Annotated in this window: 40 protein-coding genes, 2 pseudogenes and 1 other annotated feature; of the genes and pseudogenes, 28 read left to right on the forward strand and 14 right to left on the reverse strand. The window is 38.6% G+C overall.

The window, feature by feature from the left end; all coding sequences use genetic code 11:
* Positions 1 to 297: 297 nt before the first annotated feature.
* Together lysS and WKT11_RS11455 are read left to right on the forward strand one after the other, a co-directional pair.
* On the forward strand, positions 298 to 2337 hold the full coding sequence (gene lysS / locus WKT11_RS11450) for a lysine--tRNA ligase (RefSeq protein ID WP_118516647.1): 2040 nt from the start codon (positions 298 to 300) through the stop codon (positions 2335 to 2337).
* 255 nt (positions 2338 to 2592) lie between these two features.
* Entirely contained in the window at positions 2593 to 2832 is a 240-nt protein-coding gene (locus tag WKT11_RS11455; protein WP_117676879.1) for a hypothetical protein, read from the forward strand.
* Between the two features lie 130 nt (positions 2833 to 2962).
* Here WKT11_RS11455 and WKT11_RS11460 read toward each other — a convergent pair whose 3' ends face one another.
* The gene (locus tag WKT11_RS11460) at positions 2963 to 3142 is read right to left on the reverse strand and encodes a hypothetical protein (protein ID WP_117676880.1); all 180 of its coding nucleotides are present in this window, start codon (positions 3140 to 3142) and stop codon (positions 2963 to 2965) included.
* 162 nt (positions 3143 to 3304) lie between these two features.
* On the opposite strand from WKT11_RS11460, the gene WKT11_RS11465 reads away from it, so the two are divergent.
* The 5 genes from WKT11_RS11465 to WKT11_RS11485 all read left to right on the forward strand — a co-directional run bounded on the left by WKT11_RS11465 (position 3305) and on the right by WKT11_RS11485 (position 6142).
* The gene (locus WKT11_RS11465) at positions 3305 to 3475 is read left to right on the forward strand and encodes a hypothetical protein (protein WP_181993306.1); all 171 of its coding nucleotides are present in this window, start codon (positions 3305 to 3307) and stop codon (positions 3473 to 3475) included.
* Between the two features lie 262 nt (positions 3476 to 3737).
* A complete protein-coding gene (locus tag WKT11_RS11470) occupies positions 3738 to 3887 on the forward strand; it encodes a hypothetical protein (RefSeq protein WP_340284397.1) in 150 nt (49 codons plus the stop codon).
* 164 nt (positions 3888 to 4051) lie between these two features.
* Positions 4052 to 4273 (forward strand): hypothetical protein, encoded by a 222-nt coding sequence (locus WKT11_RS11475; RefSeq protein ID WP_117676882.1) that lies wholly within the window; start codon positions 4052 to 4054, stop codon positions 4271 to 4273.
* A complete protein-coding gene (locus WKT11_RS11480; RefSeq protein WP_147324776.1) occupies positions 4270 to 4518 on the forward strand; it encodes a hypothetical protein in 249 nt (82 codons plus the stop codon). The genes WKT11_RS11475 and WKT11_RS11480 overlap by 4 nt, the downstream gene beginning before the upstream one ends.
* Complete coding sequence (locus WKT11_RS11485) at positions 4460 to 6142, forward strand: phospho-sugar mutase (protein ID WP_117676883.1); 1683 nt, start codon at positions 4460 to 4462, stop codon at positions 6140 to 6142. Before WKT11_RS11480 ends, WKT11_RS11485 begins: the two co-directional genes overlap by 59 nt.
* Positions 6143 to 6251: 109 nt before the next feature.
* Here WKT11_RS11485 and WKT11_RS20015 read toward each other — a convergent pair whose 3' ends face one another.
* Positions 6252 to 6431, reverse strand: coding sequence for a DUF6783 domain-containing protein (locus WKT11_RS20015; protein WP_445291941.1), 180 nt, complete (start codon positions 6429 to 6431; stop codon positions 6252 to 6254).
* A 266-nt stretch (positions 6432 to 6697) separates the two neighbouring features.
* On the opposite strand from WKT11_RS20015, the gene WKT11_RS11490 reads away from it, so the two are divergent.
* From WKT11_RS11490 to WKT11_RS11510, 5 genes are all read left to right on the forward strand, one after another.
* The gene (locus tag WKT11_RS11490; RefSeq protein WP_118516646.1) at positions 6698 to 7015 is read left to right on the forward strand and encodes a DUF1292 domain-containing protein; all 318 of its coding nucleotides are present in this window, start codon (positions 6698 to 6700) and stop codon (positions 7013 to 7015) included.
* A 99-nt stretch (positions 7016 to 7114) separates the two neighbouring features.
* Positions 7115 to 8239, forward strand: a complete 1125-nt coding sequence (locus tag WKT11_RS11495; RefSeq protein WP_118516645.1) for a DUF362 domain-containing protein — start codon at positions 7115 to 7117, stop codon at positions 8237 to 8239.
* A 13-nt stretch (positions 8240 to 8252) separates the two neighbouring features.
* Positions 8253 to 8801 carry an LOG family protein gene (locus tag WKT11_RS11500; RefSeq protein ID WP_340284402.1) on the forward strand — a complete coding sequence of 183 codons (549 nt, stop codon included), beginning with the start codon at positions 8253 to 8255 and terminating at the stop codon, positions 8799 to 8801.
* 206 nt (positions 8802 to 9007) lie between these two features.
* Positions 9008 to 9961, forward strand: a complete 954-nt coding sequence (locus WKT11_RS11505) for a nucleoside hydrolase (RefSeq protein ID WP_117676886.1) — start codon at positions 9008 to 9010, stop codon at positions 9959 to 9961.
* A gap of 168 nt (positions 9962 to 10129) precedes the next feature.
* Entirely contained in the window at positions 10130 to 11089 is a 960-nt protein-coding gene (locus WKT11_RS11510; protein ID WP_340284405.1) for an exonuclease domain-containing protein, read from the forward strand.
* Here the strand turns inward: WKT11_RS11510 and WKT11_RS11515 are convergent.
* Positions 11060 to 12301: a D-alanyl-D-alanine carboxypeptidase family protein gene (locus tag WKT11_RS11515; protein WP_118419964.1), complete on the reverse strand. Its 1242-nt coding sequence runs from the start codon at positions 12299 to 12301 to the stop codon at positions 11060 to 11062. The two genes, WKT11_RS11510 and WKT11_RS11515, sit on opposite strands and share 30 nt — an antisense overlap.
* A gap of 593 nt (positions 12302 to 12894) precedes the next feature.
* Positions 12895 to 13127, forward strand: a binding site (T-box leader).
* Between the two features lie 162 nt (positions 13128 to 13289).
* On the opposite strand from WKT11_RS11515, the gene ileS reads away from it, so the two are divergent.
* The 4 genes from ileS to WKT11_RS11535 all read left to right on the forward strand — a co-directional run bounded on the left by ileS (position 13290) and on the right by WKT11_RS11535 (position 23623).
* Positions 13290 to 16448, forward strand: coding sequence for an isoleucine--tRNA ligase (gene ileS / locus WKT11_RS11520; RefSeq protein ID WP_117676889.1), 3159 nt, complete (start codon positions 13290 to 13292; stop codon positions 16446 to 16448).
* A 228-nt stretch (positions 16449 to 16676) separates the two neighbouring features.
* Entirely contained in the window at positions 16677 to 19139 is a 2463-nt protein-coding gene (locus WKT11_RS11525) for a glycogen/starch/alpha-glucan phosphorylase (RefSeq protein ID WP_118247627.1), read from the forward strand.
* Positions 19140 to 19344: 205 nt separating this feature from the next.
* Complete coding sequence (locus WKT11_RS11530; protein WP_118137464.1) at positions 19345 to 19557, forward strand: hypothetical protein; 213 nt, start codon at positions 19345 to 19347, stop codon at positions 19555 to 19557.
* A 316-nt stretch (positions 19558 to 19873) separates the two neighbouring features.
* The gene (locus WKT11_RS11535) at positions 19874 to 23623 is read left to right on the forward strand and encodes a hypothetical protein (RefSeq protein ID WP_117887224.1); all 3750 of its coding nucleotides are present in this window, start codon (positions 19874 to 19876) and stop codon (positions 23621 to 23623) included.
* 414 nt (positions 23624 to 24037) lie between these two features.
* Here WKT11_RS11535 and WKT11_RS11540 read toward each other — a convergent pair whose 3' ends face one another.
* Positions 24038 to 24529 (reverse strand): hypothetical protein, encoded by a 492-nt coding sequence (locus WKT11_RS11540; RefSeq protein WP_181993324.1) that lies wholly within the window; start codon positions 24527 to 24529, stop codon positions 24038 to 24040.
* Positions 24530 to 24741: 212 nt separating this feature from the next.
* Positions 24742 to 25332 (reverse strand): PD-(D/E)XK nuclease domain-containing protein, encoded by a 591-nt coding sequence (locus tag WKT11_RS11545; RefSeq protein ID WP_330489847.1) that lies wholly within the window; start codon positions 25330 to 25332, stop codon positions 24742 to 24744.
* Between the two features lie 160 nt (positions 25333 to 25492).
* Here WKT11_RS11545 and WKT11_RS11550 point away from each other — a divergent pair, with 160 nt between their 5' ends.
* Positions 25493 to 27067 (forward strand): AAA family ATPase, encoded by a 1575-nt coding sequence (locus tag WKT11_RS11550; protein ID WP_118516643.1) that lies wholly within the window; start codon positions 25493 to 25495, stop codon positions 27065 to 27067.
* A 733-nt stretch (positions 27068 to 27800) separates the two neighbouring features.
* Here the strand turns inward: WKT11_RS11550 and WKT11_RS11555 are convergent.
* The 3 genes from WKT11_RS11555 to WKT11_RS11565 all read right to left on the reverse strand — a co-directional run bounded on the left by WKT11_RS11555 (position 27801) and on the right by WKT11_RS11565 (position 30920).
* Positions 27801 to 29372, reverse strand: coding sequence for an AAA family ATPase (locus WKT11_RS11555; protein ID WP_118516642.1), 1572 nt, complete (start codon positions 29370 to 29372; stop codon positions 27801 to 27803).
* A gap of 342 nt (positions 29373 to 29714) precedes the next feature.
* Positions 29715 to 29897 (reverse strand): hypothetical protein, encoded by a 183-nt coding sequence (locus WKT11_RS11560; RefSeq protein ID WP_242986901.1) that lies wholly within the window; start codon positions 29895 to 29897, stop codon positions 29715 to 29717.
* 162 nt (positions 29898 to 30059) lie between these two features.
* The gene (locus tag WKT11_RS11565) at positions 30060 to 30920 is read right to left on the reverse strand and encodes an FKBP-type peptidyl-prolyl cis-trans isomerase (RefSeq protein ID WP_117846219.1); all 861 of its coding nucleotides are present in this window, start codon (positions 30918 to 30920) and stop codon (positions 30060 to 30062) included.
* A gap of 163 nt (positions 30921 to 31083) precedes the next feature.
* Here WKT11_RS11565 and WKT11_RS11570 point away from each other — a divergent pair, with 163 nt between their 5' ends.
* Entirely contained in the window at positions 31084 to 32073 is a 990-nt protein-coding gene (locus WKT11_RS11570; RefSeq protein WP_118419968.1) for an N-acetylmuramoyl-L-alanine amidase, read from the forward strand.
* Positions 32074 to 32158: 85 nt separating this feature from the next.
* Entirely contained in the window at positions 32159 to 33766 is a 1608-nt protein-coding gene (locus WKT11_RS11575; RefSeq protein ID WP_340284427.1) for an AAA family ATPase, read from the forward strand.
* Between the two features lie 171 nt (positions 33767 to 33937).
* Here the strand turns inward: WKT11_RS11575 and WKT11_RS11580 are convergent, their stop codons facing one another.
* Positions 33938 to 35281, reverse strand: a complete 1344-nt coding sequence (locus tag WKT11_RS11580) for an AAA family ATPase (RefSeq protein ID WP_118516639.1) — start codon at positions 35279 to 35281, stop codon at positions 33938 to 33940.
* Positions 35282 to 35610: 329 nt separating this feature from the next.
* Here WKT11_RS11580 and WKT11_RS11585 point away from each other — a divergent pair, with 329 nt between their 5' ends.
* Positions 35611 to 39531 (forward strand): hypothetical protein, encoded by a 3921-nt coding sequence (locus WKT11_RS11585; protein ID WP_118516638.1) that lies wholly within the window; start codon positions 35611 to 35613, stop codon positions 39529 to 39531.
* A 101-nt stretch (positions 39532 to 39632) separates the two neighbouring features.
* On the opposite strand, the gene WKT11_RS11590 is transcribed toward WKT11_RS11585, so the two are convergent.
* A complete protein-coding gene (locus WKT11_RS11590) occupies positions 39633 to 39917 on the reverse strand; it encodes a PD-(D/E)XK nuclease domain-containing protein (protein WP_279222427.1) in 285 nt (94 codons plus the stop codon).
* 53 nt (positions 39918 to 39970) lie between these two features.
* On the opposite strand from WKT11_RS11590, the pseudogene WKT11_RS11595 reads away from it, so the two are divergent.
* Both WKT11_RS11595 and WKT11_RS11600 read left to right on the forward strand, forming a co-directional pair.
* Positions 39971 to 40315, forward strand: a pseudogene (locus WKT11_RS11595) (IS66 family transposase); the annotation flags it as partial.
* Positions 40316 to 40489: 174 nt separating this feature from the next.
* Positions 40490 to 41161: a hypothetical protein gene (locus WKT11_RS11600; RefSeq protein ID WP_118516636.1), complete on the forward strand. Its 672-nt coding sequence runs from the start codon at positions 40490 to 40492 to the stop codon at positions 41159 to 41161.
* 152 nt (positions 41162 to 41313) lie between these two features.
* On the opposite strand, the gene WKT11_RS20020 is transcribed toward WKT11_RS11600, so the two are convergent.
* A complete protein-coding gene (locus WKT11_RS20020) occupies positions 41314 to 41532 on the reverse strand; it encodes a DUF6431 domain-containing protein (RefSeq protein ID WP_445291942.1) in 219 nt (72 codons plus the stop codon).
* Between the two features lie 190 nt (positions 41533 to 41722).
* Here WKT11_RS20020 and WKT11_RS11605 point away from each other — a divergent pair, with 190 nt between their 5' ends.
* Both WKT11_RS11605 and WKT11_RS11610 read left to right on the forward strand, forming a co-directional pair.
* Positions 41723 to 42124: a hypothetical protein gene (locus WKT11_RS11605; RefSeq protein WP_118516635.1), complete on the forward strand. Its 402-nt coding sequence runs from the start codon at positions 41723 to 41725 to the stop codon at positions 42122 to 42124.
* 10 nt (positions 42125 to 42134) lie between these two features.
* Complete coding sequence (locus WKT11_RS11610) at positions 42135 to 42956, forward strand: hypothetical protein (RefSeq protein ID WP_118516634.1); 822 nt, start codon at positions 42135 to 42137, stop codon at positions 42954 to 42956.
* Positions 42957 to 43085: 129 nt separating this feature from the next.
* Here the strand turns inward: WKT11_RS11610 and WKT11_RS11615 are convergent, their stop codons facing one another.
* Positions 43086 to 43541, reverse strand: a complete 456-nt coding sequence (locus WKT11_RS11615) for a hypothetical protein (protein WP_340284422.1) — start codon at positions 43539 to 43541, stop codon at positions 43086 to 43088.
* Between the two features lie 31 nt (positions 43542 to 43572).
* Between WKT11_RS11615 and WKT11_RS11620 the strand changes: the two genes are divergently transcribed.
* Positions 43573 to 43749: a hypothetical protein gene (locus WKT11_RS11620; RefSeq protein WP_243103790.1), complete on the forward strand. Its 177-nt coding sequence runs from the start codon at positions 43573 to 43575 to the stop codon at positions 43747 to 43749.
* Entirely contained in the window at positions 43750 to 44115 is a 366-nt protein-coding gene (locus WKT11_RS11625) for an RloB domain-containing protein (protein ID WP_279222428.1), read from the forward strand.
* Between the two features lie 167 nt (positions 44116 to 44282).
* Here the strand turns inward: WKT11_RS11625 and WKT11_RS11630 are convergent, their stop codons facing one another.
* Positions 44283 to 48488, reverse strand: a complete 4206-nt coding sequence (locus tag WKT11_RS11630; protein ID WP_118516632.1) for a hypothetical protein — start codon at positions 48486 to 48488, stop codon at positions 44283 to 44285.
* 319 nt (positions 48489 to 48807) lie between these two features.
* Here WKT11_RS11630 and WKT11_RS11635 point away from each other — a divergent pair, with 319 nt between their 5' ends.
* Both WKT11_RS11635 and WKT11_RS11640 read left to right on the forward strand, forming a co-directional pair.
* On the forward strand, positions 48808 to 48975 hold the full coding sequence (locus WKT11_RS11635) for a hypothetical protein (RefSeq protein ID WP_181977754.1): 168 nt from the start codon (positions 48808 to 48810) through the stop codon (positions 48973 to 48975).
* Complete coding sequence (locus tag WKT11_RS11640) at positions 48972 to 49589, forward strand: Fic/DOC family protein (protein WP_117677732.1); 618 nt, start codon at positions 48972 to 48974, stop codon at positions 49587 to 49589. The genes WKT11_RS11635 and WKT11_RS11640 overlap by 4 nt, the downstream gene beginning before the upstream one ends.
* Positions 49590 to 49717: 128 nt before the next feature.
* Here the strand turns inward: WKT11_RS11640 and WKT11_RS11645 are convergent.
* Positions 49718 to 53551 (reverse strand): annotated as a pseudogene (locus WKT11_RS11645) (hypothetical protein); the annotation flags it as partial.

Here is a 53551-nt window from a genome sequence, read left to right on the forward strand (position 1 = left end):
GCGCGTAAAGATTTTCCATGCAGAGCATGACGCGCACCTTTGTTACTGTTCACTTCGTGCCCAGCAACAAACACGCTTCGCGATGCACAGAATTTATGCCTAAGGCATAAATTCGCGCGGTATGTCTCGGGTTTTCTGTTGCCAGGCATCCGTAAGAAGCTGCCGGTGGCAGGTTCTGTAGGTGACCTTCGCTCACAAAAAACACCTCGCGGGATATTACCAGTGAATAGTAATTTATGTCTGACTAAAGCAATAATTAATCATATAAGAAATATAAGAATACAAGGAGGAATCAAGGTGGCACAGCAGAAGCAGCAGGAACAGGATTTAAACCAGTTACTGAAGGTACGTCGTGAGAAACTTGCAGATCTTCAGGCTAACGGAAAAGATCCATTTCAGATCACAAAATTTAACCAGACTCATCACTCACTCGAAGTGAAGAACCTTTACGAAGCACATGAGGCAGAACTTCTCAAAGACCGTCAGGAAGTAGATGTAACCGGTCTTGATGAAGAACAGGCAAAGGAAGCTGTTAAGAAAGATTACGAAGAAAGAAGAAGCATCATGGACGCAAGTCCGATTCACGTATCAATCGCAGGCCGTATGATGTTCAAGAGAGTTATGGGTAAAGCTTCTTTCTGCAACATCCAGGATTTACAGGGAAATATCCAGGTATATGTAGCAAGAGATGCAATCGGAGCAGACTCTTATGCAGACTTCAAGAAATCTGATATCGGCGATATCTTTGGTCTGGAAGGTTTTGCATTCAGAACAAGAACAGGTGAGATCTCCATCCATGCAGAGAGCATGACTCTTCTTTCCAAGAGCTTACAGATCCTTCCTGAGAAATTCCATGGTCTGACAGATACAGATACACGTTACCGTCAGAGATATGTGGATCTTATTATGAATCAGGACAGCAAGAGTGTATTTATCAAGCGTTCTCAGATCCTTAAAGAAATCCGTAACTTCCTTGCAGACCGTGATTTCATGGAAGTTGAAACTCCAATGCTTGTTGCAAATGCAGGTGGAGCAGCAGCAAGACCATTCGAAACACATTACAATGCACTGAACGAAGATGTTAAGCTTCGTATTTCTCTGGAACTTTATCTGAAGAGACTGATTGTTGGTGGTCTTGAGAGAGTTTTCGAGATTGGCCGTGTATTCCGTAACGAAGGTGTTGACACTCGTCATAACCCGGAGTTCACCCTGATGGAACTTTATCAGGCATATACAGATTACGAAGGAATGATGGAATTGACAGAGTCCATGTTCCGTTATCTGGCAGAGAAGGTCTGCGGTTCTGCGAAGATTTCCTACAATGGTATCGAGATCGACCTCAGCAAACCGTTTGAACGTCTGACCATGAATGATGCAATCAAGAAATATGCAGGAATTGATTTTGATGAAGTTGCAGATGATGAAGCAGCTAAGAAGCTTGCAGATGAGCATCATATTGAATATGAAGAACGTCATAAGAAGGGTGATATCATCAATCTGTTCTTCGAGGAATACTGTGAGAAAGAACTGATCCAGCCAACATTTATCATGGATCATCCGATCGAGATTTCTCCTCTGACAAAGAAGAAACCTTCTGACCCGAACAAGGTAGAGCGTTTCGAGCTTTTCATCAATACATGGGAAATGTGTAACGCATATTCCGAGCTTAATGACCCAATCGATCAGAGAGAGCGTTTCAAAGCACAGGATGCTCTTGCTGACGCAGGAGATGAGGAAGCGAACCACACAGATGAAGACTTCCTGAACGCACTGGAGATCGGTATGCCGCCTACAGGTGGTATCGGATACGGAATCGACCGTCTGGTTATGCTGCTTACAGACAGCCAGGCAATCCGTGACGTACTTCTGTTCCCGACAATGAAGTCACAGGGGGCTGCTAAGAACGAAGCAAACAACGTTGCGCAGGCTAAAACGGTTTCAGAAAAGCCAGTTGAGAAGATTGATTTTTCAAAGGTAGAAATCGAACCATTGTTCAAAGATGAGGTAGATTTTGAGACTTTCAGCAAGTCCGATTTCCGTGCAGTAAAGGTAAAAGAGTGTGTCGCAGTGCCGAAGTCAAAGAAACTTTTACAGTTTACTCTGGATGATGGAACAGGCGTAGAACGTACCATTTTAAGCGGTATTCACGCATTCTACGAACCAGAAGAACTGGTAGGTAAGACACTGATAGCTATCACAAATCTGCCACCTAGAGCAATGATGGGAATTGAATCTTGTGGAATGTTACTTAGTGCAATCCATGAAGAAGAGGGCGAAGAAAAACTTCATCTTCTGATGGTAGATGACCATATTCCGGCTGGTGCAAAATTATATTAATATCAGTCGTATAAAACGACAAAAATATACGACTTACGACAAACTTACGACAGAAGATTAGGAAGAGGATGCAAGGTTTAAATAAGGCGACTAAACATAAGATTTAGTCGTCTTATTATTTTACCTTAAAATACAACATGCAATATAATTTTGAATGTAAATTATATTGCAAAATACAATCAAATATGATACATTGAAAATGTACTTAATAGTATGTATTGAATTATTTTAAATCATTTGAAGGGAATGTGATGGATGGAAGAAAAGGGAGAGTCTATTAGCTTTGTGAATAGTAAGAATGAAAAAATTTTTGAAATTCCAGATGGGGATGCAATAAAGCTGATTTCAGAAAATGGAGACAGATATTATGCTCTTTGTCGAAGAATTGATGAATGCCATGTAAAAATTGATGGGGTTAGGTGGCATTTACAGGCATATGCACAAGCTATGGAAAAAAGGGGAATTATTTTCATGCCAGCGAAAAATAATCTGTAAATATTATATAGTACAAAATTCAGTAAGCTTCTTTCTACTGAGACTATAAAACATTAACCAACAAAAAGGACTGCCAGTTGAATTAATTTTCAATAAGGGCAGTCCTTTTTGATATTTTTAATGGTTGTGATTATTCTTCACTGTCCATAGCTTTGACGGCGTATTCTAAGCACTGGATAACAGCCTGATTTAAAGATAATTCTTTTTCCTGAGCGCGTTGCTCCAGATCATTTAGCAGATCAGCAGGAAGTCGAAAAGTTTTAGACCGGTATTCTCGTGATTTAGTTGATTTTAATTCAAATTTGGACATGGTTTTTCCCTCCTATATATACATCATATAAGATAAGATTAAATAATTATAGAATTATTTTTGCGATAAAATTTAACTTGTATTTTAAAATATATTATATAATGCATTTAAAAAATGACAGAATATCCGCTGGGGGAGCGTAGCAACCGAAGGGTTATTTTTATGAGAAAAAGTGAAAAGTTATTTTGCCATTATCTGTTTAAAGAATATAATACTATTTTGCTTGGTCTTCCAAAAAAGAATGCAGAGGAAGATACGGACGGAAACGCAGGGGAAACTATGATAGAACCGCTTTTTATAATGCGATGGAACGTTGGAATACACGGGAACTAGAAAAAATAAAATTTGTTGGAAAGTATTGGATGATTCTAGCGGATTTTATATATTGTATTTTGGGGTTGTCATTGAATGATATAGCTGGAGAATTATTGGAAGTAACAGAATATAAATGTGCATAATAGCACAGAAAAGATCCGTAACCGGATAAAAAAAGAACCGCGGGACACGCGGGGATAGCCTGTTTTAGCTTTGCCCTGAAGGGCAATTGAGCAGGAAGCTCCCACTTCAAAATCTGTAAGATTTAAGTGGCGAGAGCATGTCACTGTTTTTCTATTATCCATCAGATGAATATGTCAGTTATTTGATGACAGAAGAACAGTTGCTGTTTTCGGATGAGATTGATTGCAAGGATCTGTTTAATGGGAATAATCATAGAGAGAAGATTCTTGTATTTGAGGTCGTATAAAGGAATATTGGTGAATTATAAAAATACTGAATACAAACGAAGCTTTCGAACGTTATATTATATGAAAAAAGATTTATCTTTTATAAAAACATAGTCAATGGTACGAAAAGTGTCCAGAGACACTAAGAAGATGTCTATATAAAGAAAGAGAGCGTGAAGGATATATGTTGACATTTATATTTATTTGTCTGATGTTCGGGATTTTTGGAAAACTGATCGGACTTGCATTTAAGATGACCTGGGGAATTACGAAAGTGCTATTTACATTGGTATTCCTTCCGGTTATTTTGATTGCACTGGCGATTGGTGGATTGGTTACAATTGCTTTACCGATTCTGATCGTAGTTGGAATTATTTCACTGATATGTGGAGTGGCACGAAGATGAAAAATGGAATAACAATGATTCCTTTTGTATTAGGGAAAAAAGAAATGAAAATAACGGCAGGTTCAGATAAAACTTTTGTGAAATTTTCCTGTTTTGTTGCTGATTTACTTAAATTATGGTATAGTGAAGCTATATTGAGCAAATATATACAAAAAAATCTAAAAAAATATGGCAGGAGTGGTCAAAATGTATCAGGAAGAATACAAACGTTGGTTAGCAGCAGATCTGGAAGATGCAGATCTTAACCCGGAATTATCCAGAATTGAAGGAAACGATGAAGAAATCAAAGATCGTTTCGCAGTGGCTCTGAAGTTTGGAACAGCCGGACTTCGTGGGGTTCTGGGTGCTGGAACAAACCGTATGAATATTTACGTAGTACGTCAGGCAACACAGGGACTTGCCAACTGGGTAAAGACACAGGGCGGAAATCAGACAGTGGCGATCAGCTATGACAGCCGTCTTAAGAGCGATGTATTTGCAAAGAACGCAGCAGGTGTACTGGCTGCAAATGGAATCAAAGTAAGAATTTACGATGCACTGATGCCTGTACCGGCACTTTCTTTTGCAACACGTTACTATGAATGCAACGCAGGTATTATGGTAACAGCATCTCACAACCCGGCTAAGTACAATGGATATAAAGCATACGGTCCGGACGGATGCCAGATGACAGATGATGCAGCAGCAATCGTATATGATGAAATTCAGAAAACAGACGTACTTACCGGCGCGAAATATATGTCTTTCGCAGAAGGTGTAGAAGAAGGTCTGATCCGTTTCGTAGGAGATGACTGCAAACAGGCTCTCTATGAAGCAATCGAATCCCGCCAGGTTCGTCCGGGGCTTTGCAAAACAGCAGGCCTGAAACTGGTTTACAGTCCATTAAACGGTTCCGGTCTTGTACCTGTAACTCAGGTATTAAAAGATATCGGAATCACAGACATCACTATCGTTCCAGAACAGGAATATCCGAACGGATACTTCACAACCTGCAGCTATCCGAACCCGGAGATCTTTGCAGCTCTGGAACTGGGATTAAATCTTGCAAAAGAAACAGGTGCAGACTTAATGCTTGCAACTGACCCGGATGCAGACCGTGTCGGTATCGCAATGAAATGCCCGGATGGTTCTTATGAACTGGTAACAGGTAATGAGGTAGGTGTACTCCTTCTTGATTATATCTGTGCAGGCCGCATTGAAAAAGGCACAATGCCAAAGAATCCGGTAGCAGTGAAATCCATCGTTTCCACACCGCTTGCAGACGCAGTAGCAGAGCATTATGGTGTAGAACTCAGAAGTGTACTTACAGGATTTAAGTGGATCGGAGACCAGATCGCACAGCTTGAGGCAGCAGGTGAAGTAGACAGATTTATCTTCGGATTTGAAGAGAGCTATGGATACCTCGCAGGACCATACGTACGTGATAAAGATGCTGTCATCGGATCTATGCTGATCTGTGAAATGGCTGCATACTACAGAAGCATTGGAAGTTCTCTGAAACAGAGACTGGAAGAAATCTATGCACAGTACGGACGTTACCTGAACAAAGTAGACAGCTTCGAATTCCCGGGATTAAGCGGAATGGACAAGATGTCAGCTCTGATGCAGGGACTTCGCGACAAACCGCTCACAGAGATCGCCGGTCACCAGATCGTCAAAGTAACAGACTATCAGAAACCAGAAGAAACAGGACTTCCGGCAGCAAACGTACTCATCTACAAACTGGACAATGGCGAGACAGTAGTAGTTCGTCCATCCGGAACAGAACCTAAGATCAAGATCTATTACACAACTCTTGGCAAGAATCTGGAAGAAGCAGAAGCTGAGAAGGAGAAACTGGCTGAAGCACTGAAACCTATCATGGCATAAGTACAGGATTTTACCTGGAATCAATGCGTTGATATGAATCGGAAGAACCTGTCAGGTTTGATAAAAACAAATGAATAAAACTAAATGAATAAAATCAAAAAGGCTGTGTTTATGAAAGCATGGCCTTTTTATATGCCGGAGATTTTGGGAATTCACGAAATTGTAGTGTGTGCATTCCAGAGTACATTTGAAAATTTATTCGTGCAATCTGCACGCCCTGTTTTGTTGTATATTTTGCATTCATTCGGTTGACGTAGCATAAACAGACGTAGCCTGTTTTGATATTTATTTGTTACTGTTCACTGGTAATATCCCGCGAGGTGTTTTTTGTGAGCGAAGGTCACCTACAGAACCTGCCACCGGCAGCTTCTTACGGATGCCTGGCAACAGAAAACCCGAGACATACCGCGCGAATTTATGCGATTAGCATAAATTCTGTGCATCGCGAAGCGTGTTGCTGGGAACGGAGTGAACAGTAACATTTATTTTGACTAAATGGATATGCTTTGTTACAATGATTGATAACGAGATTTTATCCAGAAAGGTTTTGAAAATATGAGCGAGAATAGCGAAGAAATTTTAAATGATACTGTTGCAGAGAAGGATACCGCTGCAGAAAATGATTCAACAGCAGAATACGAAGTAGTCAGCATTCCGATTTCCGATGGTACAGAGCGGGACTTCGCAATCATGGATACCTTCGAAGTGGAGGGACAGAACTATATGGCCGTATCTCTGATAGAAGAGGATGAGATACAGGAAGGCGTTTACATTTACCGTTATCAGAACGCGGAAGATGGAGACGTAATTGTAGAGAAAATCACAGCACCTGCAGAATATAAAAAAGTATCAAAATACTATGAGTGTATGTAAGTTCTCAGAATTTAACCGAATTATCAAATGGCGATTCGGTTATAAATAAACAGGATAATCCTGGTTTTTCAGATTTGATAATTAAGGAGGAAACGACAGATGGAAAAATCAACAGTTTATTTCACGGATTTTCGATGCCCGGTCGGCACAAGCCAGCTTGATAAGCTGAAAAAACTTTGTATCACAGCCGGAATCAAAGACATTGATATGGATGGCAAATTCGTAGCAATCAAGATGCACTTTGGAGAGCTTGGAAACATGGCGTTCCTGCGTCCGAACTATGCAAAAGTAGTTGCTGACCTTTGCAAGGAGCAGGGTGGACTTCCATTCCTCACAGACTGCAACACCCTTTATCCGGGAAGCCGTAAGAATGCACTCGAACACCTTGACTGCGCAAATATGAATGGCTTTAATACCATCACAACAGGATGCCAGATTATTATCGGTGATGGCCTTCGTGGTACAGATGAAGTAGAAGTACCGGTAGTAAACGGAGAGTACTGCAAGACTGCACTCATCGGCCATGCAATCATGGATGCCGATATCTTTATCAGCTTAAGTCATTTCAAAGGTCACGAAGCAACAGGTTTTGGCGGTGCGCTGAAGAATATCGGAATGGGCTGCGGAAGCCGTGCCGGTAAGATGAAACAGCATGCCAGTGGAAAACCGGCAGTAAACGAAGAACTTTGCCGTGGCTGCCGTCGTTGTGCGAAGGAATGCGGAAGTGACGCGATTACGTATCCAGACAAAAAAGCAGTCATCGATTATGACAAATGTAAAGGCTGCGGCCGTTGTATCGGAGCATGTAGTTTTGATGCTGTATACAATCCAAACAGCAGCGCAAACGAACTTCTGGATCGTAAGATGGCAGAGTATGCACAGGCTGTCTGTCATGGCCGTCCACACTTCCATGTAGCACTGGTTCAGGATATCAGTCCGAACTGCGACTGCCATGGAGAGAATGATGCACCGATCCTTCCGGATATCGGAATGTTCGCAAGCTTTGACCCGGTTGCTCTGGATCAGGCCTGCGCAGATGCCTGTCTGAAAGCGACACCAATCGAGAACAGCCAGCTTGGTGAACACCTTGCACAGCCTGACTGGCATTGCCATCACGACCATTTCAAAGATTCCAACCCGAATATTGAATGGCAGGCAACACTGGATCAGGCCGAGAAGATTGGACTGGGTACAAGACAGTATGAATTGAAGGTTGTAAAATAGGGAGACTCGCAAGATGAATATTTGCATTTATGGCGCAGCCAGCCCACAGCTGGATCAGATTTATTATGAGAAAACCGAAGAACTTGGCAGACTGATGGCCAGACGTGGACATGGACTGGTATTCGGAGGTGGCGAGACAGGACTTATGGGAGCTGCGGCCAGAGGTGTGGACGCAGAAGGCGGTTATCTCCTGGGAATTGCACCACGGTTCTTTGATGAACCGGGGATCCTGTATCAGCATTGTACGGAATTTATCATGACGGAGACGATGCGGGAGAGAAAACATCTCCTGGAAGAGAAGTCACAGGCGACAATTGTAGTTCCGGGAGGTATCGGAACTTACGAAGAATTTTTTGAAATTCTTACACTTAAGAGTCTGAACAGACTGGATCGCGCGATTGTTTTCTATAATATTAATGGATACTATGATCTGATGAGACAGCTTCTGGCACATACTGCAAAAGAAAAGTTCATGGAACCGGCGATTCTGGATATGTGTAAATTTATGGACAAGCCGGAAGAAATTCTTGATTACATAGAGCAATATTTGGCAAAGAAATAATTTCGACGCGATAATCTTTCATTTCCCCTCGGAAGTACGAAAAAACGCTTCCGGGGGGTTTGTATTTCCAAAGTGAAGGGTAACTCACACGATGTATTCAGGTGTTTACAGTAAATTCTCTCTCTGCTATACTATAAATCAAATGCCGGGTGCTGGCAAAAGGGATAAAGGTATTTACAAATTATGATGAAAAGGGGACAAAAACTATGGAAAAAAGAAAAATTATTATGGACTGCGATCCTGGAATTGATGACGCTATCGCACTTGCTTACGCAGCAGCTCACCCGGAAGCATTTGAACTTCTGGCAGTGACAACTGTAGCCGGGAACCAGACCATTGACATCGTAACAAGAAATGCTCTGGACCTGTCAGCACTTTACAAATTGAATGTGCCGGTAGCTGCCGGAATGGTAGAACCAATCATCAGAGAACATCACACAGCATCTGAATTTCATGGAAAAAACGGACTTGGTGACTGCACGATTCCGAGAGCCGATGCAGAACCGGAAAAAGAGATGGCAGTCTTTTACATTAAGAGACTTCTCACCGAACTCCCGGAAGGAGAGAAAGTAACTCTAATCTGTACAGCACCGTTGACAAATATCGGTTTACTTCTTAAAATTTATCCGGAAGTAAAATCAAAAATCCAGGAGATCATTCTCATGGGTGGCGCAGTGGCAGGTGGAAATGTAACCGCATCCGCAGAGTTTAATATTTATGTAGATCCGGAAGCTGCAAAAATCGTATTTAAATCAGGCCTTCCAATTGTAATGTGCGGCCTGGACGTAACAGAGAAATGTGCCCTGACACGTTCCCAGATCCAGAAACTCAGCCAGTCTCAGAATAATCAGATTGCGAAGCTTTGTGGAGATATGGCGGGCTACAGCCTGGCAAACGGAAATAAATTCAGGGGACAGGTAAGTATCCATGATGCGGTTCCATATATGTATCTGACTCATCCGGAAATCTTCAAAGTCCAGAAAGTGGTACTGGACGTGGACTGCTCTGATGGTGAATCTGCAGGAAGAACCATCGCAGATTTCCGCTGGTGGATGCATGAAGAAGAGGAAGAGAACATCGCAGTTATGGATGCAGACGCTTCCAAATTCCAGGAATACCTCATAGAGGCAATCTATGAACTGGGAGAGAAAGTAAAATAGAATCATTACTGTTCACACTGCTTTGTGATCGGTAATCGCAGAATTTCATTGTAGCCTGCATCGAGGAACGTTACAACAGGATAGCAATAGCTATTGCAGAATTGTTTTTATGAAGAAATTTATTATAGAGAAACTCGTATAGAGGCAGGCAAAAAAAGGAATGGATAAATGAACTATATAGTTTTTGACTTGGAATGGAATCAGAATCCAGCGGGAAAGAAAACTCGCAACGACAAACTTCCATTCGAGATTATCGAGATCGGAGCTGTAAAAGTAAACAGCAAAAAAGAAATAACGGACAGTTTTCACAGGTTGATCAAACCACAGGTTTACAACTGGATCCATGACAGCATTCATGAGGTGATTCATGTGGATTATAAAGACCTTATGAGCGGTGTGCCGTTTGAACAGGCTGCCAGAGAATTTCTTGACTGGTGCGGAGAAGACTGGTATTTTTTTACCTGGGGAAATCAGGATGTGATGGAACTTCAGAGAAATATGAAGTTCTATGGAATACTTGACCTTCTCCCGGGACCGGTGACTTACTATGATGTGCAGAAACTGTTCAGCATCAGTTATGATGACGGTACGCGCAGATGTGCACTGGAGCATGCAATCGATGAGCTGAAAATAGAGAAGTCCCAGGGATTTCACAGAGCACTTGCGGATGCCTGGTATACCGCTGAGGTTTTAAAGAAGATAAATAACATCATAATCGTGAATCACCCGTCACTGGACGTATATCAGAATCCGAAGAAGAAAAAGGAAGAGATACACATTTCCTATCCGGATCATGACAAATACGTATCCAGAGAATTCAACACGAGAGAGCGTGTTATGAAAGACCGCGAAGTAACAAGTACCAGATGTCCGATCTGCCATCTTCCAGCGAAGCGGAAACTTCGCTGGTTTATAAACAATCCGAAGGTTTATTACAGCGTTTCTGTATGTGAGGAACACGGATTGGTAAAAGGAAAGATCCGTATCCGGAAAACAGAAGATGAGAAATATTTTGCAGTGAAAACATTGCGTTTCACAGATACAGAAGAAGCGGAGGAACTTCGTGAAAGAAAAGAAGTCCTCCGCCTCAGGCGAAAACTAAAAAGAAGTGTTGAGAAGGAGGTCTGAAAGGATCTCCTTTTCATATTGTATTCCATATCCGACCATATGATCATTAAAATAATATTTGCTCTTGATACGTTTCGGTCCTACAGAATTATTAAGAAGCCACTGTTTCCTGACAAGCTGGCTCACATCTGTTCCTGTGGGAACTGTCACATACACATGTCTCATATAATAGAAAGAACAGAGATCTCCGCTATTTTTTAAGAGATGCTTCTCACATGGAAGAAACGTTGCCGGAACCGGATTCGTGTCTACATTCATATCTACTTTTTCAAAATTGTCAAAGCCATAGTCCAGCAGAGAGGTTGTATCCGGGAAAGCACCGTTTGTAGAATTCAGTACAACTGCGATCAGAATGGAATTGCCTCTCTTCGCATAAGTTACAAGGGTATTTCCGGCCACGTTTGTATAACCGGTCTTACCTCCGAGAACTCCGTCGTAAGCGTAGGACTGACCGGACATCATTCTGTGGTGATTGAGAAGGTAACGGGTTTCTGACTGCTTGTTTGTCGGCGGAATCTCATAAGTCTGCGTAGTGACAAATTTACGAAACTCCGGATTATACCAGGCAGCTTTTGCAATCTTCATCATATCACTTGCAGTGGTGTAGTGAGTCTCATCCGGCAGGCCGTTTGGATTATTGAAATGTGTATTCTTACATCCAAGCTGCGCTGCCCTCTGATTCATCAGTTCCACAAACTTCTTAACAGAACCGCTTGTCTTTTCGGCAATGGCAAGAGCCATCTCATTGGCGGATTCCAGCATCAGCGCCATCAGCGCCTGCTCTACAGTAAAAACTTCGCCGGTTTCTGCGTAGATCGTGGAGCTTCCGGCCTCGATTCCGTAAGCCGCCTCCTGTGACATCGTGATCGTATCATTCATGTCGAGATTCTCACATGCCAGGAGTGCGGTCATGATCTTAGTGATACTGGCTGGATAGAGTCTGTCATCAGGATTCTTGGAATAAAGAACGGTATCAGTTACCGCATCCATTAATACAGCGGACTGTCCTTCAATACTTGGCCCGGCAGGCCATCCTTTGATGGAGTCAGTATCAGCAGCCTGGGAATAAGTCGCCGAGTGACCGGCTTCGGGAGTTGCAGTGGCATTCGCTTCAGCAGCATAAATAGCAGCCGGCTGAGTAACCAGCAGCCCGGCACAAAGCATTCCGGCAAGAGAACGCTTTATCATTGTATGAAATTTTCTCTTAAACATTTAAAATTACCCTTCATTAATAAATGCGCATAGAAAATTATTAACTATGCAGATTAGTTGTTCAGATATTGCTGTCCATGCGTTAATGAGAACGGAGAAAACAGTAACGCTTAGATAACTCCTGACGACGATTATATGCGATAAAAAAAGCAGCTATTTGTAGAATTGCTATAGTACAAGAGTATTTACAGCTGCGAAAAATCGACATGCAGGATGATATTAAAGTCCAAAAAAATGTTAATCCAATACGTTTTGCTATATTCGGACAAAATATTCTACCTTATTATATCATTAATTACAATGGCTGTGTAAAATTTATATCCTTATATATTCTCACAAAGTTATCCTGTTACTGTTCACACACCACTATTCCACGAGGTGTTTTGGCATGAATATGCCAAAATCCCGAGACATACAAGCCAAAATTCCATTGCCGCAGGCAATCTGGAATGAATTTTGGCAACGTTACTGCGAACGGAGTGAACAGTAACGTTATCCTGAGGTTAGCATAACCTTAAATAATCCAAAAAATACTTGACACAGGGAATTTCGTGACCTTATAATGAATCCGCATAGTGTTTTAAATATAAACCACAAAAACGTTGATGGAGACAGTAATTGCAGATGAACGCAGACAGCGAGTCAGGGAGGGTGTGAGCCTGATGGCAAGTAAATGCAGTGAAAATCACTCCGGAGTTGCAGCTCTGAAGGCGATATGCAGATAGGAGCTGACGGAAATCCCCGTTAAAGGATTCATGTATCGGCAAAGATGCCCGTACAATGTAACAGGTGGTATAACGAACGTAAATAAACCTTCGTCCTTTTACATAAGGGACGATTTTTTTGTTTTATGGGATAAAGATGTGCACAAACGTCATTATCCTATAAAACAAAAATTTCAGGATTATTTTCGTTCTAAAACATGTTACTGTTCACTTCGTGCCCGGTAACAAGAATATACCAAAATAAAAACAGGAGGTAATTTACTGTGTACCAGAAAGTTGATACGAACTTAAATTTTGTAGACCGTGAAAAAAAAGTAGAAGAATTCTGGAAAGAAAACCATATCTTTGAGAAAAGTATGGAAAACAGAAAAGAAGGAGAAACCTATACTTTCTACGATGGACCGCCAACCGCCAACGGTAAACCGCACATCGGCCATGTGCTTACCCGTGTAATCAAGGATATGATTCCGAGATACCGTACAATGAAAGGCTATATGGTTCCACGTAAAGCAGGCTGGGATACCCATGGTCTTCCGGTAGAGCTGGAAGTAGAGAAGAAACTGGGACTGGATGGCAAAGAACAGATCGAAGAATACGGTATGGAGCCATTCATCAAACAGTGTAAAGAAAGTGTCTGGAAATACAAAGGAATGTGGGAGGATTTCTCCTCAACAGTTGGTTTCTGGGCTGATATGGAGCACCCATATGTAACTTACTATGATGACTATATCGAATCCGAGTGGTGGGCACTCAAAGAAATCTGGAACAAGAAGCTTCTATACAAAGGCTTCAAAATCGTTCCTTACTGTCCGAGATGTGGTACTCCGCTTTCCGCACAGGAAGTATCCCAGGGATACAAAACTGTCAAAGAGCGTTCCGCAGTTGTAAGATTCAAGGTTGTCGGCGAAGACGCATACTTCCTTGCATGGACAACAACACCATGGACACTTCCATCCAACGTTGCACTCTGCGTAAACCCGGATGAGACTTACTGCAAAGTAAAAGCAGCAGACGGATACACCTATTATATGGCAGAAGCACTTCTCGACAAAGTTCTTGGCAAACTTGCAAAAGAAGAAGGCGAGAAAGCATACGAAGTTCTGGAAACTTACAAAGGAACAGATCTCGAGTATAAAGGGTATGAGCCACTTTTTGCATGCGCAGGAGAGGCAGCAGCAAAACAGAAAAAGAAAGCTCATTTCGTAACATGTGACACATACGTTACTATGAGCGATGGTACAGGTATCGTTCATATCGCACCTGCATTTGGTGAAGACGACAGCAGAATCGGACGTAACTATGACCTTCCATTCGTACAGTTCGTAGATGGACAGGGTAACCTGACAAAAGAGACTCCATATGCTGGCGTTTTCGTAAAGAAGGCAGACCCGATGGTTCTCACAGACCTGGACAAAGAAGGCAAACTCTTCGATGCTCCGAAATTCGAGCATGAATATCCACACTGCTGGAGATGCGACACACCACTGATCTACTATGCAAGAGAATCCTGGTTCATCAAGATGACAGCAGTCAAAGATGACCTGATCAGAAACAACAACACCATCAACTGGATTCCGGAGAGCATCGGTAAAGGACGTTTCGGCGACTGGCTGGAGAACGTTCAGGACTGGGGTATCAGCCGTAACCGTTACTGGGGAACACCACTGAACATCTGGCAGTGCGAATGCGGACATATGCATTCCGTTGGAAGCCGTCAGGAATTATTTGAGATGAGCGGTGATGAGAGAGCCAAGACAGTAGAACTTCATCGTCCATACATTGATGAGATCACACTGAAGTGTCCGGAATGTGGTGGAGAAATGCACCGTGTACCGGAAGTTATCGACTGTTGGTTCGACTCAGGAGCAATGCCTTTCGCACAGCACCACTATCCATTTGAAAACAAAGAATTATTTGAGCAGCAGTTCCCTGCAAACTTTATCTCCGAGGCAGTAGACCAGACTCGTGGATGGTTCTACTCACTCCTTGCAGAATCTACACTGCTCTTCAACAAAGCACCATATAAGAACGTAATCGTTCTGGGACATGTCCAGGATGAGAACGGACAGAAGATGAGTAAGTCCAAAGGAAATGCAGTTGACCCGTTTGACGCACTGAACAAATACGGCGCAGATGCGATCCGCTGGTATTTCTACATCAACAGCGCACCATGGCTTCCAAACCGTTTCCATGGCAAAGCCGTTGTAGAAGGACAACGTAAATTCATGAGCACACTCTGGAACACATACGCGTTCTTCGTATTATATGCAAACATCGACAACTTCGATCCAACTAAATACAATCTCGAATATGATCAGCTCCCTGTAATGGATAAATGGCTGCTCAGCAGATTAAACACAACTGTACAGGCAGTAGACAATGACCTGGCAAACTACAAGATTCCGGAAGCAGCAAGAGCACTTCAGGAATTCGTAGATGAGATGAGTAACTGGTATGTAAGAAGAAGCCGTGAACGTTTCTGGGCAAAAGGAATGGAGCAGGATAAGATCAATGCTTACATGACTCTGTACAACGCACTGGTAACAATCGCAAAGACAGCAGCTCCGATGATCCCGTTCATGACAGAAGATATGTACCAGAACCTTGTAAGAAGCGTAGACAAAGATGCTCCGGAAAGTATCCACCTCTGCGACTTCCCGACTGTAAACGAAGCATGGATCGACAAAGACCTCGAAGCAGACATGAAAGAGCTTCTCGAGATCGTAGTTCTTGGACGTGCATGCAGAAATACAGCAAACATCAAGAACCGTCAGCCGATCGGAACCATGTATGTAAAAGCTGAGAAGAAGATGGGCGAATTTTACACAGACATTATCGCAGACGAGCTGAATATCAAAGAAGTAAAATTTGCAGATGACGTAGAATCCTTTATTTCCTACAGTTTCAAACCACAGCTTCGTACTGTAGGACCGAAATACGGCAAACTCCTCGGTGGAATCAAACAGGCTCTGACAGACATCGACGGAACAGCAGCAATGAAAGAACTCAGAGGCAATGGTGTTCTGAAACTGGATATCAACGGAAATGATGTTGAACTTACAGAAGAAGATCTTCTTATTGAAACAGCACAGACAGAGGGTTACGTATCCGAATCCGACGGCGAAACATCCGTAGTTCTCGATACAAACCTGACACCTGAACTGATCGAAGAAGGATTTGTACGTGAGATCATCAGCAAGATCCAGACCATGCGTAAAGAAGCCGGCTTCGAAGTTATGGATAAGATCAAAGTATATGCTCATGGAAACGACAAAATCCAGGAAGTCATGAAAGCACACGAAGATGAGATCAAATCTGAAGTACTTGCAGACGAAATGGTACTTGGTGAGACCGATGGTTATGTGAAAGAATGGAATATCAACAAAGAAACTGTAACCATGGGAGTAAAAAAATTGTCATAATTTTCGGCAAATATACAGATGACAGGCTGTCGAAAAAAGAGTATCATATTCTTTGACAGTTTGATTTCAAAGAAGAAATTGGAGGCAGAGCTACTTTGCCCCCAATTTCTCTGATAAAGGAAACGGAAAGATTATGACGAAATACCAGTTACTGTTTGCGGATCTTCCCTGCAATATTTTTTGCAGAGAACGAAACAGTAACGGAAACCAGATTACGGGAGGTATGTAATGACAAACGAAATGTTCAAGAAAGAGGCATTCAAGAAAAGCGTAAAAGACAACGTAAAATTCCTCTATCGAAAAACAATTGAAGAAGCTACACAGGAGCAGATTTTCCAGGCAGTAAGCTACACAGTAAAAGACGTTATCATCGATAACTGGCTTGAAACACAGAAAGCATACGACGAGCAGGATCCAAAAACTGTATACTACATGTCCATGGAATTCCTGATGGGACGTGCCCTTGGAAACAACCTGATCAACCTTTGCGCATATGGCGAAGTAAAAGAAGCCCTTGATGAACTGGGATTCGATCTCAACTGCATCGAAGATCAGGAACCGGACCCGGCACTTGGAAACGGTGGTCTGGGAAGACTTGCTGCATGCTTCCTTGATTCTCTCGCAACATTAAACTACTCTGCATATGGATGCGGAATCCGTTATCACTACGGAATGTTCAAACAGAAAATTGAAAACGGTTACCAGATCGAAGTACCGGACAACTGGTTAAAGAACGGCTACCCATTCGAACTTCGCCGTCCGGAATATGCCAAAGAAGTACACTTCGGCGGATATGTAAGAGTAGAATACGATCCTGAAAAAGGCGGAAATAAATTTATCCATGAAGGATATCAGGCAGTAAAAGCCATTCCTTATGATATGCCGATCACAGGTTATGACAACGACGTGGTAAATACACTTCGTATCTGGGATGCAGAACCGATCGTAGACTTCGAGCTGGATTCCTTTGACAAAGGTGATTACAAGAAAGCTGTAGAGCAGGAGAACCTTGCCCGCAACATCGTAGAAGTCCTTTACCCGAACGACAACCACTATGCAGGTAAAGAGCTGAGACTGAAACAGCAGTACTTCTTCGTATCTGCAAGTTTACAGGCAGCAATCGATAAATATAAGAAGAAACACAGCGACATTAAGAAATTATATGAAAAAGTAACCTTCCAGATGAACGATACACATCCAACTGTAGCAGTAGCAGAGTTAATGCGTATCCTCATGGACGAAGAAGGACTTGGCTGGGACGAAGCATGGGAAGTAACAACCAAATCCGTTGCTTACACAAACCATACCATCATGTCCGAAGCACTTGAGAAATGGCCGATCGAGCTCTTCTCCAGACTGCTTCCACGTGTATACCAGATCATCGAAGAGATTAACCGTCGTTTCATTCTCGAAATCCAGGCAAAATATCCGGGAAACTACGAGAAGATCAAAAAGATGGCAATCATCTACGATGGACAGGTTAAGATGGCTCACCTTGCAATCGCAGCAGGCTACTCTGTAAACGGTGTTGCACGCCTTCATACAGAGATCCTGAAGAATCAGGAATTAAAAGACTTCTATGAATTGATGCCACAGAAATTCAACAACAAGACCAACGGTATCACTCAGAGACGTTTCCTGCTTCACGCAAATCCACTCCTTGCAGACTGGATCACAGAGCACATCGGACCGGACTGGATCACAGACCTTCCACAGTTAAAGAAACTGGCAGTTTACGCAGATGATGACAAAGCACTCCAGGAATTCATGAACATCAAGTTCAAGAACAAAGAGCGTCTTGCAAAATACATCCTCGAGCACAACGGCGTAGAAGTAGACCCGCACTCCATCTTCGATGTACAGGTTAAGAGACTTCACGAGTACAAACGTCAGCTCCTGAACATCCTGCATGTAATCTATCTGTACAATCAGATAAAGATGCATCCGGAAATGGAATTCTATCCAAGAACATTTATCTTCGGTGCCAAAGCGTCCGCAGGTTACGCAACAGCCAAGAAGATCATCAAACTCATCAACTCCGTAGCAGATGTAGTAAACAACGACGCTTCCATCAACGGAAAGATCAAAGTTGTATTCATCGAAAACTACAGAGTATCAAACGCTGAGTGGATCTTCGCAGCAGCAGACGTATCCGAGCAGATCTCCACAGCAAGTAAAGAAGCATCCGGAACAGGTAACATGAAATTCATGCTCAACGGTGCTCCGACACTTGGAACCATGGACGGTGCTAACGTAGAGATCGTAGAAGAAGTTGGAGCAGAAAACGCATTCATCTTCGGTTTAAGCTCCGATGAAGTCATTAACTACGAAAACAACGGCGGATACGATCCAAACGTAATCTACAACACAGATGAAGAAATCCGTCAGGTACTGATGCAGCTTATCAACGGAACCTTCTCCAGCGATACAGAACTCTTCCGTGACCTGTACGATTCACTCCTCAACACAAAGAACACAGACAGAGCAGACCGCTACTTCATCCTCGCAGACTTCCGCTCCTACGCAGACGCACAGAAACGCGTAGAAGCAGCCTACAGAGATGAAAAAGGCTGGGCAAAGAAAGCCCTTCTCAATACAGCATGCAGCGGTAAATTCACATCTGATAGAACAATTCAGGAATATGTGGATGATATCTGGCATCTGGATAAGGTTATTGTTAGAAAGAAATAATATGCTTATTTAGAAGAATTGGATTCTATATTGCTTTATTTGCTTTATTATAGAAGAAAATGCTTCTATATAAGTCAGGAAAGCCTCTGGCGATACAGTTGTAAAATGTATAGGCAGAGGCTTTTTTATAAAAGAATGTAGAACAAATAGTTCTTTTACGGAAAATGAAAAATTCAGAGATACAAAGAAAGGGGTTGATCAAGTTATGGGTGGAAAAGTATTGGAATTGGAAACGGATAAATTTATAAAGAAAATAAGAGATAAGTATAAAGATGAGCTAGAAGCAGAAGCAAAAGATGAGGTAAAAACAGAAGTAGCAATTCGTATGCTTAAGAGAGGTAATTGTAGTTTGGAAGAAATTGCGAACGATACACAGTTATCGTTGGAACAGATAAAAAAGATAAAAGAAGAACTGTAGTTGTAAAATGAATAAATGGCAGAGAATCAGATAAGGTTCTCTGCTATTTTTGGATGATAAGACAGATAATACATCATCTTGTGATATAGAAGAAAAACTCACCATATTTGTAACAAATTATAGAATTCAAACATGAAAAATCAAGGAAAATAAATGCTTTTGAAGTGCGCGAAATTTAAAAAAATCGTAAAATTCTTGAGCATTACCCTTGACAAAAACTGGCTAAAGCACTATTATTAACCATAACAGACAGATTATGTCTAGGAATCTTTACCCAAAAAGAAATAGTTATATTAAGGAAAGGGGAACTATAATCATGACAAAGATTAAAAATACGAAGAAAGGCATGGCTAAGAAAACCTTAAGTATGTCTCTCGTCGTTGCAATGCTGGCAACCTCAAACGTTCCAGTATGGGCTGCTGAGTTCAGTGACGGAACAGACGCTACATTCACATCTGAAGCAGAAGCTCCAGTTGTTGAAGATAATACAACAGACGCTGTAGATGCACAGGCTACAGGGGATGCTTGGACTGTTAAATTAGACAAAGAACTTCCAACTTCTGTTGCATGGGGAAATTCAGATACTGTAACAGGCAATATCAAACAGACTGGTGTTGAGACTACATCTGTAACAGGTCTGAAATACACATGGAAAGATACTGCTACCGGATTAGCAACAGACGCTGGAACTGCTGTAACAGTAGATGCAAAAGGAAACTTCACAATTAATCTGCCAACAGCTGCGGAATGCGTAGGAAATTCCTACACATTATTTATGTGGGACGACAACGGAGATTGGACATATACTTCTTCTGCAATTGCCGTAGTTGCCAAAAACATCAAAGATGCCGGTGCAAGTGTTGCTCTGAAAGCAGGTGCTGAAACAGGATATACCGGAAAAGAAGTAAAAGCAGATGTAAATGTAACTATGCCGACAGACTTTGAAACCACAGGAAAATACAGTGTTGACTATACAGGCTCACCTGACTTAATTAACAAAGGGTCTAAAGTTACAGTAACTGTTACAGTAACTGATTCAAAATTATATACTGGATCTGTTACAACAGAATATACAATCGGACAGAAAAAAGCAACAGCAGAAGATTTCAAATTAAGCTATATCAATAATTCATTCGAATATACAGGATCTGATGTTAAACCAGAAACTACTGATATCCGTGTTCAGGACGTTAATGGAAAAACAATTGACGGTGCTGTAAAATCTGTAACTCCAACTACTGCTTCTAAAGAAGTAGGTTCTTATGAAGCAAATGCTGAAATTGATATGAGCAAGTTCGAGAATTACAGCGGAACATTAACAACTAAGGTTGAAGGAAAATATAATGTTGTTGCCCGTGATCTTAGCAAATGTACTGTAACAGTTAAAGCTAAACCGGCATCCACAGATAATAAAGCTGTTGCTTTGACTGCAAGTGATTTAACAATTAAAGATGCAAAAGGTAATGTATTACCTTTAACAGATAGTGATATTGCAGTTACTGTTCCAGCAAATGCAATCGCATCCGGAACATATACAGTAACAGTCGGACCTAAATCCGGAACAAAAAATGTAACAGGTTCTGCATCAGCAACCCTTACATTATATGCATCTGATATTTCAGACGCAATTGAACTGGATGCTACCGCACAGGCTGAATTAGCTAAAGCTGCTTATTACACAGGTTCACAGATCACTAAAGATACAACCAAATTTGTCGGACATATTTACAAAAAAGGAACAACTCAGTATCTTGATCAGAATCAGTATACTGTAGAATTTGGCACAAACGTAAATGCAGGATCTGAAGCAGGTATTGTTCGTATCGTCGGTAAAAATACATATGCAGGATCTGTTAAAGAGTATAAGTTTGCAATTACACCTGCAACAATTAAGAAGACAGAAGTTACAGATGTAGAATATAAAGAAGGCGCAACAGATAAAGATTACGCTCCAACAGTAACTATTACAGCTGAAAATGGAGATAAGAAGACCTGGACATTAAAAGAAGGTACAGATTATACCGTTACTTATGCTATTAAGAAAAATACATCAGGAGTTGCAGAAAATGTATTAGGTAATAAGATCGTTGCAACAATTAAGTATAGTAAAGATGCTGTAACTAACTATGGTCTTACTTCTGATACAGTAACCGATGAAACAAGCACAATTGTAGGAAAAACATTAACATCCGCAAATATCAAGATGGATAAGACTTCCTATGATTATACTGGCAAAGCAATTGTACCTGAATACAAAGTATACGATGGCGATAAACTTCTTAAAGAAGGAACAGATTATATTGTAAAGAATACAATTGGCGGAAAAGATGTTGGAGAAGCAACATTGGTAATCACTGGTGCCGGAACTTACAACAGCAAAATTGATGCTACAGCTAAATTCAATGTTGTACCTGTAAGTGCTGACAAAGTAACTGTTACATACAAAAACGCTGAATATACAGGTGACTCTATCCAGCCTAAGTTAGCTGATATTGATGTTAAATTAGGTGATGTTGATGTTAAATCCCAGTTCCAGATTACAGGATATGGCGAAAACATTAATGCTGGTAAAGATGCAGGAAGCCTTGTATTAGCTCCTGTAAAAGACAATAAAAACTTTACATCCGGAACAACAAAGAACGCAACATTTGATATTGCACAGGCAACATTAACCGGAACTATCAAAGTATACAATGCAAACGGTATTGAGTTAACCGGAGCTCAGAATTTCACATACGATGGAACAGAAAAAACATTTGCCAAAGTTGTATTTACACCATCTGTTACCGGAAACAAGAAGGTAACAAGTGATGATTACGAAATTCAGTATGTAAACAATACAACCGGTGCAGGCGGAGCAAAAGTTATCGTTGTAGCCAAAGGAAATTATAAGGCAGCTGGTACTGCAACAGATCTTTCAACTGGTAAAGAAGTTGAAATTAAAAACGTTGCTGCTTCTAAAGACTTCACTATTGAGTCCAAACTGTATTTCACAGAAAAAGAAGTTACTGTAACGGATGCTGAATATGCCGGACCAAACATGGTTGCTGAGCCTACTATTGTAGTTCGTGATGGTGACAAAGTTCTGGTTAAAGATAAAGATTATACTGTAACCTTGACTCCGGTAAGCGCCGGAACTGCTCCAAGTGCAACAACTTATACATGGACAGTAAAAGGAAAGGGCGTTTACCAAGATCAGTCAAAAGGAAATTATGCAACAGGAACATGGAAGATTGTTAAGAAAAATGTAGCAAATCTTGACATCAAAGTTGATCTTGACGCTAAGGGAGAACCAGTTCTTACAGTTATGAATGGCAACCTTAAAGTTGACAACAAAGACTTCACAGTTACATTAAGCGATGACAAGAAAACTGCTACTGTAACTGCAACAACTGGAAATCAGTATTATGTTGGTTCCAAAGAAGTTAATGTAGGTGGTGAAGCTGTAACAGTTGGTGCTCCAATGATCAGCAATGTTAAAGTTGTTGGTAACAAAGCAACCGTGATCCTTTCCGGTGAAGTTGAAGGCGCTGCTGGTTATGATTATGTAATCTCTACAGACCGTGACTGCATCACAAACAAAGATTACGATGCAGTAAACAAAAATCAGGTTAAGACTAGCACTACTTTCGAATATGTTGGTCAGGGAACATACTATGCATACTGCCACGCTTGGAAACGTGACGCTAATGGTAAGAAAGTATTCGGTGAATGGTCCAATGCTTACCCATTCTCTGTAAGCGCAATCACACCATCCCAGCCAGTGATCACAAGCGTTAAAGTAAAAGGTTCTACTGTAACTGTAACATATACAAAAGCATCCAATGCTGATGGATATGATGTAGTTCTCGGAACATCTACAAAGAAAGTTAACGGAGAAACACGTCCGGTAGAATACGGAAAACTTGTTAAGAAGAACATCAAAGGTAATGTTGTAACAGCAACATTCAAGAATGTGAAGAAAGGAACCTACTATGCAGGTCTCCACGCATTCAACAAAACTTCTGAAGATGGCAAGAAAGTATTCAGCCAGTGGTCAAACGTTAAAAAAGTAAATGTAAAATAATCCATTTGGGTAATTAAATACAGATTCCTAAAAAGAAGACTCCAGCCATTTTAGCTGGAGTCTTTCTTTTTTAGGAAATATAAAAAACAGTGTGCGCTGTCAGGCGTACATGAGAAGAACCCCGGCCTTGATTGACCGGGGTTCCCTTTTTAGGAATCTGTATGAATACCCAAATGGATTATTTTACCGTTACAGTTTTTGTACCAGACCATTTGCTGAATACTTTGCTTCGGAGAGACATTGGGGTCTGACCTCAATGTGGTCAATTTACCGTCAACTTAAGGAAAATCGTCAGATTTTATCCTAATTATATACTATGGTTTACCGCAAAAATGCAGGATTAATCCTCAACCAGTTAGGAAATTCACCAAAAAGGCGCACTTAAATAAAGCTTAAATGTGACAGTGTTTTTATTTACAAGGTAGCTTTCTTATTTCTAAAATGTGAACGTCCTTTTGACTTTAATTTTTTTCTTGGAAATGATCTTCCGGGAAGGATCTGTGAACGGCACCGGACAGCTTCTTTGTACAGCTTCTCAATAACTGGGAGTTCAGACAGATCACAGAGAATCTTTGGAAAGATGATCTTGATCCGTCCGATGATAAATGCGCGATTAGCCTGATAACGAAATTTATTGGAACTTTTGGAAGTGATGTCTATTTCTTCATCTGCGTCATTCTTGATAAGGGAAACAAGATTTGAAAGAAGCATATTGATATAAAATTCCTGAATGATAGAAGTTGCAGTAGCACCGGAAAACTCTTCCATAGCAAAGCGGCTCTTTAATTCTTTGTATTTTAATTCCACCGGCCAGCGCTGAAAATAAAGTTCCTTAAACATATCTTTTGTAATGGCAGGATCAAACAGGTTTGTAGCAAGGTATTCCCTGCTTCCATCATCCAGCACTACTTCTATGACCCGTATGGAAAGATCGGAAGTCCCTTCTTTTTAACGCCTAGAGGGGTCTGACCATCGAAAATAACCGGAAAGATAATAATCTCCACATAAAATAATTCTAAAATTTGTATAACATAGAATTCCTTACCCACACATAAAACCATCCCAGCTATATGAATAATGTACATAGTCAGGATGGTTTTTATCATGAATGGTTGCTATTACAGTTGTTCTATTTTACAATGATGTTCTTTTGTGTCTTTATTATAACTGATTCCCACACCCAGGATTTGTCCGGTGTATCTTTCCTTTTCCCCAGGCTTTCCCTTAAAGCGGAGCGCATACTGTTTTTCCCTGATCTGCCGGATTGCTTCTTCCGGTGAGTGACCTGCCTTTAATTCCAGGATCAGCCCTGTATCTGCCGGGTTTTCCGGATAAAAAATAAAATCTACAAATCCTTTACCTGCTTTATCTTCACGTTCTACCCGGTATCGGTCTCTGGCAGATAAATATACCAGATTTACTACCGCAGCCAGTTCCGTTTCGTTATTATACGAAAGAATCGGTGTTTCTGTATTGTGTGCCAGCTGCAGGATCTCAGCCATCCGATCTGTGTCACCGGACAGGGTTGCTTTTAGCATCTGGTCAGAAATATTAGCCAGACGATAGACATAACCCAGACTTTTCTCACTACGCAGAAGTTCTTCGTATTTGAACATTAATTCCCTGTTGGGAATAAATACTTTTCCCTTTGGGAGACCCGAAGGGTCTGACCATCTAATTTTCAAATAAAATAATTCTAAATTTTTCATAAAGGCAATTTCCTTAAAAAATAAAATAATATTTCCAAAAGAAAGTTTTAAATATACCTGCCAACTGACAGATTCATGCGTAAAATTTCGACTAATTCTTTTATAGAAATAAAAATGAGAGTATGATATAGTGATAGTAACAAAACAAAGGGAGGCAGTTATGGGCGTTTATTTAAATCCAGGGAATGATGCTTTTGCGGAATCTTTAAATTCTGAAATTTATGTAGACAAATCAAATATGATCCATTACACAAATCGTGTATTGGGTACAAAACAGAAATTCATCTGCATTAGCCGTCCGCGCAGATTTGGAAAGTCCATAACGGCCGAAATGCTTTCTGCATATTATGACAGCAGTGTAGATTCTCATCCTCTATTTTTCAAATTAAAGATCGCAGTAGATTCTTCTTTTGAACAAAATATAAATAAATATGATGTCCTTTTCTTTAATATCCAGAGTTTTCTAAGTCGTTCAGATTGTGCCTTGAATATGGTGGAATATCTGGAATTCAGGGTTATTCAGGAACTGGCAGAGAGGTATCCTGATCTAGGATTAGAAAGTGAACCCCATCTCACCAGCGCATTGGAAAAAATATACAGCGTACATCGAAAGGGTTTTGTATTTATCATTGATGAATGGGACTGTGTTTTCAGGGAAAAGAAATCAGATGTTGATGCTCAGACAAAGTATCTGGATTTCTTGAGGGATCTTCTTAAAGATAAGGTATATGTTAAGCTTGCATATATGACAGGTATTCTTCCGATAAAAAAATATGGCACACATTCAGCTTTGAATATGTTTGATGAATTTTCTATGACAAACCCGAAGTATCTGGCATCTTATGTCGGATTTACAGAAGAGGAAGTCAGGGATCTCTGTCAAAAATACAATATGGATTTTGAAGAAACCAGACGATGGTATGACGGCTACAGATTTCGCAAAGCGGAACATATATACAGCCCTAAATCCGTAGTAGATGCCATGAGAAATGAAGCTTTTGACAGTTACTGGACACAGACCGAAACTTATGAAGCTTTAAAAACATATATCGATATGAATTTTGACGGGTTGAAAGATACCGTGATCGCCATGCTTGGCGGAGGCCACTGTCTGATTGATACCGGAACTTTTCAAAATGATATGACAACTTTTCACAGCAAAGATGATGCATTGACACTTCTGATCCATTTGGGGTATCTGGCATACGACATGGATTTACAGGAAGTATTCATCCCTAATGAAGAGGTACGTGCTGAATTTGCCCGTGCGATAAAAGCAAGTGGATGGCATGAAGTCATCCATGCTATCTCTATATCTGAAGAACTTTTAGAAAATACTCTAGCATGCAATAACGAAAAAGTCGCTCGGATAATTGATAATATTCATGAAGAATTTACTTCTATTCTCAACTATAACAATGAAATTTCATTGAGCTGTGTGATATCCATTGCTTATTACAGCGTCCGGCGCTATTATTCCATATATCGGGAGCTTCCATCTGGAAAAGGGTTTGCAGATCTTGTTTATTTACCTCGGATTCAATATCCGGAAAAGCCGGCAATGATAATAGAATTGAAATGGGATAAAACAGCCACTGGTTCTATCAGACAGATAAAAGATAAAAACTATATTAAAGGATTAAAAAATTATTCTGGAACTGTGCTGCTTGTTGGAATTAATTATAATAAATCTGATAAACATCATGAATGTCTGATAGAAACGATACAGATTTGAACCAATGGGAGATGACAATAATATGGGATTTTATCTGAACAGTGCGGCACCATGTTCTTTATATCGAAGTGAAGAACACATTGAGGTCTGACACTCTGAAGGATAAATAAAAAGAATGAAGCGTTCCTAAAAGATCCATAAAAGAAATATAAAATTAGGGTGTGAACTTCCAGAAGAAAGCTCCAGTCATTTCGGCTGGAGTCTTTCTTTTGGGAAATTATAAGGAGACACATTTTTACCAGCATGTGCGAGCTGCTAAAAGTCCCTGATTGATTTTACCTTCTATTTTTGCCCTGTTATAAATTTACTTTGTTCCTCTTCTGGCAAAGTATTAGTTAATGAATGAAGGTGAGAAGGACGGTTAGAGGGTATCCAGGCAACAATCAGTACCTGTAAAAGTTTTAACGCCAGTAAAGATGTTACAGTGAAAAATCTAATGAAGGTATTTTCATTATCAGAAGAAGATGCGGCTGGCTATGTGGAGAAATATTGGTAAACGCTATTTGGCAACGATATAAATAATAAATATGTTGAAATCAAGAGTGAATATACTCCCAGATTTTTCCGGGCGTTCTTGACGTAGGATATTAGTGCCAGACCACAATATTTCTACCACATCTTTCCAGTGTAAGCAAAACAAAGTAAGTACACGGGACGGACTGCATATGCACCTTAAATATCCAGACCACGCAGATAAGTTTCTGTCCAGTCTGGATATTTTTTATGTTTTTGATTATATAGCTAACCGTTCAATCAGACATTCATGTACTTTCGTTTTCGGGTTATAATTAATTCCTACCATCAGCAGATTCCCCTGGTAGTCTTTTAAAGTATGTGGATAATTACGCTCTTTTATCTGATTGATAGCACTTTCTGCATCCTTATTCCATTTCAATTCAATGATCATAGCTGGTTTATCCAGATGCTCTTTTCGCGGAAGATATACAATATCTGCAAAACCCTTTCCGGACGGCAACTCTCTTATTTCAGTGTAATAAGTCCGTGCGCTATAATATGCAAGAGAAATTACGCATGCCAGTGCATTTTCGTCATTATATGTCAGTATAGACGTTTCAAAATGTGCTTCCTGGATTTTCTCTGCGACTGTCTCATTTTCCCTTTTCCATGTTGCCTGAAGCAATTCTTCAGAATTCTTTATCGCCAGAATTACTTCCTGCCATCCTGCATCCCGTATGGAGGTAACGAACTCTGTTGTAATCTCACTATTCGGAATAAATACTTCTTTTTTTGAAAAATCATATCCAAGATATCCAAGATGGATAAATAATGTCAATATGTCATCGGCGCTCGAAAAGGTCGTCATGTCATTACTAAACGAGCTGACATCAACAGGCTGTCTTTTACCGGCCAGCAATTCAATGATATTTTCCTTCAGCCCTTTATAGTTCATAATAATATAATCCCGAAGTGCCTCGAAGGTTTCTGTTTTATTCCAATAATTATCAAAGGAACGGTTCAGCATTGCACTTACAACTGAACGTGGATTATAGATATGTCCCATTTCTTTGAAATAATAACCATCATACCAGCGTCTGGTCTCATCAAAATCCATATCAAACCGTTTGCACAGACCTTTTACTTCTTTCTCTGTAAAACCAACATATTCAGCAAGAGTGCCCGGATTTGTCATGGAAAATTCATCAAACATGTTTAATGCAGAATGAGAGCCATATTTTTTGATTGGAAGTATTCCCGTCATATAGGTTAGTCCTACATAATTTCTGTCTTTTAAAAGATTACGCAGAAAATCAAGATATTTTTTCTGCGCTTCCGTATCCTTCTTGTTTTCTCTGAAAATGCAGTCCCATTCATCAATAATAAAGACAAACGGAATCCTGCTTTCACTGTAGATCTCCTGCAGTACATCAATAATGTCCGTCCGATTCAAATAGTCCAGATCAGGATATTCACGTAAAAGATCACGAAGCACATATTTACTAAGAAGGGTACACATTTTATCTATATTGTGGGTACGGCTGAAAAAATCCTGCATATTCAGAAAAATAGTATTGTACTTATTTAAATGGATCAAAAACGAAGAATCCGACGATATGTCCTTATCCGCAAATAATTCCTTGGAATTACAATTTCGTTGATAATACGCTGCCAGCATTTCCGCCGCCATAGATTTTCCAAACCGTCGTGGACGGCTTACACAGATAAATTTCTGCCGGGTACGAAACACTCTATTTGTATACCGAATAAGTCCTGTTTTGTCTATATAAATCTCTGATGAGACCGATTCAAAAAATCCATCATTACCTGGATTCAGATATAATCCCATAACAGAAAATCACCCCTTCTTAAAATAGTATTATATTAGATCTTGTCATGATTCAGATATCCTTCATGCCATTATCATTCTCTTTAAGAACCATATATTACTGATACAAAATATTATAACAAATCATGATTATACTTGCCAGATTAAGTTTTCGACAAAGCACATCCCAGCTTTGATTAAACGCTTCTTTCTGGCATCTTAATATTTCGAATCAAAGAAGCAAAAAGCATTATAACTGTGTGAATTACTCGGCAACTGAGTTATCTGAGCATCTGAATTAAGGCATGATACCGCCTTTTTTCAGGGTGCATCCATGACACCACTACTGTTTGCTCTTTAGAGCTATACAGCTACTTTTATTATTTCCGGTGTTTTCAGTCCGGTTACGGACAGTTCTTTTTTTACTCCGGATACGGAGTGATATTTTCTCAGGATATTATATACGCCTACGGCATCTGCGTTATAAACTCTGTTTCCATCCCTGTACAGTCCTCTCTCTTTCCGGTTGGACGGTTCAAGAGGCATTGGGGTCTGACACTCTGAACATCACCAAATACGAATTAAAATAAATAAAAACAGATTACATGCTTTTGGATAAACTGTACCAATTTCTCAATTATTAGATTTGGAAATCCAATTTTAAAGGGCTATCTCAAAAGCTGTAATCTGTTTTTATTTTATTTTGTTTTATTTCACTTCAACCAGTTCGATTCTGAAATTCAGTTCTTTTCCAGCCATTTCATGGTTGGCGTCAAAGGTGATATTCTTTTCGTCCTTGGCGGTTACTTTAACCGGGAATGGCTGTCCGTACTGGTTGGACAGGTATACCTGCTGGCCTACAGTAAGGTCTTCTGAACCTGGAAGCTGTGCGATTTCCATGGTAAAGATTGCATTCGGATCAGCCATGCCATAAGCTTCTTCCGGCATCAGATGAACATCTACGATCTGTCCAACTTCCATATCTGCTACAGCAGCGTCAAATCCTTTGATCATCTGGCCAGCACCGCAGATAAATTCCAGCGGTTCTCCGCGGTCATAGGAAGAATCAAACTGTGTTCCGTCATTAAAGGTTCCTCTGTAATGTGTACGGCAGGTTTTACCCACGTTGCGTCCAGTGATGGTACTCTGTGCTCCACAACTTCCGCCACAGCCACTGCCACAGCTCTCTCCACAGGAATGTCCTTCTTCGTGAGAACCGCAGGAATGACCGTCTTCATGGTGATGATCACAGTTTGCACCAGAAGAAATTAATTCACCTTTCAGATAAAAATCTACCGCCTCATCCGCATCTCCCTGAACACCTGAGTATAATTCGATTCCAGCATCTGCAAGAGCAGCCTGAGCTCCGCCTCCGATGCCGCCACAGATCAGCACTTCAACATTCTGTCCGGCAAGTAATCCAGCTAAAGCACCGTGACCGCTGCCGTTAGATTCAATGATCTCGCTTGAAACGATCTGATCGTTTTCTACCTCATACACCTTAAAAGTCTCAGTTTTTCCAAAGTGCTGAAAAATAGTTCCATTGTCATAAGTTACTGCAATTTTCATGTGAAAAATCCTCCAAATTTATTACAAATATCGTTCAGACCAGTATAGCCTGTGGGCGCAATAAAATCAAGTAATATAAGACTTTTTTGTACTGGTATGTATGCTTTGCGTCTGATAAAATAAAACTACATAACAAAGTAGTAGAAAGAAGGGAATGAAATTTATGAAAAGAAAAAAGAAAACATGGATAGTTTGGCTGATGTGCCTCTTACTTTGTGTCACGTCTTTGCAAGCTGGAAGCTTTAAAGACGTTCAGGCGGCTTCTGTGAGCAGTGAATTTACAGGATGGAAAACGGTGAATGGAAAGAAATATTATTACCAAAATGGTACAAAGCTCACTGGCCTGCACAAAATCGGTAAATATTATTATGGCTTTGCATCTGACGGAACGATGCTGACAGGATGGAATTATATCAAAAAACATTATCGTTATTTTGCAAAGCTGTCCGGAAGAATGCGTACCAGCCAGACGATTCAGGGAAGAAAAATCGACAGTAAAGGTGTCTGGACACCGGTTATCGTTTTGGATCCCGGACATTCCGGAATTGTTGCAGGCGGTTATGAGCCCCTCGGACCTGGTTCCAGTCAGACGAAGTCAAAAGACACTTCCGGAACGCAGGGCGTTGCGACTGGTGTGGAGGAATATAAGCTGACATTAAACATCGGACTTCAGCTACGCTCTTTACTTCGGGACAGGGGCTGTAAAGTAGTCATGACTCGCACGAACAGTAAGGTTGCATTAAGCTGCATCGACCGTGCCAGGATAGCAAATAAAGCAAAAGCAGATGCATATATCAGACTGCATGCCAATGGAAGTGACAATTCCTATGTAACCGGAGCGATGACTATCTGCACCACCAAAAACAGCCCTTATATTGCGTCCATGTACAAAAAGAATAAATCCCTGTCTAACGCCGTTTTGAATGCTTACGTGTCTGCCACAGGATGCCGGAAAGAGTATATCTGGGAAACAGATTCCATGTCTGGAAATAACTGGAGCAAAGTTCCGACAACACTGATTGAAATGGGATATATGAGCAACCCATCCGAAGACCGACTCATGCAACAGACTTCCTACCAGAAAAAGATGGTCAGGGGAATTGCAAAAGGAATTGAGAATTATCTGACAGATTTGTCGAAATCTTTATGCTGACAAATATTCCTAAACAATGTTATAATCCATTTAAGGGAACATTTTATCCATTATCAATATGAAGAAGGTGAGTGCAGATATGGCAATGTTTTTGAATAATTCATACCCATATAAAAGGTATAAAAAGATATCCAACACAACATATTTTATAGATAAGTCCTGCATATTAGACGATATATTAAGATGTATGGAAGAAGAAACTCAGTATATCTGTATCACCAGACCGCGCAGGTTTGGAAAAACAGTCATGGCCAATATGCTTGGTGCATTCCTTGGAAGATCCTGGAATTCTTCAGATATCTTTGACCACTTAAAGATCTCCTCTTCTGAAAGATATTCCAGATATCGAAATCAATACGATATTATCTATATCGATTTCAGCAGACTTCCAGAAAATTGTGTATCTTATCAGCAGTATATAGACCGTATCATTAGTGGACTGAAAAAAGATCTGCTAAATGCTTATCCGGAATCTGCTTTAGATTCTGATCTTTCCGTATGGGACATGCTCTCAATGATCTCGGATCAGTCGGATTGCTCTTTTGTATTTATTATGGATGAGTGGGACGCGGTATTCCATATGCCGTTTATTACCGAAAAAGATAAGGCAGCATACATTCTTTTTCTGAAAGCTTTATTAAAAGATCAGGATTATGTTGCACTGGCATATATCACAGGTATTCTTCCAATTGCTAAATATTCCAGCGGATCAGAGTTAAATATGTTTATGGAATTCAAAATGACATCCATGGAAATGTTTGGTGAATATTTTGGATTTACAGATGATGAAGTAGACTATTTATATGAAAAATACAGTCAGTCATGCGAGAATCCTCACGTATCACGGAAGGGACTGCAAGAATGGTATGATGGGTATTTCACAGTGGCTGGAAAACGCTTGTATAATCCAAGGTCTGTAGTAATGGCTCTCAGCTTTAACCAGCTGTCTAACTACTGGACCAGTTCCGGACCTTATGATGAGATATTTTATTATATCCGTAATGATATTGATCAGATTCGAAATGACCTGGCACTGATGATTGCCGGCGAAGGCGTTACAGCAAAAATAGATGAATTTGCAGCATCTGCAATGAATTTTCAAACCAGAAATCAAATATATTCTGCAATGGTTGTATATGGACTGCTTACGTTTACCGACGGGAAAGTTTATATTCCTAACAGAGAACTGATGCTGAAATATGAAGAACTGCTCCAAAACGAAAAAAGTTTAGGTTATGTATATCAGCTGGCTCATATTTCGGAACAGATGCTTAATGCAACACTGTCAGGAGATACGAAAAAAATGGCAGAGATTCTTCAGTATGCACATAATACAGAAACTCCAATTCTGTCATATAACAATGAAGTAGAACTGTCTGCTATTGTGAATCTGGTTTATCTTTCCGCACGGGACAGATACCGTGTTGAACGGGAAGATAAAGCAGGCAAGGGTTTTGTTGACTTTATCTTTTATCCATATAAGGCAAATGGTACCTGTATTATCCTTGAATTAAAAGTAGGTCATTCTCCAGAACAGGCTATTCAGCAGATCAAGGATAAACAGTATATCCTAAGATTTCAGGGAAAACTTGGTGAAACACCTAAATATACAGGAAAAGTACTTGGCGTTGGAATAAGCTATGACAAAGATACCAAAGAACATAAATGTATCATAGAGACTTTGTCAAAATAAGTGTGCGATTCGCAAACTTTCTATATATCAGACGGTATAGATTGTCATACAGTCCTATATATGAGAAGAACCCTGACCAATTAATGCTACGGTTCTTCTCATATGCGCATAAAAATCCAAACTCACAGATAAGAATTCCCATCCAGCTTGAATCTTTTAATTTTAACATGTCTATTCCTCTTTTTTATCACATAAAATTTCCTCAAAAATCGGTGTGAAATCAATATCTTTTATTGCTCCATACTGGCTGATAAAATATTTACTCATATAATCTTCATGCTTACGGACACCCTTATCACCTGTTGTTCCAAAATCAGATAATGCATATAAAACACTGTCATGTGTATCATCGTCTCTTTCAACAAACTTAATCTCATCCCTCCGGAATAAGTTTGAATTTAAAAAAATCGGATTATGTGTATTAAATACGAGCTGCGCATGATGGATATTTACATCAGCATTGTGAAAGACATTAATAATGCTCATCAATGCCATCGGATGAATCGATGCATCAAATTCATCTACCACTAATGTTCCTCCCGTCTGCATTGCTTTAATCACAAGAGGAAACATATTGATAAAACGAATTGTTCCATAAGATTCAAAAATATCTGCTGCAATTGCTGTGGTCTTCTGATCTTTCATATTTTTAAATATAGAATATAATTTCGCATCCGGCTCATCATCACTCACTACATACCCAATTGCATTTGAATTGATTCCGAATAATTTTGCTGCTTCATCGGTTGTCTTTTCAACATAAGCTGCTTTTTTCTTCGGATCTGCAAATCTTTTAATCAACTGCATCGAATCCGCACGATAAATTACCATGAATTTATTTGCAAACCAATCAACAATCAGTTTTGTGAATTTCGGTGAAAAAATTAATTTAAACCCATTCGTCAAAAATAATTCTTCCTGATTCAAACTGCTTTTGGCGATTTCATTTATGCTTCCTGCATTCTGTTCTGTTATATCAGATAAATAATCTTTGATTACATTTAAGTTCTCTACTTTCAGGTCTTCCTTACGTTCAAATATTCTTTTTCCATTGACTTCCAATACTTCTGCAAGAATTTTTCTTTGGTATTCCTCTTCGAGAAAAGTTCCAAGATCAATCTTCAATTTATAGTGTATTTTAAATTTATGCTCTTCTCCATCTTCCTCATAAAATTCTATATCAAAGCATACAGGCTTAGACTCCGGTTCATTATTATTTGGAATCAATTCCAATGCCGATGCAGCCGGATTTGGTGAGGATTTCTCTTCGGAATTTCTAATATTTCCTCTCAAAACAATTGCCCGTAATACATCCATTGCACCAATAATATTCGTTTTACCTGCTGCATTTGGTCCATAAATAACTGAAGAACTCAATCCCTTTATTTCTTTTCCTTTTATTTTTGTCTTCATCAGACTATAATCTAATCCCTTTTGCTTTGGAGCAGCCACCATCGAAAAACTTGCCTCTTCCACAAAAGATTTATAATTTTGGGTTTTAAATTCCAGAAGCATTTTATCACCTCCATTCTACTTACTTTTTACAAAATCATATTCTCATTATAACTATATTGTATGATAAAGTCAATTTTTTATTCTTATTTTGAACTTTTTTTGCAAAACAAAAGCAATTACAGAGTGGATAGGAAAACTATGTCTATCAACGGAATAGTATTTGTTAAAGATGGCGTGATTCTATATAACTGAATAAAGCCGGAATATTAATAGATAAAATACCATTTATAAATCTCAATATATATACCGACATCGTAAATTCTCTCCATTACTTAGTAAAGCTTTTCTCATTTATGAACCTGTACACCACCCAAAGGGGAACTATAATCATGACAAAGATTAAAAACACAAAGAAGGGCATGGCAAAAAAGACATTAAGTATGTCACTTGTTGTTGCAATGCTTGCTACTTCTAATGTGCCGGTATGGGCTGCTGAGTTCAGCGATGGTACAGATGCTGCTGTAGCTACTGAAGCACCGGCTGCTGAAACATTCTCTGATGATGCTGCAGAAGCTCCGGTTGTAGAAGATACTGCAGATGTAGCTACAGAAGCTGCAAAATCAACAACAACAGGTTCTGAGTATACAGTTAATTTATCTGACTTTGCAGTAGGTGGAACTGCTGTAAGCAATAACGAAACCGTATGGGGTGGAACATTAAGCACAAATGTAGATATCACAACAGTAAGCGCTATTGCTAATGCAACATTAAAAACTGCATGGCAGGTAAATGGAAATATTGTTGATAGCACTATTGCAAATTATGATTCTGCAAATAAAGAAAAAACACTTCCTTTAACTGCAGATATGGCAGGCAAATCAATTACATTATTTGTTTATGCTGAACAGGCAGGCAAGGTTGTTTGGAGCTATACATCTGACGCTGTTACAGTAAAAGCAAAAGATATTAATGATTTTATTACTGCATCTGCTGCAGATCCTACATATGATGGAACTGTAAAAAAAGCAAGTGTTACGCTGACCTCTAAAAAAAATGAAAATAATCAGGACTTAGTACAAGCAGGTTCAGATTTACTTGATACTTCAAAATATAAAATAGCATATTCTGGAGAACTTACAAATGTAACTGGAGATAAAGTAACTGTTACATTAACTCCAACTGTTACAGGATATGCAGGACAGGTTACAACAACTTATGAAATCCAGCCTATGGTATTAGATGGAAATACAGCTCCTATTTCTGGCCGTATGAAAGCAACTTTATTAAATACATCTTATGTATATACAGGAAAAACAATTACTAAAGTAAAAAAATCTGATATTAGTTTAGTTGATAAATCAACAGGTGTTGATTTGAGCAATTATCTGGATGTTGATTCTGATGGTTACGTAAAAGTTGAGTTTACTTCTCAGAATAATACTGATAATACTGCAGTTGGAAAAATCAGCAATGTATATGTTGCGATTAAAGAAGGTCAGCCTGAAACAGGAAACAAAAACTATAAAGTTGTTGGAAACAATATCAAAACATTAACAGATAACACTATGACAGTTGTTGCTCGTGATTTATCTACGGTTGATGTTAGTATTGCAGATCAGCAGTATACTGGTTCTAAAATCACTATTAATCCTAGTACTGTAACTTTGAAGGATAAAACTACTGGCGAAGAAATCGTTAAAGGTGATATCGAGATCACTGTTCCAGATAATGCCATTGAACGTGGAACAGGATACGTTGCAACTATTAAGCCAGGTGTATCTGCTAGTGGTGTAACAAATAAAAATATTACAGGAAGTACAACTGGAACATTCTCTATTTATTCCAACAGTATCTCCAATGCATATTTTGCAAATGTAACAAATAATCAGCTTCCTGCTAAAGATTATACAGGCGAAGCAGTAACATATACCAGCGAAGAACTTGGTGCTCTTAAAATCTTAAACAACACAACTAATAAAGTAGAGACAATTGCACCAGCTGATTACGAAATCACTTATTCAAAAAATACTAATGCCGGTACAAATACTGCTAAATTAATCGTAACTGGTAAAGGAAGTTATGCTGGAAGCAAAAAAGAGTTAACCTTTACAATCAATCCTGCAACCGTAAGTGCAACAACTGCAACAGAAGAAGTTGAGCAGAAGAACGCTAGCAGTGCTAAAGATTATAAAGATGCAATGAAAGTTGTTGTAAAAGCTAAAAATTCTGCTAACAAAGAATTTACATTAGTTGAAGGTACAGATTATACTGTAGCATATGAATATGATACTACAGTTGGAAAGAACGGAAATGAAGTTGGAAATAATGTTGTTGCTACCGTAACTGTGACAAATAAAAACTTTAAAGGAACTGTATCAAGCAATAATGTTTTAAAAGCTAAATCTAAGATTACTGCAGCAATTTTAAAAGCTGACTATATCAAGTTAAAAGAGAATTCTTTCTCTTATAATGGTAAACCTGTTACACCTGATTTTGATGTTGTAATTGATGGTAAAGTAATTAATCCAGCTTATTATACTACATCATATACAAATAATATCAATGCAGGTACTGCTACACTTACAGTTACTGGAGATGGAACTCATTACAGTGGAAAAGCAAGTGTAAACTTTACAATTGCTCCTGTTGATGCGTCTAAACTTACTGGTGTTATCGCAACTAAAGAATACAAGGGATATTCTCTTGAGATTCCAGCTGATGAGATTTATCTTACATTAGATGGAAACAAAATCGATGTTGACAGCAACTTCACTCGTACTTTTGGAGAAAACTTAAATATTGGTGAAGGTACTGTAACATTAACACCAAAGAACGGTAACTTTACTGGATCTAAGACATTAACATTCCAGATTTGTGGTGAAATGTTAAAAACCGAAACAAAAAGCGGTTTTAACTTTGCTGATAAGAATGGATTCGCAATAACTGGAAATAATATTAAATTTAGTTATGACGGAACTGCTCAGACTTTTGCCAAAACTACTTTAGATAACAAGACAGGAAAAACATTAACTGAAGGTACTGACTATGAAATCAAATATGTTGATAATGTATATGGACAGAAAGGTACCGATGGTCAGTATGCAGTTGTTCTTGCTATAGCAAAAGGAAAATACGGCGGAGATCTTACTCAGACAGAGAACGGCATTGCTGTGAAGAATGGCGTATATACAGATGCTGAAGGAAATAAGATTGTCAATGTATTTGCAATGAAAACTATCAAAATTGATCAGCAGTCATTTACAGCAGATAATATTGCTATTTCCAACGGAACTTATGCTGCCGGACTTCCTGTAAAACCAGAGGTTAAGATTGTTGTTAAAGGTGTTACTTTAGTAGAAGGAAAAGATTATGAATTAGATCTTTCTGCAAATAAAGACTTAGTAAATGCTACATCAGCAAAATCTCTTTCTGTTATTATTAAAGGTAAAAATGGTTACACCGGAACTGTTGATACATTAAAATGGGGAATTGATAAATTTGATCTTGCAAATGCAGATGTAACTGTTAAAGATGGAAAGATTTCCGTTAAATGTGGAAAAGTTGATGTTGATGCTTCTGAATATACAACAACAGCTAATGGTGATGGTACTACAACAATCAAAGCTGTAAGCACTAGCAAAAACTATACCGGTTCTAAGAAAGTCGCAACAAACGGAACAACAGATGCAGAAAAACCAGCTACTCCTATGATTTCAGAAGTTAAAGTTACTGGAAATAAAGCAACTGTAGTTCTTTCTGGTGAATCAGATGGCGCTGCAGGTTATGACTATGTAATCTCCACAGACCGTGACTGCATCACAAACAAAGATTATACTTCTGTAAACAAGAATCAGGTTAAGACTGAGTCTACATTTGAATATGTAGGACAGGGAACATACTATGCATACTGCCATGCTTGGAAGCGTGATGAGAATGGTAAGAAAGTATTCAGCGACTGGTCTAACGCATATCCATTCGTTGTAAGTGCAATCACATCATCCCAGCCAGTGATCACAAGCGTTAAAGTAAGCGGTTCTACTGTAACTGTAACATATACAAAAGCATCCAATGCTGACGGATATGATGTAGTTCTTGGAACATCTACAAAGAAAGTTAACGGAGAAACACGTCCGGTAGAATACGGAAAACTCGTTAAGAAGAACATCAAAGGCAATGTTGTAACAGCAACATTCAAGAATGTGAAGAAAGGAACCTACTATGCAGGTCTCCACGCATTCAACAGAACTTCTGAAGACGGTAAGAAAGTATTTAGCCAGTGGTCAAACGTTAAAAAAGTAACTGTAAAATAATCCATTTGGGTAATTAAATACAGATTCCTAAAAAAGAAGGCTCCAGCCGTTTCGGCTGGAGTCTTTCTTTTTAGGAATTTTGTTAAAACGAGTATAATTTTTTAGAATATCTGTATTTTTTCAATTTTGCAACTATGCCTCTTGGTCCGGGAATTGTAATTTATTCCAACTAAAAGCAGATCCCCATGATAAGCAAATTTCTGCAAGACCTGTGTATAATTTTTCTTTTTGATCTGAGAGATTGCTCCCTGCGCACTTTTATCCCATTTTAAGTCAATAAGAAGTGCCGGCTTAGAGGAGTCTGCATTTGGAAGAAATAATATATCAGAATATCCTTTTCCACTGGCCAATTCCTCAAAACGTATATAATGGTCTATGCAACTCAAATAAGCCAGAAAATTAGATGGTCAGACCCTTCGGGTCTTCCGATCCCGCCACTTATCTGGAAGATGGACGTTGCAGTTTTTCTAACAATCTCAGCGAAAATGCAATCCGTCCGTTTACAGTCGGTCGTAAAAATTGGCTTTTCTGTGACACACCAAATGGAGCTCAGGCCAGTGCTATTGTATACACGATGGTAGAAATGGCAAAGGTCAATGGAGTAAATGTCTATCACTATCTTACCTATCTGCTTGAAAAACTACCAAATGATGGGATGAGTGATGATGAACTGGAACTCCTGGCACCGTGGAATGAAAATCTCAAAGCTGAGATCGAACGTCGTGCAAACGAATCAGATCAATCATATGTGAATTGTCAAGGTGCTCCGGTTGCTAAAAAGTAGCCGGGGATTTTTTTCTACCATACCTGAAAATTAAGCGCTTACTGTATAACTGGATAAAATCAAAATACAGGGATTTTATATATTGACAAAATCATAAAATATGGTATATTAAATAATAAAATGTACCAAATTAATAAATAGTACTTAAAAACAAACTGATAAGGAGAACAAAGCATGAATAATAAAGGCAGACCTAAAAAAGAAGGTTTTGATAAAGTAATAAAATTTACAGTAAGTGAAGAAGAAGCTGAGATGTTTAATAACACGATACAAGGAACTGGAAAATCGAAATCAGATATATTAAGAGAATTAATCCCAATTGTTTCGAGCAAAGACTTTGAAGGGCTTATTCCGAATACTAAAATGGAAATTTTACAGAGTTATTCGGAAAAATGTTGGGATATATTGCATACTCCGGGCTGTGTTTTTGAAGTACACAATTTATCAGATAGGATGCCAGCCTTTATTGTGACTATGGGACAACCAATTGTATACGTAAAGTATCCAACATATAAAATACAGATACTTTACAACAAGAACCCAAAGAAACATATTGAACAGAGTGAAATCGAAGAATTATTGAAAAATGTTAAGAACCGATCACTCGTATATTCAACAAAGGCAGATTTTTTCATTATTGGAGGCGAATTAAAAGAAATGCCATTTCCATATGTAAATGAGGTTATGTGCTTAGGAGTGACCTTAGCGGAAAATACACATTGTAAAAACGAGATTGTAGAAATTTTGGATAATTCAAATTATCATGTATCAGTTTATCCAGCATATTGTATTCGAGGGATGGCAATAGAGTTGCTAGAAGGAGATAAATATTTTAAAGTTTTATAATCGTTTAGAATTCTGATTGATCATGCCAGAGAAATTTTGACATTATGTTTTAACAAATAAATGTCATATTGGGGTCTGACACCAATATATGTGGACACCAATATATGTGCGGAATAGCTATTCCTGATGGATACTAACTAAATTACTGCATTCTACTCCAGAAAAATATGCACTATTACATTGGAATATTCACCACATCTGCGACATTTCATCCGGTGTATGATACAGACATTGCGTTCATGTCCTTCCTGTAACAGGATCCGTTTACAGACATCCCTGTATGTAAGTTCTTCAAAACAGACCGGACAGTAGAAAGTGGTGCTGCTTTTAATTAAAAGTACCCTGTTCCTTATTGTACAAAATGGATTAATCTGACATAATAGTCATGGTTTCAAAACCATGATCCCAGAGTATACGTCTTGTCAAAAGAATACTCTGGGATCCTTTTCTTTACTGTATTAATGACAGTATACAGGGCAGTTCATAGGCAGGTAATAGGACCTTTGATTTGCCATATGAAGTTAGCGTCAATAGTATAAATGTGTAAAGGAGTTTCAAATTATGGAAAATAAGTACAAACATATGGATTATGTACAGTCCACAATATCAAAAATGACATCGAATTCCTTTTACTTAAAAGGCTGGAATGTTACTATCATTGCAGCTATTGTGGCATTATCGTTTAAAGAGAGCGATTGGAGAATATATGCCTGTGCATTGGTTCTAAATGTCGTATTTTGGTTTTTGGATGCGTATTATTTAAAGCAAGAAAAACTTTTCAGGGAATTATACAATAAAGTTTCAAAGATAAGTGATGACAGTTTGGTTGATTTTTCTATGAATACAAGCGAATTTAAAGAAAAAGTATCAGCAATTCCGTGCCTTATGATAAAAAACATCTCGATTACTCCGTTATATCTTTCGATTACCGTTGTCTTACTTGTCCTAATTCTTATTGTTTGAGGAGGTTATTATGTTTTCAAAATTTAAATTAAATAATCTTGTATATTCAGATTTTAATGAATATGAATCTTTAGGGAAAGAATACTATGCAAAAATACAAACAGACATTCAAAGTAGCCTAAAAGAATTTATAGAAATAGATGGAGTGATTGACGGTACCAAGTTACAGGATAGCAGGTTCTCAACAAAACAAAAATTTAATGTATTTTTATCTCACTCACATGCCGATGAGAAGTTAGCTATTTCTATAGCAGGCTTTTTAAAAAAGGAGCTCAACTTAGATACTTTTATAGATTCTTGTCTTTGGGGATATTCTAACGATTTATTAAGAGAAATAGACGAGAAATATTGTAGACATAGCAACGGTACATCTTTTGATTATGATAAAAGAAATTATTCTACCAGTCATGTTCATATGATGTTATCCATTGCTTTGGCCAGAATGATTGATAAGTGTGAATCCGTGTTTTTCTTGAACAGCGAAAATTCCATTTCAATAGCCGAAGAAATAAGTAAAGAGAGAACAGTCTCACCGTGGATATATAATGAATTATCTTTAGCTGATATGATTGAAATTCGACCTATCAACTATTATAGAGATAAATTTTTTCAATTTACTCATGGAGTATATGATGCAGTCAATGAAAGTTCTTCTCTTCAGATTAAATACGAAGTTGACGGGATATTAAGAGAATTTACTACACTCTCTAAAAACGATTTAATGAGTTGCGCAAAAGAGTGGAGCGCAAATAATAAATCATTTAAAAGTGCACTGGATTATATTTACCTTTCAAAAAATATAATTAAGCAGCAGGATATTCTGATTAGCTAATTCTTAATGGACAACACTCTTTATCAAGAACTTAATCCGAACAGGTATATGAGAAGAGGGGCTGTGCACTAAGTAATTAGTACACAGTCCCCTCTCTTTTTAGGAATCTGTATTATTTACCCAAATGGATTATTTGACAGTTACTTTCTTTGCGTTGGACCATTTGCTAAATACTTTCTTTCCATCTTCAGATGTTCTGTTGAAAGAATGAAGTCCTGCATAGTATGTTCCTGCTGGTACGTTCTTGAATGTTACTGTTACTGTATTTCCTTTCACATTCTTCTTAACCAGTTCGCCGAAGTCTACTGGACGTTTTTCTCCGTTTACGCTCTTAACTGAGGATCCGAGAACAACATCATATCCTGTTGCGTCAGCAGATTTTGTATAAGTTACTGTTACTGTGTTTCCTTTTGCTTTTACGCTTGTAACAGTTGGTGTTGATGGTGTTGTAGCAGTTACAGTGAATTTGTAAAGGTTGGACCATTCACCGAATACTTTCTTACCATTTGCATCACGTTTCCAAGCATGGCAGTGAGAGCATTGGGGTGAAACAGAGCAGTGGTATCTAAAATGGCTGCAGGACACAATAAACAATACGGAAGAGGCGTCCAGTAAGGTGTCTATTGATTGTCCGGTGAGGAAGAATCCATTAAAACATGCGAAATCTCTTACTGTTACCAGAAAGATAGAAATTTATCATTTTTTTGATTATGAGAGTGATGAACCAATTCATATCAAAGGTTTTCAAGAAGTGTTAGATAATATGAAGAAAGCAGAAAAAATAGGAAAATAAATTAAATATAAATCTGGGTACAGTAATTTCACTTTTGATTTGTGGATGATTCTTCATATAACAAATTGCAATGCGTCATTCTCTCACCGAAAGCAATACATTACACCGATTAATCGTGCATTTGGTGAAAAGTTTCAAAATATGGATGAATTCAAGGAAGAGAACAATTTTAAGAGATGTCTTAATAAAATGGATTTGTCCAATGTAATTGAGGCTGTTGATCGTGCAAAGAAAATCATGCAAAGAAATCAGGAAAATGGATATACATTGCATCAATATAAAGGATATCAGTATTATAAAGAAAATCCATCTCTGTCTGCATGGGAAGCTATAGAAAAGATACTGAAGGATTGTGAATTGATATAAAAGAGGAAATGATAAATACGTTAAAGTTAAGATATCCATACAGAAATTTTTCCTAAAAATCAAATGACTGGAGTCTTCTTTTTAGGAATCTGTATTTAATTGAGAAGAACCCCGGCCTGGTTGACCGGGGTTCCCTTTTTAGGAATCTGTATGAATACCCAAATGGATTATTTTACTGTTACAGTTTTTGTACCAGACCATTTGCTGAATACTTTGCTTCCATTCTCAGATGTTCTGTTGAAGGAATGAAGTCCTGCATAGTAGGTTCCCTTCTTCACATTCTTGAATGTTACAGTCACAGTGCTTCCTTTTACATTTTTCTTAACAAGTGTTCCGTAATCTACCGGACGTTTCTCGCCGTTTACACTCTTAACGGAAGATCCAAGTACTACGTCATAACCTGTTGCATCTTTAGATTTTGTATAAGTTACAGTTACTGTGCTTCCGCTCACTTTTACCTTTGTGATCTTTGGTGTAGATGGTGTTGTAGCAGTCACTTCAAATTTCTTGAGGTTAGACCATGCACCAAATACCTTCTTACCATTCTCATCACGTTTCCAAGCGTGGCAGTATGCATAGTATGTACCTTCCTGTACATAGTAGAAGTTTGTGTTTGTCTTAAGAACATTCTTGCTGATGTCGACACGTCCGTTTTCATAATCTTCTTCTGTAGCGATTACATAGTCATATCCAACAGCTCCGTCAACATCACTAGAAAGAACTGGTGTTACAGTGTTGCCTTTAACGACTACATCAGTGATCATTGCCTGACCAACTTCTGGTTTAGCTTTGATGATGTTGAAAGATACTTTCTGAGATCCTGTAAAGTTCTTGTTTCCGTTTACAGGAGTAATAGTAGCAGTACCTGTTCCAACTTCTTTGTTTTCACCATAAGTTACCTGATAATCAACACCTTCTTTAAGAGTAACAGAATCACTTGTTACTGTAAGGGATGGTTTAACCTGTTCACCAGTAGCTTCCTGGTCTGCAACAGCTGCGATTGTTACATCTTTCAGATCTTTTGCTGTTACGCCATATTCTACTTCTTTTACAGAATCAGCTGTATTCAGGTTTGCATTATCTTTATATGTGATAACAACTTTACCTTTGTCACCTACATTTGTAGCTGCCGGTACATAGTCTACAATATAGTCTGTACCTTCTACAAGAGTTGTCTTTCCACCTGGAACAGTGATTGTAACAGATGGTTTTACAGTCTTTCCACCTGCATAAGTAACATCTCCAAGAGTTACATCAGATGCGGTAATCTTAGCCGGAGTAATATCAAAGGTCTTTACAAGTTCTCCTGCATAGCTTCCGATACCTACAAATTTAATCTTTGCTTTGCTGCTTGCTGTTGTAACGTTTACTGCATTTTCATAAGAAACCATATAGTCGGTTCCTTCTTTTAACTGTGCAAGTTCACCTGTAATTGTGTAGTCAGTTCCTTTAACAAGACTGATTTCTTCACCAGTGTAAGTCTTGCTCAGTTTATCAGACATTAAGGTTACAGTTCCACTTGGAAGTGTTGCGTTAGTAATCTTGAAGTTTGCACTTACGCTTCCCTTGTACGGAGCCTTGCCTGTAACTGTGATAGTTGCTGTTCCGGCTTTCTTGTTGTCAGAGAATGTAACGTCATAGTATTTCGGATCTACTACGTTGCCACTCTTATCTTTTACAACATATTTACCTGCTTCCAGGATGATTCCCTTGGAAGAAGCTGCCTGCTCTGCGCTGTAAGCAACACTTGGAAGAGTTTCCAGACCGTTTGTTGCAACGATTTTTCCACCTTCAAGGCTCGGAGTACCAACAGTATATTCTACCATCTGGTTTCCTGTGTACTTCTGTGGATATTTTGCTGGATCAGCAATTTTCTTAGCTTTAACGTTGATCTTACCTTTGTCGCCTTCTTTAATAGCAGCTCTTTCTATCTCTACTGTGTAGTAGTCGTTACTGATCTCATATTCTTTTCCATCTTTGTCTGTATAAACAACTTTGATAGTTGGTGTAACGACTTTTCCACTGTTATAAGATGCATCAACAACCTTAACAGTGATATCCTTATCGCTGAGGTCTTTTTCTTTTAATTCAACTGTGATAGGAGTTCTATTGGTTGTACCCGCTGTCTGTTTAAAGTTTTCGTTCTTTCCATGACCTGCAACTTTATTTTCTGCAACAGTTGGTCTATATACAAGTGTTGTATTTGTTGTATTTGTTTTGTCAAGCCAGAAGTCTTTATCAAGTGTGAGGTCATAATGTCCGTCAGCCATCCATGCTTTATAAACATCTTTAGCAAGAATGTTATAATTGCTGATATCAGCACCTTTATCGCCTAAAGATGGATTAAAGGAAACGATTAATTTACTGCCAGTAGTTCTATTATCTACTACCTGTGAACCACTAAAGTCTGCTGGCTGAATCTTATAAGCATTACTTAAGATCATTTCTGTACCAGCATAATCCTTGGCACCTGTAATCGTATAAGATACATCTCCAGCGTTAGTTCCACCCTGAGTGATCTTGTATGTGAAATCTCTGTTAAGGAAAAGCTTAGTTCCGTTTAATGTGATAGAACCATTATTAGTACTTAACAGTTTTCCAAGATAATCCTGCTCTTTACCATTGTAGATCAGGTTATTTCCACCTGCTAAAGCATTTAAGAAAGCAGACTTAAATTCATTGATATCGCTCTTAGTTGCTTCGCCTTTACGAGAAATAGACTTCTGATAGTTCTTTGCTTTGTCCTTTGCAGTAATTGTAATCTGTTTATTAATTGCAGAGTCAGACCAGTTTACGCATGTGATGTCAAATTCATTACCTGCAAGAAGGTCATTTGTTTTATTTGGATCTGCAACGGTATCATACATTTTGATCTTGGCATTTTTAACACCATTTTTCTCAACATCCGTTTTGTCAGCTTTCCATACTTCTTCTGGAATTACAACATCAAAGTCAGCATCATGGTTCGCCATATTCTTTTTCGCAATTGTAACAGTAACATCTTTACCATATGTATCTTTAGTTACCAGAGTTCTATCAGTAACGTTGACACTTAAGCTATAGGTTCCTGCATCCGGACCAATTTCCTGAATAGTGTAGTCAGATGTTGGAAGAGTCTGACCATTATAAGTTACTTTAGATACTTCAGGAGTTACTTTCTGACCATTGTATTCATATGCTTTTCCAGATTTTTCAATAGCATATCCATCCATTGTAGTGCCAGGAACAAGGTCATATGTTAATCCAGTATATATATCGTTTGTATAATCTGTGTTTTCTGTAGGAAGAATTGTAACAGTTACATTTACTGTGCCAAGATGATACAGCTGATCGTAAGTTAAAGTATAATCTTTACCATACTTTAATGTAACTACACTGCCTTTTAAATTTTTGTAAGCAACACAAATGTCATTTTCATCAGCATTAGCTTTGTCAGCAACTAATTCGTTTCGTTTACTTTCAACATTAAATACTTTTCCTTTATTTTTGATATCCTGAGAAATCATTGTACGGGGAAAACCAGTTGTCGCAATGCCACCATTTCCATTCTCTGCACTTAATTTTCTTGCTCCGATAGCAACAGCTTCTGAGCAGGATGCTTTTTCAGTTTCGAAGCTATCACCTGAATAAACAGCTACACGTACCTGTTTTCCATAAAGGCCATTGGATACTGTATAAGTGCTTGATGTTTCTCCATCAATATTAACCCATTCACCTTTTTCGTTTGTTGCCTGCCACTGATATTTGAAAGTAGTTCCTTCTGGTCCCATATTATCAGTTTTAGCTGTTAATACTGTACCTGCAACAATTTTATCTTTATCAACGCCTGCATCGATCGTTGGTGTTCCAGTCAGAACAGTTGCACTTTCAACAACTTTAATAGTTTCTTTTTTATTTGTAACATTAACTCCATCAGCGGAAACTTCAACATCAATAGTGCTTCCTACATCACTCTGTTTCAGATTGTAAGAAACAGAAACAACATTTCCGTTTTCTATTGTGTTGGACTCTAAAGTTTTATGTGTACCATCTGCTGCATATGCAACCAGTGTTGCTGTTGCTGTTCCAACTGTTGAATCTAAAGTAACAGTTGCTGTAATAGTTCCCTGTTTAACAACTGCTTCATTCTGTACAGCTTTTCCCTGCTGATAGAATACAATAGATTCTGTTGTTGCTGTTGCATTATCAACAACATCTTCTCCGCCATCAACAACAGGAGTCTCAGCTTCTGAAGAAAACTCTGTCACATCTTCACCAGCACTGAACTCACTTGCCCATACCGGTACGTTTGAAGTAGCAAGCATTGCAACAACAAGTGACATACTTAATGTCTTTTTTGCCATGCCCTTCTTTGTGTTTTTAATCTTTGTCATGATTATAGTTCCCCTTTGGGTGGTGTACAGGTTCATAAGTGGGGGAAATTTTACTGGCTGATGGGAACGATTCACGATAATGACTTATATATTTGAACTTATAAACAGTATTTTTCTTATGAATATTACGATTTCAGATAGTTATAATGATTTTAGCTGTCTTAAATTTGGAATATTTGTTGAAACAGTAACACTGGCTCCCAGCCAAATAACAGATTTCGACAAATTTTCTTATGGAAATACCTGTGGAAGCATGATACAATTTATAGTAAAATAAACTTTATCATAGCTTAGATTAAGATTTAAAGGGGGATTTTTTATGACAAATGATCAAAAATTAAGTAGTATTGAAGCAAGTTTCAAAATGGAAAATTTACCCTTCGATTCAGCATGTTATAAAAGGGTTGAAAAAGTTCTGTGCAATAAGATAACTGTAGCTGATGCGATATCTGAACTAAATAAGAAATACGGAGTTCCACAAAAATGAAAGATCAAGAGTATGATTTTTTCTATGAAGATAAAGGTGATACTGAATATTGTTATCCCGGAACTAATATATTGAAAAATAAGCTGAATATTCAAAATCTGGAAAGATTGCATGAAGCCGAAAGGGATTATTCATCAATTCGGCAAGTAGAGCTATATAAGCAGGGAATATCTGGGGATTTTTCTTTAAAACATTTATGTTCTATTCATAAACAGCTGTTTCAAGATATCTACCCTTGGGCAGGAAAAATTCGAACAGTTGATATATCAAAGGGGACCATTTTTTGTCTGGTACAGTTTATTGAAAATCAGTTTACATGGATATATCAGCAATTAAAAAAAGAAAATTTTCTTAAAGATATCACTGACAAAATAGAAATGGCAAATCGTCTGGCTTATTATCTGGGTGAAATTAACATGATACACCCCTTTCGTGAGGGAAATGGCAGGACGCAGAGAATATATATCGAACAATTATGTATAAATAATGGAAGATTTGAAATTGATTTTACCGGGGTTACAAAAGATGAGATGATTGCAGCCAGTATCCAGTCAGCTAAAGTGGACAATGATCTGTTGGAAAAGTTAATATATAAATGTCTTATACAGAAATGAAGCAGCCCCGGCAATCATGAGTCGGGGCTGTTCCTGTGTGCGCTTGCAGCGCACCTAAAAAGAAAGACTCCAGACGAAATGACTGGAGTCTTCTTTTTTAGGAATCTGTATTTAATTACCCAAATGGATTATTTTACAGTAACTTTTTTAACGTTTGACCACTGGCTGAATACTTTCTTGCCGTCTTCAGAAGTCCTGTTGAATGCGTGGAGACCTGCATAGTAGGTTCCTTTCTTCACATTCTTGAATGTTGCTGTTACAACATTACCTTTAATGTTCTTCTTAACGAGTTTTCCGTATTCTACCGGACGTGTTTCTCCGTTAACTTTCTTTGTAGATGTTCCGAGAACTACATCATATCCGTCAGCATTGGATGCTTTTGTATATGTTACAGTTACAGTAGAACCTTTTACTTTAACGCTTGTGATCACTGGCTGGGATGGTGTGATTGCGCTTACAACGAATGGATATGCGTTAGACCAGTCGCTGAATACTTTCTTACCATTCTCATCGCGTTTCCAAGCGTGGCAGTATGCATAGTATGTTCCCTGTCCTACATACTCAAATGTAGACTCTGTCTTAACCTGGTTCTTGTTTACGGAAGTGTAATCTTTGTTTGTGATGCAGTCACGGTCTGTAGAGATTACATAGTCATAACCTGCAGCACCATCGGATTCACCAGAAAGGATTACAGTTGCTTTGTTGCCGACAACTTTAACGTTGCTGATCATTGGAGCAGCTGGTTTTTCAGCTTCAGTTGCACCGTTTGTCTTAACTGTCTTGGAGCCTGTGTAGTTCTTGCTTGTTTTTGCAGCTGCGATAGTTGTTGTTCCGTCAGCATTTACAGTTGTTGTGTATTCTGCTGCGTCTACTTCAACTTTTCCGCATTTAACAGAAAGCTTACCATCTTTAACAGTTATATCTGCATTTGCAAGATCAAATTTGTCAATGCCCCAAGCCTGAGTTGCAACACTACCTTTATATCCATTTTTGAATGTAATCGCTACTGTATTAACTTTTCCTGTGGTTGCATTTACTAAATCTTTTGAACCTTCTAAACTTAAAGTATAGTCTTTTCCTTCAACAAGAGTTACACCTTTAACAACAATTGTAACTTCTGGTTTCAGTGATAAACCACCTGCATAGGTAGCATTTTTAACAACAACACTGCTGTTATCTACATTCAGCTGTTCGATTTCAAATGTCTTAACGGCAATTACATTTGCAATCTTATTTCCATTAGCATCAGTATAAACACCATTGACTATGCCTGTGTTATAGCCTGTTGCAGCAGTTGTATCTGTGTAATTTCCACCATAAGTTCCCTTTGCTACAGCGAGAACAGCACCAAACTGTTTTTCTGTTGTAACAGGAGGTTGTGCAGTTGATGTAGCAGTAAGTTTTTTACCATAGACATTGTCTACATAAACTAAATCATAATCAGTTCCTTCGACAAGTTTCTTGTTGCCATCTTTAATGTCAGCAACTACTTTTGCAAATTTATGTTCTGTACCATCATAAGTGCAGTTGCCAGTTGTTTCAATACCGTTAGCATCATAACCGGTAATAGTTCCACTGCCAAGTAATTTACCAACAATATCAAATGTGATTGTTTTAGTTCCTGTAAAGTTACCGTTCTTTGGTGTAAGAGTTACAGTTCCCTGACCAATGTTACGGTTTTCACCGTTTGTGATCTTGAAGTTGTCAGCTACATCAATAACATCGTCACCCAGTTTCAAGTTGATTTCATCAGCAGGAATTTCAAGAGAATATCCTGTATATTTTTTAGATGCAATAACACCTACCAGTTTAGAAGCATCTGCTGGTTTGATATCGAAAGTAACTTTTGCAGATACAGTGTTATCAAATTCTTTATTTGCAGCTGTTGGTGTTACTGTTAATGTTGCAGTACCAGCATTTATATTATTTGTAAATTTGTAATTAAATTTATCGGTAGTATCATTATTGCCTTTATAATGTCCATCAACAACAATATCGAAGTCTGGTTCAACAACTTTTCCATTATAAGTAAAAGATGTCTCTTTCAGTTTGATATTTTCGCTCTTAAGAGCTCTAAGAGAAAGAGGAACCTCTTTGGTAATTGTAGTTGCACCATCAATAGCAAAGTTTTTATTAGTAACAGTAATAGTTGCAACAATTATACCGCCATCCGCAGCTGTTTTCTTTGTATCATCTTTATAACCATATTTTACAGTATAGTCTGTACCATTTGCTAATGTAAACTCTTTACCAGCTCCATTATTAGCTTTTACAATGAGTCCCAAATCATCTTTATAATCGGATGCATTCTGAGTATCTTTCTGTTCTACTTTATCTTTTGCAGTAATTGTAGTAGAAGATACCTTAGCCTGATTAATTGTGAATGTAAATACAGCTGTGCTTCCTTCATAGTCGCCCTTACCTTTTACAATCAGTTTTGCATCCGAATTAGTCATAGCGCTAGCATTTGTATTGTTAACATATTCGATACTATATAAACTCTTGTCAAGGATTTTACCATCAACAACGAAATCACCTAACTGTTTTTCTGTTTTTGTAATTTCAGATCCAGTGTATGCTTCAGCTTTCAACTTAGTTGTAGAGCCAGTGACATATGCTTCACTACCATTGAATTTTCCACCAGAAAGATCGGTAGCAACAAGTGTTACAGTAGCAGTCTTCTTTTCGCCAGTTACATTATACTGTTTTGGAGCAGGTGCAATTGTTACTGTATAATCACCTTTTGCAGTTGCATTATTAACAGGGGTGATAACAACATCGCTACCGATATTTAAAACTTCATTAGTTTTTGAGTCAGTATATGTAATTGTCAGATTACTGCTATCAAGAATACCGCTTGCTGGAATAGCCATTGATTTAATGGATACATTAACAGTTGATAAATCACGTTTGGCGATAGTTGCTTTATCTGTCTCATCTGTAGCAATTGTTGAATAACCATCTTTTGTACCAGATGTACCAGCTGGAATTTTATAATTTCTATTTCCTGTTTCTGGAGTTGCTAAATTTAATTCAAATGTAGTTTCTCCAGCAGACTGCACTGATGTATTCTTTAAAGAAACATATCCTTTTTCATCAGCTTTCAGATAACCTGATAAATCTTCTCCGGTGTCAACATCTGTAAGCACAACATCGGAAGCTTTTACTCTAATAACTTTTCCAGTATATGTAAAGTTTTTAGTTTTTAATGTTGCTTTAAAATGCTTAGTGATTTTTTTGGCATCTGAGCTTCCGTCAAGTTCTAATGCTTTAATTCCATATTTTAAAGTTTTACTTCCGGTATATCCTGGTTTTTGGGATTCGATAGTAACTGTAACACCATCATCAGTTACATTTTTTGCATCTCCGCTTACAGAAATCTTGTAATATTTCTTATCGGCATCTACTATACTACCCCAATCAATACCCTTTTCATCAATGACCTGTTCTGTTCCATTATATTCAGGTTTCCAGGAATTTGCAATTTTAATGTTACCTAAAGCTGTATCCTGTGCGGCCTTAATCTGAATTTCATCTGATGTATAAGACCATACTGTGTTCCCAGTATTATCTTTAGCGTAGATATAAAGAACAGCCGTTTTTCCAGCATCGTTAGCGCTTAATGTAAGTGTAGCTGTTTTTTCTGTACCTAATGTAACTGCATTCTCAGCAGTTTCTGCCGCTGCAACTCCGCCAATTTTCCATACATAATGATAGGAAACACCTGTAGTACTTGTGCCTTCTGCTGCAGATACTGTAAATGTAGCTGTTACTTTATTAGTGTCATTCCATACTACAGTTTTATTTTCTGGTAAATTAGTAAATGTAGGTGCCACACTGTATGTATTGTTACTAACAGATTCTGTTGCAACATCAACAGTAGTATCCTCTACAACTGGCGCTTCTGCAACATCATCAGAAAATGTTTCAGCAGCCGGAGCTTCAGTAGCTACAGCAGCATT

It is taken from the genome of Blautia sp. HCN-1074 (assembly GCF_037890165.1).
In the GTDB taxonomy this organism is placed as follows: Bacteria; Bacillota; Clostridia; order Lachnospirales; family Lachnospiraceae; genus Blautia_A.

What these genes read in the sequence shown, in the direction of transcription:
- WKT11_RS11455 (WP_117676879.1), top strand. Translation starts at nt 2,593, where the DNA reads ATGGAAGAAAAGGGAGAGTCTATTAGCTTTGTGAATAGTAAGAATGAA.
- WKT11_RS11460 (WP_117676880.1), bottom strand. Translation starts at nt 3,142, where the DNA reads ATGTCCAAATTTGAATTAAAATCAACTAAATCACGAGAATACCGGTCT.
- WKT11_RS11465 (WP_181993306.1), top strand. Translation starts at nt 3,305, where the DNA reads ATGAGAAAAAGTGAAAAGTTATTTTGCCATTATCTGTTTAAAGAATAT.
- WKT11_RS11470 (WP_340284397.1), top strand. Translation starts at nt 3,738, where the DNA reads ATGTCACTGTTTTTCTATTATCCATCAGATGAATATGTCAGTTATTTG.
- WKT11_RS11475 (WP_117676882.1), top strand. Translation starts at nt 4,052, where the DNA reads ATGTTGACATTTATATTTATTTGTCTGATGTTCGGGATTTTTGGAAAA.
- WKT11_RS11480 (WP_147324776.1), top strand. Translation starts at nt 4,270, where the DNA reads ATGAAAAATGGAATAACAATGATTCCTTTTGTATTAGGGAAAAAAGAA.
- WKT11_RS11485 (WP_117676883.1), top strand. Translation starts at nt 4,460, where the DNA reads ATGTATCAGGAAGAATACAAACGTTGGTTAGCAGCAGATCTGGAAGAT.
- WKT11_RS11490 (WP_118516646.1), top strand. Translation starts at nt 6,698, where the DNA reads ATGAGCGAGAATAGCGAAGAAATTTTAAATGATACTGTTGCAGAGAAG.
- WKT11_RS11495 (WP_118516645.1), top strand. Translation starts at nt 7,115, where the DNA reads ATGGAAAAATCAACAGTTTATTTCACGGATTTTCGATGCCCGGTCGGC.
- WKT11_RS11500 (WP_340284402.1), top strand. Translation starts at nt 8,253, where the DNA reads ATGAATATTTGCATTTATGGCGCAGCCAGCCCACAGCTGGATCAGATT.
- WKT11_RS11505 (WP_117676886.1), top strand. Translation starts at nt 9,008, where the DNA reads ATGGAAAAAAGAAAAATTATTATGGACTGCGATCCTGGAATTGATGAC.
- WKT11_RS11510 (WP_340284405.1), top strand. Translation starts at nt 10,130, where the DNA reads ATGAACTATATAGTTTTTGACTTGGAATGGAATCAGAATCCAGCGGGA.
- WKT11_RS11515 (WP_118419964.1), bottom strand. Translation starts at nt 12,301, where the DNA reads ATGTTTAAGAGAAAATTTCATACAATGATAAAGCGTTCTCTTGCCGGA.
- WKT11_RS11525 (WP_118247627.1), top strand. Translation starts at nt 16,677, where the DNA reads ATGACAAACGAAATGTTCAAGAAAGAGGCATTCAAGAAAAGCGTAAAA.
- WKT11_RS11530 (WP_118137464.1), top strand. Translation starts at nt 19,345, where the DNA reads ATGGGTGGAAAAGTATTGGAATTGGAAACGGATAAATTTATAAAGAAA.
- WKT11_RS11535 (WP_117887224.1), top strand. Translation starts at nt 19,874, where the DNA reads ATGACAAAGATTAAAAATACGAAGAAAGGCATGGCTAAGAAAACCTTA.
- WKT11_RS11545 (WP_330489847.1), bottom strand. Translation starts at nt 25,332, where the DNA reads ATGAAAAATTTAGAATTATTTTATTTGAAAATTAGATGGTCAGACCCT.
- WKT11_RS11550 (WP_118516643.1), top strand. Translation starts at nt 25,493, where the DNA reads ATGGGCGTTTATTTAAATCCAGGGAATGATGCTTTTGCGGAATCTTTA.
- WKT11_RS11555 (WP_118516642.1), bottom strand. Translation starts at nt 29,372, where the DNA reads ATGGGATTATATCTGAATCCAGGTAATGATGGATTTTTTGAATCGGTC.
- WKT11_RS11560 (WP_242986901.1), bottom strand. Translation starts at nt 29,897, where the DNA reads ATGCCTCTTGAACCGTCCAACCGGAAAGAGAGAGGACTGTACAGGGAT.
- WKT11_RS11565 (WP_117846219.1), bottom strand. Translation starts at nt 30,920, where the DNA reads ATGAAAATTGCAGTAACTTATGACAATGGAACTATTTTTCAGCACTTT.
- WKT11_RS11570 (WP_118419968.1), top strand. Translation starts at nt 31,084, where the DNA reads ATGAAAAGAAAAAAGAAAACATGGATAGTTTGGCTGATGTGCCTCTTA.
- WKT11_RS11575 (WP_340284427.1), top strand. Translation starts at nt 32,159, where the DNA reads ATGTTTTTGAATAATTCATACCCATATAAAAGGTATAAAAAGATATCC.
- WKT11_RS11580 (WP_118516639.1), bottom strand. Translation starts at nt 35,281, where the DNA reads ATGCTTCTGGAATTTAAAACCCAAAATTATAAATCTTTTGTGGAAGAG.
- WKT11_RS11585 (WP_118516638.1), top strand. Translation starts at nt 35,611, where the DNA reads ATGACAAAGATTAAAAACACAAAGAAGGGCATGGCAAAAAAGACATTA.
- WKT11_RS11600 (WP_118516636.1), top strand. Translation starts at nt 40,490, where the DNA reads ATGAATAATAAAGGCAGACCTAAAAAAGAAGGTTTTGATAAAGTAATA.
- WKT11_RS11605 (WP_118516635.1), top strand. Translation starts at nt 41,723, where the DNA reads ATGGAAAATAAGTACAAACATATGGATTATGTACAGTCCACAATATCA.
- WKT11_RS11610 (WP_118516634.1), top strand. Translation starts at nt 42,135, where the DNA reads ATGTTTTCAAAATTTAAATTAAATAATCTTGTATATTCAGATTTTAAT.
- WKT11_RS11630 (WP_118516632.1), bottom strand. Translation starts at nt 48,488, where the DNA reads ATGACAAAGATTAAAAACACAAAGAAGGGCATGGCAAAAAAGACATTA.
- WKT11_RS11635 (WP_181977754.1), top strand. Translation starts at nt 48,808, where the DNA reads ATGACAAATGATCAAAAATTAAGTAGTATTGAAGCAAGTTTCAAAATG.
- WKT11_RS11640 (WP_117677732.1), top strand. Translation starts at nt 48,972, where the DNA reads ATGAAAGATCAAGAGTATGATTTTTTCTATGAAGATAAAGGTGATACT.